At 63.5% G+C, this 57,671-nt stretch carries 41 protein-coding genes (2 of these 41 only partly in view); 14 read left to right on the forward strand and 27 right to left on the reverse strand.

From position 1 onward, the window contains the following. The 6 genes from C9990_RS08890 to C9990_RS08915 form a co-directional block, all read right to left on the reverse strand. Nucleotides 1–1,601, reverse strand: the 5' portion of a protein-coding gene (locus C9990_RS08890; RefSeq protein WP_106803045.1) for an acetyl/propionyl/methylcrotonyl-CoA carboxylase subunit alpha. Its footprint begins 322 nt before the window's first position; only the first 1,601 of its 1,923 coding nucleotides appear in the window; it begins with the start codon at nucleotides 1,599–1,601; the stop codon falls past the left edge of the window. A 124-nt stretch (nucleotides 1,602–1,725) separates the two neighbouring features. Beyond that, nucleotides 1,726–2,487, reverse strand: a complete 762-nt coding sequence (locus C9990_RS08895) for an enoyl-CoA hydratase/isomerase family protein (RefSeq protein ID WP_065903520.1) — start codon at nucleotides 2,485–2,487, stop codon at nucleotides 1,726–1,728. Beyond that, nucleotides 2,484–3,641: a citronellyl-CoA dehydrogenase gene (gene atuD / locus C9990_RS08900; protein ID WP_065903517.1), complete on the reverse strand. Its 1,158-nt coding sequence runs from the start codon at nucleotides 3,639–3,641 to the stop codon at nucleotides 2,484–2,486. The genes C9990_RS08895 and atuD overlap by 4 nt, the downstream gene beginning before the upstream one ends. A gap of 20 nt (nucleotides 3,642–3,661) precedes the next feature. Next, entirely contained in the window at nucleotides 3,662–5,278 is a 1,617-nt protein-coding gene (locus C9990_RS08905) for an acyl-CoA carboxylase subunit beta (RefSeq protein WP_106803046.1), read from the reverse strand. 3 nt (nucleotides 5,279–5,281) lie between these two features. Next, a complete protein-coding gene (locus C9990_RS08910; RefSeq protein WP_065903510.1) occupies nucleotides 5,282–6,154 on the reverse strand; it encodes an SDR family oxidoreductase in 873 nt (290 codons plus the stop codon). 12 nt (nucleotides 6,155–6,166) lie between these two features. Next, on the reverse strand, nucleotides 6,167–7,945 hold the full coding sequence (locus tag C9990_RS08915; RefSeq protein ID WP_106803047.1) for an acyclic terpene utilization AtuA family protein: 1,779 nt from the start codon (nucleotides 7,943–7,945) through the stop codon (nucleotides 6,167–6,169). Nucleotides 7,946–8,098: 153 nt separating this feature from the next. Between C9990_RS08915 and C9990_RS08920 the strand changes: the two genes are divergently transcribed. The 3 genes from C9990_RS08920 (at nucleotide 8,099) to C9990_RS32260 (ending at nucleotide 9,913) form a co-directional block, all read left to right on the forward strand. Then, entirely contained in the window at nucleotides 8,099–8,722 is a 624-nt protein-coding gene (locus C9990_RS08920; RefSeq protein ID WP_106803048.1) for a TetR/AcrR family transcriptional regulator, read from the forward strand. A gap of 94 nt (nucleotides 8,723–8,816) precedes the next feature. Then, the gene (locus C9990_RS08925) at nucleotides 8,817–9,605 is read left to right on the forward strand and encodes an ABC transporter substrate-binding protein (RefSeq protein ID WP_083221366.1); all 789 of its coding nucleotides are present in this window, start codon (nucleotides 8,817–8,819) and stop codon (nucleotides 9,603–9,605) included. 68 nt (nucleotides 9,606–9,673) lie between these two features. Further along, entirely contained in the window at nucleotides 9,674–9,913 is a 240-nt protein-coding gene (locus C9990_RS32260; RefSeq protein WP_157955058.1) for a hypothetical protein, read from the forward strand. On the opposite strand, the gene C9990_RS08930 is transcribed toward C9990_RS32260, so the two are convergent. Further along, nucleotides 9,910–10,461 (reverse strand): RNA polymerase factor sigma-70, encoded by a 552-nt coding sequence (locus C9990_RS08930; protein WP_106803049.1) that lies wholly within the window; start codon nucleotides 10,459–10,461, stop codon nucleotides 9,910–9,912. The genes C9990_RS32260 and C9990_RS08930 overlap by 4 nt on opposite strands. A 302-nt stretch (nucleotides 10,462–10,763) precedes the next feature. Between C9990_RS08930 and C9990_RS08935 the strand changes: the two genes are divergently transcribed. Both C9990_RS08935 and C9990_RS08940 read left to right on the forward strand, forming a co-directional pair. Next, a complete protein-coding gene (locus tag C9990_RS08935; protein WP_106803050.1) occupies nucleotides 10,764–11,516 on the forward strand; it encodes a thioesterase II family protein in 753 nt (250 codons plus the stop codon). A gap of 51 nt (nucleotides 11,517–11,567) precedes the next feature. Then, complete coding sequence (locus tag C9990_RS08940) at nucleotides 11,568–24,464, forward strand: non-ribosomal peptide synthetase (protein WP_106803051.1); 12,897 nt, start codon at nucleotides 11,568–11,570, stop codon at nucleotides 24,462–24,464. Between the two features lie 87 nt (nucleotides 24,465–24,551). Here C9990_RS08940 and dsbG read toward each other — a convergent pair whose 3' ends face one another. The 3 genes from dsbG to dsbD are packed head-to-tail and all read right to left on the reverse strand — an operon-like array spanning nucleotide 24,552 to nucleotide 27,882. Beyond that, complete coding sequence (gene dsbG, locus C9990_RS08945) at nucleotides 24,552–25,328, reverse strand: thiol:disulfide interchange protein DsbG (RefSeq protein WP_065903488.1); 777 nt, start codon at nucleotides 25,326–25,328, stop codon at nucleotides 24,552–24,554. Further along, nucleotides 25,304–26,155 carry a prolipoprotein diacylglyceryl transferase family protein gene (locus C9990_RS08950; protein ID WP_065903485.1) on the reverse strand — a complete coding sequence of 284 codons (852 nt, stop codon included), beginning with the start codon at nucleotides 26,153–26,155 and terminating at the stop codon, nucleotides 25,304–25,306. Before C9990_RS08950 ends, dsbG begins: the two co-directional genes overlap by 25 nt. Further along, on the reverse strand, nucleotides 26,155–27,882 hold the full coding sequence (gene dsbD, locus C9990_RS08955) for a protein-disulfide reductase DsbD (RefSeq protein ID WP_106803052.1): 1,728 nt from the start codon (nucleotides 27,880–27,882) through the stop codon (nucleotides 26,155–26,157). The genes C9990_RS08950 and dsbD overlap by 1 nt, the downstream gene beginning before the upstream one ends. A gap of 176 nt (nucleotides 27,883–28,058) precedes the next feature. Here dsbD and C9990_RS08960 point away from each other — a divergent pair, with 176 nt between their 5' ends. From C9990_RS08960 to C9990_RS08980, 5 genes are all read left to right on the forward strand, one after another. Further along, on the forward strand, nucleotides 28,059–28,739 hold the full coding sequence (locus C9990_RS08960) for a response regulator (RefSeq protein WP_065903475.1): 681 nt from the start codon (nucleotides 28,059–28,061) through the stop codon (nucleotides 28,737–28,739). Further along, nucleotides 28,736–30,058: an ATP-binding protein gene (locus tag C9990_RS08965; protein WP_065903466.1), complete on the forward strand. Its 1,323-nt coding sequence runs from the start codon at nucleotides 28,736–28,738 to the stop codon at nucleotides 30,056–30,058. The genes C9990_RS08960 and C9990_RS08965 overlap by 4 nt, the downstream gene beginning before the upstream one ends. A 122-nt stretch (nucleotides 30,059–30,180) precedes the next feature. Next, on the forward strand, nucleotides 30,181–30,948 hold the full coding sequence (locus tag C9990_RS08970) for an N-acetylmuramoyl-L-alanine amidase (protein WP_106803053.1): 768 nt from the start codon (nucleotides 30,181–30,183) through the stop codon (nucleotides 30,946–30,948). A 162-nt stretch (nucleotides 30,949–31,110) separates the two neighbouring features. After that, nucleotides 31,111–32,523 (forward strand): aspartate aminotransferase family protein, encoded by a 1,413-nt coding sequence (locus C9990_RS08975; RefSeq protein ID WP_106803054.1) that lies wholly within the window; start codon nucleotides 31,111–31,113, stop codon nucleotides 32,521–32,523. Between the two features lie 82 nt (nucleotides 32,524–32,605). Further along, nucleotides 32,606–32,827, forward strand: a complete 222-nt coding sequence (locus tag C9990_RS08980; protein WP_065903458.1) for an MbtH family protein — start codon at nucleotides 32,606–32,608, stop codon at nucleotides 32,825–32,827. 320 nt (nucleotides 32,828–33,147) lie between these two features. Here C9990_RS08980 and C9990_RS08985 read toward each other — a convergent pair whose 3' ends face one another. The 7 genes from C9990_RS08985 to minC form a co-directional block, all read right to left on the reverse strand. Continuing rightward, nucleotides 33,148–35,316 (reverse strand): mechanosensitive ion channel family protein, encoded by a 2,169-nt coding sequence (locus C9990_RS08985; RefSeq protein WP_065903455.1) that lies wholly within the window; start codon nucleotides 35,314–35,316, stop codon nucleotides 33,148–33,150. Nucleotides 35,317–35,388: 72 nt separating this feature from the next. After that, nucleotides 35,389–35,556 (reverse strand): hypothetical protein, encoded by a 168-nt coding sequence (locus tag C9990_RS32435; RefSeq protein ID WP_177410322.1) that lies wholly within the window; start codon nucleotides 35,554–35,556, stop codon nucleotides 35,389–35,391. A 219-nt stretch (nucleotides 35,557–35,775) separates the two neighbouring features. Continuing rightward, nucleotides 35,776–37,065, reverse strand: a complete 1,290-nt coding sequence (locus C9990_RS08990; protein WP_106803055.1) for a M18 family aminopeptidase — start codon at nucleotides 37,063–37,065, stop codon at nucleotides 35,776–35,778. Between the two features lie 469 nt (nucleotides 37,066–37,534). Next, nucleotides 37,535–38,170: an RluA family pseudouridine synthase gene (locus C9990_RS08995; protein ID WP_065903447.1), complete on the reverse strand. Its 636-nt coding sequence runs from the start codon at nucleotides 38,168–38,170 to the stop codon at nucleotides 37,535–37,537. Nucleotides 38,171–38,265: 95 nt separating this feature from the next. Beyond that, nucleotides 38,266–38,520 carry a cell division topological specificity factor MinE gene (minE, locus tag C9990_RS09000; protein ID WP_003175252.1) on the reverse strand — a complete coding sequence of 85 codons (255 nt, stop codon included), beginning with the start codon at nucleotides 38,518–38,520 and terminating at the stop codon, nucleotides 38,266–38,268. 3 nt (nucleotides 38,521–38,523) lie between these two features. Further along, the gene (gene minD, locus C9990_RS09005) at nucleotides 38,524–39,336 is read right to left on the reverse strand and encodes a septum site-determining protein MinD (protein WP_003175251.1); all 813 of its coding nucleotides are present in this window, start codon (nucleotides 39,334–39,336) and stop codon (nucleotides 38,524–38,526) included. A 201-nt stretch (nucleotides 39,337–39,537) separates the two neighbouring features. Beyond that, nucleotides 39,538–40,275, reverse strand: a complete 738-nt coding sequence (gene minC, locus C9990_RS09010) for a septum site-determining protein MinC (protein ID WP_065903444.1) — start codon at nucleotides 40,273–40,275, stop codon at nucleotides 39,538–39,540. A gap of 118 nt (nucleotides 40,276–40,393) precedes the next feature. On the opposite strand from minC, the gene C9990_RS09015 reads away from it, so the two are divergent. Both C9990_RS09015 and C9990_RS09020 read left to right on the forward strand, forming a co-directional pair. Then, nucleotides 40,394–41,326 (forward strand): lipid A biosynthesis lauroyl acyltransferase, encoded by a 933-nt coding sequence (locus C9990_RS09015; protein ID WP_065903442.1) that lies wholly within the window; start codon nucleotides 40,394–40,396, stop codon nucleotides 41,324–41,326. A gap of 84 nt (nucleotides 41,327–41,410) precedes the next feature. Next, nucleotides 41,411–42,559 (forward strand): patatin-like phospholipase family protein, encoded by a 1,149-nt coding sequence (locus tag C9990_RS09020; protein ID WP_106803056.1) that lies wholly within the window; start codon nucleotides 41,411–41,413, stop codon nucleotides 42,557–42,559. A gap of 110 nt (nucleotides 42,560–42,669) precedes the next feature. Here the strand turns inward: C9990_RS09020 and C9990_RS09025 are convergent, their stop codons facing one another. The 8 genes from C9990_RS09025 to puuE form a co-directional block, all read right to left on the reverse strand. Continuing rightward, the gene (locus tag C9990_RS09025) at nucleotides 42,670–43,455 is read right to left on the reverse strand and encodes an outer membrane protein OmpK (protein ID WP_065903436.1); all 786 of its coding nucleotides are present in this window, start codon (nucleotides 43,453–43,455) and stop codon (nucleotides 42,670–42,672) included. A 23-nt stretch (nucleotides 43,456–43,478) separates the two neighbouring features. Continuing rightward, complete coding sequence (locus C9990_RS32265; protein WP_141697272.1) at nucleotides 43,479–43,847, reverse strand: hypothetical protein; 369 nt, start codon at nucleotides 43,845–43,847, stop codon at nucleotides 43,479–43,481. 44 nt (nucleotides 43,848–43,891) lie between these two features. Then, nucleotides 43,892–45,235 carry a nucleobase:cation symporter-2 family protein gene (locus C9990_RS09030; RefSeq protein ID WP_106803057.1) on the reverse strand — a complete coding sequence of 448 codons (1,344 nt, stop codon included), beginning with the start codon at nucleotides 45,233–45,235 and terminating at the stop codon, nucleotides 43,892–43,894. Nucleotides 45,236–45,412: 177 nt separating this feature from the next. Beyond that, the gene (locus C9990_RS09035; protein ID WP_106803058.1) at nucleotides 45,413–46,711 is read right to left on the reverse strand and encodes a urate hydroxylase PuuD; all 1,299 of its coding nucleotides are present in this window, start codon (nucleotides 46,709–46,711) and stop codon (nucleotides 45,413–45,415) included. 51 nt (nucleotides 46,712–46,762) lie between these two features. Continuing rightward, nucleotides 46,763–47,266 (reverse strand): ureidoglycolate lyase, encoded by a 504-nt coding sequence (locus C9990_RS09040; protein ID WP_027603915.1) that lies wholly within the window; start codon nucleotides 47,264–47,266, stop codon nucleotides 46,763–46,765. Nucleotides 47,267–47,403: 137 nt separating this feature from the next. After that, entirely contained in the window at nucleotides 47,404–48,399 is a 996-nt protein-coding gene (gene alc, locus C9990_RS09045; RefSeq protein WP_065903426.1) for an allantoicase, read from the reverse strand. 81 nt (nucleotides 48,400–48,480) lie between these two features. Further along, nucleotides 48,481–48,996: a 2-oxo-4-hydroxy-4-carboxy-5-ureidoimidazoline decarboxylase gene (uraD, locus tag C9990_RS09050; protein WP_065903423.1), complete on the reverse strand. Its 516-nt coding sequence runs from the start codon at nucleotides 48,994–48,996 to the stop codon at nucleotides 48,481–48,483. Next, entirely contained in the window at nucleotides 48,993–49,919 is a 927-nt protein-coding gene (puuE, locus tag C9990_RS09055; RefSeq protein ID WP_065903420.1) for an allantoinase PuuE, read from the reverse strand. The genes uraD and puuE overlap by 4 nt, the downstream gene beginning before the upstream one ends. Nucleotides 49,920–50,299: 380 nt before the next feature. On the opposite strand from puuE, the gene uraH reads away from it, so the two are divergent. Both uraH and C9990_RS09070 read left to right on the forward strand, forming a co-directional pair. Further along, nucleotides 50,300–50,653, forward strand: a complete 354-nt coding sequence (uraH, locus tag C9990_RS09065) for a hydroxyisourate hydrolase (protein WP_065903417.1) — start codon at nucleotides 50,300–50,302, stop codon at nucleotides 50,651–50,653. Between the two features lie 155 nt (nucleotides 50,654–50,808). Then, nucleotides 50,809–56,001 carry a dermonecrotic toxin domain-containing protein gene (locus C9990_RS09070; protein ID WP_106803059.1) on the forward strand — a complete coding sequence of 1,731 codons (5,193 nt, stop codon included), beginning with the start codon at nucleotides 50,809–50,811 and terminating at the stop codon, nucleotides 55,999–56,001. On the opposite strand, the gene C9990_RS09075 is transcribed toward C9990_RS09070, so the two are convergent. Together C9990_RS09075 and C9990_RS09080 are read right to left on the reverse strand one after the other, a co-directional pair. Beyond that, a complete protein-coding gene (locus C9990_RS09075; protein WP_065903413.1) occupies nucleotides 55,982–56,623 on the reverse strand; it encodes a LysE family translocator in 642 nt (213 codons plus the stop codon). The genes C9990_RS09070 and C9990_RS09075 overlap by 20 nt on opposite strands. Nucleotides 56,624–56,638: 15 nt before the next feature. After that, nucleotides 56,639–57,671, reverse strand: the 3' portion of a protein-coding gene (locus C9990_RS09080) for an NCS2 family permease (RefSeq protein ID WP_106803060.1). The gene runs 314 nt beyond the window's last position; the window shows 1,033 of its 1,347 coding nt (coding positions 315–1,347); its start codon lies beyond the right edge, outside the window — the gene reads right to left on this strand; it ends in the stop codon at nucleotides 56,639–56,641.

Raw genomic sequence — 57,671 nt, forward strand, 5'->3', positions numbered from 1 at the left:
CCATTGATGATCAGGCTGGCCCAGCGCCCGTCGGTGGCAAGGGGGTGGATGTCGAGGCCGTTGGCGTGCAGGCGCTCGTTCTCCAGCACGCTGACCGCGACTTCGCGGACCTCGTCGTGGACGGCCAGGCGGTAGGTCCACGCCAGCGTGGCGTTGTTGCGCCAGCCCGCCAACCCCTGGCGATGCTGGCCGGCGCTGTGTTGATAAAACAGCGCGGCGGCCACGGCGAGTTGTTCCTCGGTCGCCGCCAAGGCTGGCACCTCGCTGAAGTGTTCGCCAATAAACCCGGTACTGAAGTCAGCGCTGACAAACCCCGGGTGCTTGAGCAGGTCGGCCAGCAGGTGTTGATTGCTCGCCACCCCCAGCAGCACCGTGTCTTCCACTGCGCGCAGCAGCTTGCGCCGGGCCTCTTCGCGGGTGGCGCCGTGGGCGATGATTTTGCCCAGCATCGGGTCGTAGAACGGGCTGATGCGCTGGCCCTGCAGCACGCCATGGTCAACCCGCACGCCCGCCGCCGGTTGCCAATGCAGGACCTTGCCGGTTTGCGGCAGAAAGTCCTGCGCCGGGTCTTCGGCGTACAGGCGCACTTCCATGGCGTGGCCGCTGAGGGTCACGCCTGCCTGGTCCAGCGGCAAGGGGTGGCCGGCGGCGATCTGCAGTTGCCAGTCCACCAGGTCGAGGCCGGTGATCAATTCGGTGACCGGATGCTCCACCTGCAGGCGGGTGTTCATTTCCAGAAAGTAGAACTGGCCGTTGCGATCAAGCAGGAACTCGACGGTGCCGGCGCCGACATAATTCACCGCGCGTCCCGCCCTGAGTGCGGCTTCGCCCATGGCCTGGCGCAGCGCGGGCGTCATCACCGGGCAGGGTGCTTCTTCGATGATTTTCTGATGGCGCCGCTGGATCGAGCAGTCACGCTCACCCAGGTAGATGAGGTGGCCGTGGCTGTCGCCAAACACCTGGATTTCGACGTGGCGCGGCTCGATCAGTGCCTGTTCGAGGATCAGTTCGTCACTGCCGAAGGCGTTTTTCGCCTCGGAGCGGGCGGTGTGCAGGTTGTCCAACAGCGCCTCGGGCTGATACACCAGGCGCATGCCTCGACCGCCGCCGCCGGCGCTGGCCTTGATCATCAAGGGATAGCCGATGCGCTCGGCTTCTCGCTGCAGTGTGCTGTCGTCCTGGGCCGCGCCCTGGTAGCCAGCGATACACGGCACCCCGGCCTCGAGCATGGCGAGTTTGGACAGGCGCTTGCTGCCCATCAGCTCGATGGCCTCGGCGCTGGGGCCGATGAACGTCAGGCCGGCGTGTTGGCAGGCGCGGGCGAACGCGGGGTTTTCCGACAGAAAGCCGTAGCCGGGATGCACCGCATCGGCGCCGGTGAGCCTGGCCGCTTGGATAATCGCCGGGATATTCAGGTAGGACTGCTGCACCGGCGCGGGCCCGATATTCACCGCCTCGTCGGCCATCTGCACATGCAGCGCCTGCGCGTCGGCGTCGCTGTAGACCGCAACCGTGCGGTAGCCCAGGGCCTGGGCGGTGCGCTGGATGCGGCAGGCGATTTCGCCGCGGTTGGCGATCAGGATCTTGGTGAAGTCGGGCATGGGCTTATCCCTTGACTGATGGGGTGATGGTTCGGGCCTCATTGCGGGCAGGTCGGGTTGTCGCAGCGCCGCTCTCACCGTTGGAATGCATTTCCCTGTGGGCGCTGGCTTGCCTGCGAAGACGTCATTTGCACCAGCGCGGTTTGCGTTTCTGCACAAACGCCTGCGTCCCCTCAATCCCTTCTTCACTTCTCACCGCCTCGGCAAACCACTGCGCGCCGCGATCCAGCACCGCCTCAAGCGGCTCATCCACACTCGCCAGCAACAGGGATTTGGTCCGTCCATTCGCTCCCGGCGCGCAGCGCAGTACCTGCCCCAGCACCTCGTCCAGGCGCTCCGCCAATGCCTGCGGGTCGCGCTCGGTGAAGTGCACGACGCCCAGCCGCTCGGCTTCAAGGCCGTCAAAGCGCGCCGCCGTGAGTGCCAGTCGGCGGGCCTGGGTCAGGCCGATACGCTTGACCACGAACGGCGCAATCTGCGCCGGCAGCAAGCCCAGGCTCGTCTCCGGCAAACCGAACTGCGCCTGGTGATCGGCAATCGCGATATCACTCACGCACGCCAGGCCAAAGCCGCCGCCCAGCACCGCGCCTTGCAGCACCACGATCACGACTTGGGGAACCGCCTCGACTTCTTGCAACAAGGTGCCAAACGCCCGGTTCAGCGCCTGGAGTTGAGTGCCCGCCGTGACCAGGTCCTTCACATCGGCCCCGGCGCAGAAATGCCCGCCGGCGCCGCTGATCACCAAGGCGCGTACCTGGCCGTCGAGTTGCGCCAGCACCGCGCGCAGTTCATTGACCATTTCCAGGCTCATCGCATTACGGTTTTCAGGGCGATTGAGGGTGATGTGCAGCACGCCGTTATGCGGCTCCAGCAAGAGCGTGTTCATGCTTTTTTCCCCGGCAAGGTGCCCATCAGTTTGCAGATGATGCCCAGCATGATTTCGTCGGCGCCGCCGCCAATCGAGACCAGGCGCACATCGCGATAGGCCCGCGCCACCGGGTTGTCCCACATGAAGCCCATGCCGCCCCAGTATTGCAGGCAACTGTCGCTGACTTCACGGCCCAGGCGCCCGGCCTTGAGCTTGGCCATGGAGGCCAGGCGCGTCACGTCCTGGCCTTTGATGTATTGCTCGGTGGCCTGGTAGACCAGTGCGCGCAGGCATTCGATTTCGGTGGCCAGCTCGGCCAGGCGAAAGTGGATGACCTGGTTGTCGATCAGCGCCTTGCCGAAGGTCTGGCGCTCCTGGCAGTAGGCGATGGTGCTGTCGATGCAGTACTCCAGGCCCTTGATCATATTGGCCGCGCCAAACAGCCGTTCTTCCTGGAACTGCAGCATCTGCATCATGAAGCCTGCGCCTTCGTGGCCGATGCGGTTGCGCTGTGGCACGCGCACGTCATCGAAAAACACCTGGGCCGTTTCCGAACTGTGCATGCCGAGCTTTTCCAGGGGCGGGCTGACGCTGATCCCCGGGGTGTTCATCGGCACCATGATCAGCGACTTGTTGATGTGCGGCTTGTCATCGGAAGTGTTGGCCAGCAGGCAGATAAAATCGGCGCTGGGCGAGTTGGTGATCCACATTTTGCTGCCGTTGATCACGTAGTCGTCGCCGTCCTTGCGCGCGTGGGTTTTCAGCCCGGCCACGTCGGAACCGGCGCCGGTTTCCGACACGCCGATACAGCCCACCTGTTCGCCGCTGATGGCCGGGCGCAGGAATTCATCGCGCAGTTCATCGGAACCGAAGCGGGCGAGGGCGGGGGTGCACATGTCGGTCTGCACGCCGATGGACATGGGGATGCCACCGCAGCGGATGGTGCCGAACTCTTCGGCGGCGACGATCGAATAGCTGTAGTCCAGGCCCATGCCGCCGAACTGTTCCGGCTTGGAGATGCCCAGCAGGCCGAGGTCGCCGGCCTTGCGAAAGATCTCGTGGATGGGGAAGCGCCCGGCTTTTTCCCATTCATCCACATGGGGGTTGATCTCGCGGTCGACGAAGGCGCGGACGGTGCGGCGCAGTGCCTGGTGTTCCTGGGTGAAGATCATTGTTGTTGTTCTCCTGAGCGTTAGAAACGCGCCACGCCAAAGCTGTTGGGCTGCAACTGCCGCACATCAGCCTCATGACAAATATCCAGCAGCAACCCCAGCAGCGTGCGGGTATCGCGGGGATCAATCAGCCCGTCATCCCACAGATTCGCACTGCCATACAGCGCAGTGGATTGGCTGTCGAGCTTCTGCGCCGTGACCTGCTCCAGCATGTCCAGCACCTTGGGATCCGGCACCAGGCCGTCCTTCAACTGCTTGGCCTCGGTGACAATCCGCAGCACCTTGCCCGCCTGCGCACCGCCCATGACCGCCGTGCGGCTGTTGGGCCAGGCGAAGATAAACCGTGGGTCCAGGCCACGCCCGCACATCGCATAGTTGCCGGCGCCGTACGAACCGCCGACCACCACCGTGAGTTTAGGCACCCGCGCGTTGGCCACCGCCTGGATCATCTTCGCACCGTGCTTGATCACCCCTTGTTGCTCCGACTCGGTGCCCACCATGAACCCGGTGGTGTTGTGCAGGAACAGCAGCGGCGTGTGGCTCTGGTCGCACAGTTGGATGAACTGGGCGGCCTTGCTCGCGCCCTTGGGCGTGATCGGGCCGTTGTTGCCGATCACGCCGACGGCGCGGCCCTGGATCTGCAGGTGGCCGCAGACCGTGTGGGCATCGAACTCGCCCTTGAACTCGAGGAACTGCGAGCCGTCCGCCAGCCGCGCGAGGATCTCGCGCACGTCATAGGGTTTCTTCGGGTCATCGGGGATCAACCCCAACAGCTCGTCGATGGGATACAGCGGCTCGGCATACGCCCGTCTCGACGCCGGCGGCAGGCGCTCATCCCACGGCAACAGGCTGACAATCTCGCGCACGATGCGCACGCCGTCGGCATCGTTTTCCGCCAGGTATTCGGCGGTGCCGGCGGTTTGCGCATGCATCTCGGCGCCGCCCAGTTCTTCATCAGTGGCGACTTCACCGGTGGCGGCCTTGAGCAGCGGCGGCCCGGCGAGGAACAGCTTGGCCTTGCCGCGCACCACCACCACGTAGTCCGACAACCCCGGCTGATACGCCCCACCTGCAGTGGCCGAGCCGTGCACCACGGTGATCTGCGGCAAGCCCATGGCCGACATACGCGCCTGGTTGGCGAAGCTGCGCGCGCCTTCGACGAAAATCTCGGCGGCGTAGTTGAGGTTGGCCCCGCCGCTTTCGGCCAGGGTCACCACCGGCAGTTTGTTCTCCATGGCGATCTGTTGCAGGCGCAGGGATTTCTTCAGGCCCGTGGGGGAAATGGTGCCGCCCTTGATTGCGCTGTTATTGGCCACCACCAGCATGCGCACGCCGCTGACGTAGCCGATGCCGGCGATCAAGCCGCCACCGGCGGCGCTGCCGTCCTTGTCATCATGCAGTTTGTAGCCGGCCAGGCTCGCCAGTTCGAGGAACGGTGCGCCGGGGTCCAGCAGCAAGTTGAGGCGTTCGCGTGGCAGCAGTTGGCCGCGCTGGTCGAACTTGGGTTTGGCCGCCTGCGCCTTGGCGAGCAGCGCGTGTTCCAGCTGGCGCAGGTGTTGGATGCCTTCCAGCATGGCTTCGCGGTTCTGCGCAAACTGCGGGCTGTGGGCGTCGATCAAGCTTTCAATCACCGGCATGGTTCAGCGCTCCGCCTTGAGGACATCGGGCAGGTACGCGCGGTGAAAACCGTTGAACGGTTCACTTGGCGACGCGGCCTTGTGCAACGGCCAGGCGCGGCTGCCCAGGCTGGCGGCGCCGTCGATGCGCAAGGTGCTGCCGCTGACAAAGGCCGCGGCGGGGCTGAGCAGAAACACGATGGCCGCGCTGACTTCCGACTCGGTGCCGATCCGCTTGAGCGGCACGTGTTCACGCAGGGTCGGGATCACCGCCTTGAACGCGCCCTCGTAAGTGTCCATGCCACTGGAGGCGATCCAGCCCGGCGCCACGGCATTGACCCGTACCCCGGCATACCCCCATTCGAAGGCGGCGGTCTTGGTGAAGTTGTCCATGCCCGAGCGTGCCGCGCCGGAGTGGCCCATGCCGGGCATGCCGCCCCACATGTCGGCAAGCATGTTGACGATGGCACCGCCATGCTTGCTCATCGACTGGTTGAACACTTCCCGCGCCATCAGGAAACCGCCCACCAGGTTGGTGCGCAGGACTGTTTCAAAGCCCTTCTGGTTGATCGACGCGAGTGGCGACGGGTACTGGCCACCGGCGTTATTCACCAGGCCATGCACTGGGCCATGTGCTTGAATGATCTGCGTGACCAGCGCTTTCACCGCCTCTTCATCACGAATATCGCAGGCCTGCCAATGAGCAGTGCCGCCATCCTCGGCAATTTCCGCCGCGACCTTCTGCAGCTTTTCCGGCTTGCGTCCGACCAGGATCACGCGGGCGCCAAGGGCCGCCAGCTCGTGGGCGGTGCAGCGGCCAATCCCGCTGCCACCGCCGGTGACGATCACGGTGTGTCCCTGGAACAGGTCGGCTTTGAAGATCGAATCGAAGGCCACGGCAACGCTCCTTTAAGTGAGTTGATCAGCGATGTGTTGCGGCACGGCGATGGGAATTTCCAGCAGTTGCTGGGCGAAGGCCTTGCCTTGCGGGTCGATGCGCAGGCTGGCGATGCCGCCACCGCCCAGGGCGTTTTCCAGCAGGAAGTTGAGGCTGTGGCTGCCGGGCAGGTACCAGCGCTCGACGCGGCCGTGCACGGGGTCGAGCACGTGGCCCATCCAGTCGACGATGACTTCCGGGGTCAGCGCCTCGGCGATCCACGGCAGGTACTCCGGCGCGCGCGCGATCACGCCGATATTGCTGTGGTTGCCCTTGTCGCCGGAGCGCGCCACGGCCAGCTTCACCAACGGCACACTGGCGTCGGCGCGGCCTTGGGGTTTGGGCGGATCCACGGCAGGGGCCGGCAGGAGAGGGGCGTCGGCGGTCGGCAGCGCGCAGGCGTATTTGTCGCCCTGGAAGTCGATCACCACCTCACAGGCGGACTTGTCGATCAGGAATGAAAACAGGCGAATCAGCGGGTACACGGTCGGGCGTCCCCCGACAATGCCGGTCAGCCCCGGCGCCATGCCGGTAGCCGCCTGGGCGATCTCGCGGGCGAACAGCACCAAGGCCTGTTTGCTCGGGTGCCGCACCGCCATCTTCACCACCACCTCGCGGCAATCCTGGCGCTGGGCGTGGGCGCCGTAGGTGGCCTCGCTGCCGAGCAGCTCGATGTTCACGTCGGTGTAGGGCGCCCAGCCGCGCTGGCTGAAGAGTTCGGCGGTCTTGTTGATGATCGCCTGGCTGACGCGCTCGGCCTTGGCCACCGCGTCGATGCCGGCAATCAGACAACTCGCGGTGCAGCGAAAGCCGTCCGGGTAAGTTGCACTGACCTTGTACTGGTCGGTCGGCGGCAAGCCCCTGGCACCGTGCAGGCGCACGCTGTGTTTGCCTTGCTGGTGCAATTTGACCTGGCTGAAATCGCAGATCACATCGGGCAAGAAGTAGGCGCGTGGGTCGCCGATCTCATACAGCAGTTGCTCGGCCACGCTGAGTTCGCTGATCAGGCCGCCCGTGCCATCGACCTTGTTCACGGTGAACTGGCCGTCGGCACTCACTTCGACGATGGGGAAGCCGATGTGCTCGTAGTCCGGCACCTCGCGCCAATCGGTAAAGTTGCCGCCGGTGCATTGCGCGCCGCACTCGATGATGTGCCCGGCCAGTGCCGCCTGGGCCAGGCGGTCATAGTCCTGCCAGGACCAGTCGAAGGCATGCACCAGCGCTGCGCTGACCACCGCGCTGTCGACCACGCGACCGGTGATCACGATATCCGCACCCAACTGCAGTGCCTGGACAATCCCGGGTGCGCCGAGGTAGGCATTGGCCGACACGCACAGGGGCGGCAGCGGCGCGCCGTTAAACATGTCGGTGATGCCGTGCAGGTGCTTGAGTTGAGGGTGCAGGTCGTCGCCCAGCAACACGGCGATTTTCAGCGGTACCTGAGCCTTGTCGCAGGCCGCTTGCAGGGCGGCGGCGCAGGCCTGCGGGTGGATGCCGCCGGCGTTGCTGATCACGCGGATGCCCTGGCGCTGGATCTCGCCGAGCAGCGGCGTCAACACTTCGACAAAATCCGTGGCGTAGCCGGCCTGGGGATCTTTGATCCGCGCGCCGGCGAGGATCGACAGGGTGACTTCCGCCAGGTAGTCGAACACCAGGTAATCCAGTGCGCCGCCGTGCACCAATTGGGCGGCGGCCGTGCACGTGTCGCCCCAGAAGGCGCTGGCGCAGCCGATACGAACCGTCTTGCTCATGAGAAATCCTTCCTCGAATGGCTGGCAACGAGACTACCAAGCAAGCGCTTGGTTTGTAAACTCCAGACACAAGTTTTGCCCAAGCGCTTGCTTGGGTGGCGGCCACGGCCTAAATTGCCGGCCAAGACGTCCGTAGAAGTAGAGGAGAGCAGCATGGATGAGCAAAAAGCCCTGCGGGTGATGCGCACCATGGTCGACGGTGGCCAATTGACTGACCCCGACAGTGCCCGGGGCAAGTTGCTGCAGACCGCGGCTCACCTGTTTCGCAACAAGGGATTTGAACGCACCACGGTGCGCGACCTGGCCGGCGCCGTGGGCATCCAGTCCGGCAGCATCTTTCATCACTTCAAGAGCAAGGACGAGATCCTGCGGGCGGTGATGGAGGAAACCATTCATTACAACACGGCGATGATGCGCGCCTCGCTCGAAGAAGCGACCACCGTGCGCGAACGCGTGCTGGCGCTGATCCGTTGCGAGTTGCAGTCGATCATGGGCGGCAGTGGCGAAGCCATGGCGGTGTTGGTCTATGAATGGCGTTCGCTGTCGGCCGAGGGTCAGGCCCAGGTACTGGCCCTGCGCGATGTATATGAGCAGATCTGGCTGCAGGTGCTGGGTGAGGCCAAGGCGGCGGGCTACATCAAGGGTGATGTGTTTATCACCCGGCGTTTCCTCACCGGTGCGCTGTCCTGGACCACCACCTGGTTTCGCGCCGAGGGCAGCCTGACGCTGGAAGAGTTGGCTGAAGAAGCCCTGCTGATGGTGTTGAAGCCCGACTGAGGCGCAAGCTATTCATTTGACGGTGAAAAAGTTGTCTCGCCAGACAAAAACGCCTAGCTTATCGCCATTAACGTAGTGAACGGTGTGTGCCTTGATGTTTTCGCCATGGCGGCTGGCTGCAGGACTTACTTTTTGGGCACTGGGCACCGCGTGGTGGATGCCGGCTTCGGCTGCGCAATTGGTACGGATCGGCGCCGCGCACTTTCCACCCTACACCGTGCGCCCCGAGCAGGGCGCCGACACCGGGCTGCTGCCGCAGTTGGTCGAAGCGCTCAATGCTTCACAGGCCGACTACCAGTTTGTGCTGGTGCCCACCTCCATCCCGCGACGTTTTCGTGATTTCGAGCAGGGCCGTATCGACATGGCCATTTTCGAAAACCCCGACTGGGGCTGGCAGAAAATTCCTCACACCAGCGTGGACATGGGCCTGGAAGACGCGGAAATCTTCGTCGCCCAGCGGCAGCTCGATCGCGGCCAGGACTATTTCACCGACCTCACCGGCAAACGCCTGGCGGTGTTCAGCGGCTATCACTACGCCTTCGCGCATTTCAATCCCGACCCCAAGTACCTGGCCGAGCAGTTCAACGCCACGTTGACGTATTCCCATGACAGCAATCTGCTGATGGTGGTGCGCGGGCGTGCGGATATTGCGCTGGTCACGCGTTCCTACCTGAGTGATTTCCTGGTGCGCAATGCGGACATGGCCGGGCAGTTCCTGGTTTCGGAGCGTATCGACCAGGTCTACCACCACTACGCCTTGCTGCGCCCCAAGGCGCCGATCACCGGCGCGGCCTTTTCCGCCTTGCTCAAGCGCCTGCGTGACAGCGGCGAGCTGCTGAAGATTTTCGAACCCTATCGCATTGACGTCATGCCGACGCCCTGACGGCTAAATTTCCTAGCGCTGCTCACGTCATCTCAACCAACGGTTGACGATGTTTGCGAGTGCCCTTCATGTCACATCCCACTGATCTTTGCGACCTTTCCCACGGTGAAGTCCTGCGGCGTTTCGATGCGCGGTTGGCGGCGATGGTGCATTACTTCTACCTGGATGCGCAGTGTGCAGAAGGGGCGGCAGGCCCCGCGCAGAATCGTTGCCCCCATTGCCAGCGAGAATTCGACTTCGCCCATAAACGCGCGGCGCTGCTGATTCTTGGCGCGCAACGGCTCGGCCCTTTGCGCATCAACGTTTAGACCCGGCGTGCAAACGTATCGCTGTGGCTGCCCGAGACCTTGCGGCAATGCACCAGCGCGTCGCGGATCATGAAGTTCACCAGGGTCGGCGAGACGCCGAGTTCCTTGGCGATGTCCTTTTGCGGCACGCCGTGCAGGCGGTACATCTCGAACGCGTAGCGGGTGCGCTGCGGCAGCTCCGTCAGGGCGTCGGCGATGTTTTCCAGGGTATTGAAGTTGATATGCGAGGTTTCCGGTGAAGCGCCGTGAATAACCACATTCAAGCCTTCCTCTTCCGTCCCGGAGTATTTGAGCTCCAGGGCCTGCTTGCGGTAGTGATCGATCGCCAGGTTGCGCACGATCTGGAACAGATAGCTCAACTGGGCCTTGAACGACGAGGTGATCGTCGGCGCGGATTGCAGCCGGAAGTAGGCGTCCTGCACTACGTCTTCGGCCCGCGAGCGGCAGCCGGTAATGCGTGCTGCGATCTTCACCAATATCAGTCGATTGTCGACGAAAGCCTGGAGAAGTGGTGAGTCGCACCTGCCTGTGGTTACTGGTTCCGTCATGGAAATCACCTTGTCGCAAAAGAGGTTAGGGGAGGGCGTCCTTGCTGAGGCCTCCTACACATCGGGCAACAAATTATGCTTAATGATAATGATTGTCAAATGAGAAGACGAACTAATCTTATGCTTTCTTGTTAGATGTGAACCACGTCGCGCTCGCCCCTGGCGACTAATTATTTGCCGGTGCCGTCCGTTCTTCTGGGTGACAGGTCCGTTAGTAAAACGGCCAAGGATCAGCCCCCGCAGGAGGACGAAATGGGTTTCTATCGTGCATACAGCGTGTTTCAGTTTGGAGTCGTCGGCCGATGACTGCGCCGACGCGACTGCGCCTGTTTTGCCTGCCCTATTCGGGTGCCAGCGCCATGGTCTACGCGCGTTGGCGCCGAGCCCTGCCGGAATGGCTGCACGTGTGCCCGCTGGAATTGCCCGGGCGTGGCATGCGCATGGACGAGCCCCTGCAGCGGGATATCAAGGCCCTGGCGGCGCAGCTCGCGGAAGAGATCAGCCACGACTTGAGCGGCCCCTACGCCTTGTTCGGCCACAGCCTCGGCGGCCTGCTGGCGTTCGAACTGGCGCATGCCTTGAAGGCCCGCGGTGTGCCCGCGCCGCTTGCGTTGTTTGCCTCCGGCACCGCCGGGCCGGCGCGCCGGGATGTCAGCGAATACGCCATCGAGAAAACCGATGAGCAGCTGATTGCCCGCCTGCGCGAGCTGCAAGGCACCGCCGAAGAAGCCCTGGCCAACCCCGAGTTGATGCAGTTGATGCTGCCGATCCTGCGCGCCGATTTCCTGCTGTGCGGCAGCTTCATCTATGGCCAGCGCACGCCGCTGGACATGCCGATCCATGTGTTCGGCGGCAAGCAGGACAGCGTGCGCGCCGACCAGTTGCTCGACTGGCAACTCGATGCCGCCAGCGGCTTTTCCCTCGACATGTTCGACGGTCACCACTTCTTCCTTGTGCAGCACGAAAGCGCCGTATTGCGCTGCGTGCGCCGTTACGCCGATGAACACCTGGCCCGCTGGCGCAATGGCGCGGCGCGGCAACTGGCCGCCGGCTGACAGCTCCCCACTTCCCGAATTTCACGTAAGCCGATTTCAGGCAGGAACCCCATGATGGACGCCTTCGAACTTCCCCGTAACCTGGTCGAGTCCCTTCAACGTCGTGCCGCGCAGACCCCGGACCAGGTGGCCCTGCGCTTCCTCGCCGAGTCGGCCGAGCACAGCGTGGTGCTCAGTTACCGTGACCTGGACCAGCGCGCCCGGACCATCGCCGCCGCCTTGCAGGCCAAGGCGACGCTGGGCGATCGCGCAGTGTTGCTGTTCCCCAGCGGCCCGGACTACGTCGCAGCGTTCTTTGGGTGCCTGTACGCCGGGGTGATCGCGGTGCCGGCCTATCCGCCGGAGTCCACGCGCCGTCACCATCAGGAGCGCCTGCTGTCGATCATCGCCGATGCCGAACCGCGCCTGCTGCTGACCATCGCCAGCCTCGGCGATGGCCTGGCCCAGATCGACAACGCGCCGCCGGTGCTGAGTGTCGACACCCTCGATGCCGGCATCGCCGAGCGTTGGCTGGCCCCTGAGCTGCAGCCCGACGACATTGCCTTCCTGCAATACACTTCCGGCTCCACGGCGTTGCCCAAGGGCGTGCAAGTCAGTCACGGCAACCTGGTGGCCAATGAAGTGCTGATCCGCCGTGGCTTTGGTATCGACCTGAACCCCGACGACGTGATCGTCAGCTGGCTGCCGCTGTACCACGACATGGGCCTGATCGGTGGCCTGTTGCAACCGATCTTCAGTGGCGTGCCGTGCGTGTTGATGGCGCCGGCGTATTTCCTCGGCCGGCCGTTGCGCTGGCTGGAAGCGATCAGCGAATACGGCGGCACCATCAGCGGCGGACCGGATTTCGCCTACCGCCTGTGCAGCGAGCGGGTCAGTGAATCCGCGCTGGAACGCCTGGATTTGAGCCGCTGGCGCGTGGCCTATTCCGGCTCCGAGCCGATTCGCCTCGACACCCTGGAACGCTTCGCCGAGAAGTTCGCGAGCTGCGGTTTCACCCCGAACAATTTCTTTGCCTCCTACGGGCTGGCCGAGGCCACCCTGTTTGTCGCCGGTGGTCGCCGTGGCCAGGGCATCCCGGCGCTGCGTGTCGACGAGCAGGCCCTGGCTGCCAATCGCGCCGAGCCTGGGCAGGGCAGTGCAATCATGAGTTGCGGCACCAGCCAGCCGGACCACGCGGTGCTGATCGCCGACCCACAGACCTTGAGTGAACTGGCCGACAACTGCGTCGGCGAACTCTGGGCCACCGGGCCGAGCATCGCCCATGGCTACTGGCGCAACCCTGAGGCCACCGCGAGGGCTTTCGTCCAACACGCCGGCCGTACGTGGCTGCGCACCGGTGACCTGGGCTTTATCCGAGACGGCGAGGTGTACATCACCGGGCGTCTCAAAGACCTGCTGATCGTGCGTGGCCACAACCTGTATCCCCAGGATATCGAGCAGACCATCGAGCGCGAAGTCGAGGTGGTGCGCAAGGGCCGCGTTGCGGCGTTCGCGGTGAATGACCAGGGCCTGGAAGGAATCGGCATCGCCGTGGAAATCAGCCGCAGCGTGCAGAAAATCCTGCCGCCCGACGCGCTGATCAAGGCGATCCGCCAAGCGGTGGCCGAGGCCTGTCAGCAAGCGCCGAGCGTGGTGGTGTTGCTCAATCCCGGCGCCTTGCCCAAGACCTCCAGCGGCAAAGTGCAGCGTGCCGCGTGTGCGTTGCGTCACGCCGATGGCAGCCTCGACAGCTATGCGCAGTTTCCCGACCTGCACGTGCAGGCAAGCGATGCGGCGTTGGAATCCGAGCTGCAAAGCCGGATCGCAGCGATCTGGTGCGAGCAATTGCAGGTGCCGAGCGTGGCCGCCGATGACCATTTCTTCCTGCTCGGCGGCAACTCCATCACCGCCACCCAGGTGGTCGCGCGGCTGCGCGAAACCCTTGGCCTGGAACTGAACCTGCGCCTGCTGTTCGAGGCGCCGACGCTGTCGGCGTTCGCCGCGAGCGTGGCGCAACTGCAACAGGACGGTGGCCTGGCCCAAGGCGCGATTGCTGCCTTGTCGCGCCAGGACGAACTGCCGCAATCGCTGGCACAGAACCGCCTGTGGATCACCTGGCAACTGGACCCGCAGAGCAGCGCCTACACCATCCCCGGTGGCCTGCGCCTGCGGGGCGAGTTGGACGCAGACGCGGTGCGCGTGAGCTTCCAGCAACTGATCCAACGCCATGAGGCCTTGCGCACGCGTTTCTACGAACGCGATGGCCAGGCTTTCCAGCGCGTGGCTGCTCACGCCGATTTCGAGCTGCAAGTCATCGACCTCAGTGACCTGCCTGCCGCCGAACGTGAAGCCCGCGCGCAACAGATCCGCGAGGACGAAGCCCGCACCCAGTTCGACCTGGAAAAAGGCCCGTTGCTGTGGGTAACCCTGGTGCGCCTGGACGATGAAGATCACCAATTGCTGGTCACCCTTCACCACATCATCGCCGACGGTTGGTCGCTGAATATTCTGCTCGACGAGTTCTCGCGCCTGTACGCCGCCGCCAGCCAGGGCCAGGCCCTGACTTTGCCGCCACTGACCCTGCAGTACGCCGACTACGGCAGCTGGCAGCGCCAATGGCTGGCCCAGGGCGAAGGCCGGCGGCAACTGGCGTACTGGAAAGCGCAGCTGGGCGAGGAGCATCCGCCCCTGAGCCTGGCCACCGATCGCCCACGTTCGGCGCAGCAACGCTACAGCGCCTCGCGCCACAGTGTGCGTTTGAGCGCCGGCCTCAGCGCAGCGATTCGCCAGACCGCCCAGGCCAATCAATCCACGCCGTTCATGGTGTTGCTCGCGGCGTTCCAGAGCCTGCTCTACCGCTACAGCGGCCAGCGCGATATCCGCATTGGCGTGCCGAATGCCAACCGTCCGCGCCAGGAAACCCAAGGCCTGATCGGCTTCTTCATCAACACCCTGGTGCTGCGCGCCGAGTTGGACGGGCGCCTGCCCTTCAGCCAACTGCTGGCCTCGACTCGCGAGACGGTATTAGGCGCGCAAGCGCATCAGGACTTGCCTTTCGAACAACTGCTGGAAGCCTTTCCGCAGGCGCGCGAACAAGGTCTGTTCCAGGTCATGTTCAACCACCAGCAACGCGACTTGAGCGCCTTGCGCCGCCTGCCCGGCATGCTCGCCGAGGAGCTGCCGTGGCACAGCCGCGAAGCCAAGTTCGACCTGCAACTGCACAGTGAAGAAGACCGTAACGGGCGCTTGAGCCTGTCCTTCGATTACGCCGATGAACTGTTCGAACACGCGACCCTCCAGCGCCTGGCCGAGCACTTTATCCAGCTGCTGCAAGCGGTCTGCGAGCAGCCGCAGCAAACCCTCGGCGACCTGCCGTTGAGGCTGCAGGACGAACAGCCCGCGTGGAGCACGGCACCGTGTGCGCCGGCCCGGCAGTGGCTGCCCGAGTTGCTCAACCAGCAGGCCTCGGACCGCACCGCGCTGGTTTGGCAGGACGCTAGCCTGACCTTCGCCCAGTTGCACACCCAGGCCAACCGCCTGGCCCACTACCTGCGCGACAAAGGCGTCGGCCCCGATGTGTGCGTGGCCATCGCCGCCGAGCGTTCGCCGCAGCTGTTGATCGGCCTGCTGGCGATCATCAAGGCTGGCGGTGCCTATGTGCCGCTGGACCCGGACTACCCTGCCGACCGCCTGGCCTACATGCTCAAGGACAGCGGCGTACACCTGCTGCTGACCCAGACCGCATTGCTGGACCGCGTGCCGGCTGCGCCCGGCGTGTGCGTGATTGCCATGGACAGCCTGCACCTGGACAGCTGGCCGACCCAGCCACCGGGCCTGCACCTGGAGGGCGATAACCTCGCCTACGTGATCTACACCTCCGGCTCCACCGGCCAGCCCAAGGGCGTGGGCAATACCCATGCGGCCCTGGCCGAGCGCTTGCAGTGGATGCAGGCGACTTATCAACTCAATGACACCGATGTGCTGATGCAGAAGGCGCCGATCAGTTTCGACGTGTCGGTGTGGGAGTGCTTCTGGCCGCTGATCACCGGGTGTCGACTGGTACTGGCCGGCCCCGGTGAGCATCGCGACCCGCATCGCATTGCGCAATTGGTGCAGGAGCACGGCGTAACCACGTTGCACTTTGTGCCGCCGCTGTTGCAGCTGTTTATCGATGAACCGCTGGCGGCCGAATGCACCAGCCTGCGTCGCCTGTTTTCCGGCGGCGAAGCCTTGCCCGCCGAGTTGCGCAACCGTGTGTTGGCACAGTTGCCGGCAGTGCAGTTGCACAACCGCTATGGCCCGACCGAGACCGCGATCAACGTCACCCACTGGCAGTGCACGGCCGCAGACGGCGAGCGCTCGCCGATTGGCCGGCCGCTGGGCAATGTGATCTGCCGCGTGCTGGACGAGCAGCTCAATCCGTTGCCGGCCGGTGTGCCGGGTGAGCTGTGCATCGGCGGCATCGGCCTGGCACGCGGGTATCTCGGACGCGCCGGGTTGACCGCTGAACGGTTTGTCGCCGATCCGCTGGGCGAGGGCGGCGTACGCTTGTATCGCACCGGTGACCGCGCGCGCTGGAGCGCCGACGGCGTGCTCGAATACCTGGGCCGCCTCGATCAGCAGGTCAAGCTGCGCGGCTTCCGTGTGGAGCCGGAAGAAATCGAAGCGCGCCTGCTGGCCCTGGACGGTATCGCCCAGGCCGTGGTGCTGGTGCGCGACGCGCAGTTGATCGGTTACTACACCGCCAGCACCGCGCTGGATGAACAGGACGTCAAGGCCGCGCTGGCCGCCGAACTGCCGGAGTACATGGTGCCCGCGCTGTTGATGCGCCTGGACGCCATGCCCCTGAGCCCCAGCGGCAAGCTCGACCGCCGTGCCTTGCCGGCACCGGTGTGGCAAACCCGCGACCATATCGAGCCCGAAACCGCGTTGCAGCAACAGATCGCGGCGATCTGGCGCGAAGTGCTCGGCGTGCCGCGCCTGGGTCTGCGCGATGACTTTTTCGCCCTTGGCGGCCATTCGTTGCTGGCCACGCAAATCATCTCCCGCACCCGCCAGGCCTGCGACGTCGAGTTGCCGTTGCGCACGTTGTTCGAAGCCAGCGAGTTGGGCGCTTTTGCCGAGCAAGTGGCGCTGATCCAGGCCTCCGGCCAACGCAACCAGCAGACCGCAATTGCCCAGGTCGACCGCAGCCAGAGGGTGCCGCTGTCCTATTCCCAGCAGCGCATGTGGTTCCTGTGGCAGATGGAACCGGACAGCCCGGCCTATAACGTCGGCGGCATGGCACGCCTGCGTGGCGTGCTGGATGTGGGGCGATTCGAGGCGGCGTTGCAGGCCTTGGTCATGCGCCACGAAACCCTGCGCACGACCTTCCCGAGTGTCGATGGCGTGGCCTATCAGAAAGTCTCGGCGCAGACCGGCCTACGCATGGACTGGCAGGATCTCTCGGCGCTGGACGCAACCGAGCGCCAGCAGCGCCTGCAGCAACGTGCCGATCAGGAGGCCCACACCCCGTTCAACCTGGAGACCGGGCCGTTGCTGCGCGCGTGCCTGGTCAAGGCGGGCGATCAGGAGCACTACCTGGTGCTGACCCTGCACCACATCGTCACCGAAGGCTGGGCCATGGACATCTTTGCCCGTGAACTCAGCGCCCTGTACGAAGCGTTTATCGATGAACGCCTGTCGCCGCTGCCGCCGTTGCCGGTGCAGTACCTGGACTACAGCGTGTGGCAACGCCAGTGGCTGGAAAGCGGCGAACGCCAGCGCCAACTGGACTACTGGACGGCGCAGTTGGGCAGCGAACACCCGCTGCTGGAACTGCCCGGTGATCGTCCGCGGCCACCGGTGCAAAGTCATCAGGGCGAGCTCTATCGCTTCGACCTGAGCGACGACTTGGCCGCCCGCGTGCGCGCGTTCAACGCCGAGCGCGGCCTGACGCTGTTCATGACCATGACCGCGACCCTGGCCGTGTTGCTCTACCGCTACAGCGGCCAGACCGACCTGCGCATCGGCGCCCCGGTGGCCAACCGGATTCGCCCGGAAAGCGAAGGCCTGATCGGTGCGTTCCTCAACACCCAGGTGCTGCGCTGCCAGCTCAATGGGCAGATGAATGTCGCTGAGCTGTTCGAGCAGGTGCGCCACACCGTGATCGAAGGCCAGTCCCACCAGGACCTGCCGTTCGATCATCTGGTCGAAGCCCTGCAACCGCCCCGCAGCGCAGCCTACAACCCGCTGTTCCAGGTGATGTGCAACGTGCAGCGCTGGGAGTTCCAGCAGAGCCGCCAACTCGCCGGCATGACTGTCGAGTACCTGGCCAACGATGCCCGCGCGACCAAGTTCGACCTCAACCTGGAAGTCACCGACCTCGACCATCGCCTGGGTTGCTGCCTGACCTACAGCACCGACCTGTTCGATGAACCGCGCATTGCGCGCATGGCCGAACATTGGCGCAACCTGCTTGAAGCCCTGATCGCAAATCCCGCGCAGCGCCTCAGCGAGCTGCCGTTGCTGACCGCGGTTGAGCAACGAGCCTTGCAGGACAGCCTGGGCGTCGAGGCCGGTGAACATCGCCTCGACCAGTGCATTCATCAACTGTTCAGCCTACAGGCGGCCAAGCGTGCGGATGCCCCGGCGCTGACCTTTGCCGGCGTGACTCTCACCTACGCCGAACTCGATGCCCGCGCCAATCGCCTGGCCTGGATGCTGCGCGAGCGCGGCGTCGGCCCGCAGGTGCGGGTCGGCCTGGCGTTGCCGCGTTCGCTGGAAATGGTCATCGGCCTGCTGGCAATCCTCAAGGCGGGCGGCGCCTATGTGCCGCTCGACCCGGAATACCCGCTCGACCGCCTGCACTACATGATCGAAGACAGTGGCATCGGCCTGCTGCTCAGCGATGCGGCGATGTTCGCAGCCCTCGGCGAATTGCCGGCCACCGTGGCCTGCTGGTGCCTGGAAGATGACTTGCCGGTGCTGGCGAATTACCCGGCCGACGAGCTGCCGTTCATTAGCCTGGCGCAGCACCAGGCGTACCTGATCTACACCTCCGGCTCCACCGGCAAGCCGAAAGGCGTGGTGGTCGCCCACGGTGAAATCGCCATGCACTGCCAGGCGGTGATCGAGCGCTTCGGCATGCGCCCGGATGACTGCGAGCTGCACTTCTATTCGATCAACTTCGACGCCGCCACCGAGCGCCTGCTGGTGCCGCTGCTCAGCGGCGCGCAGGTGGTGTTGCGTGCCCAGGGCCAGTGGGATGCGGAGGAAATCTGCGCGCTGATCCGCACCCATCGCATCAACATCCTCGGTTTCACCCCGAGTTATGGCAGCCAGTTGGCGCAATGGCTGGCGACCCAACACCAGACGCTGCCGGTGCGCATGTGCATCACCGGTGGCGAGGCCCTCACCGGCGAGCACCTGCAGCGCATCCGCGCAGCGTTCCAGCCCGACGTGTTTTTCAACGCCTATGGCCCGACCGAAACCGTGGTGATGCCGCTCGCCAGCCTGGCGCCGCAGCACGTGGAGGAGGGCGCGGCCAGCGTGCCGATCGGCAGCATTATCGGTGACCGCGTGGCCTACATTCTCGACGCCGACCTGGCGTTGGTGCCACAGGGTGCGACCGGCGAGTTGTACGTCGGCGGTGCCGGCCTGGCCCAGGGGTATCACGAGCGTCCAGGCATGACCGCCGAGCGGTTTGTCGCGGATCTGTTTGCGGCCAACGGTGGGCGTCTGTATCGCACCGGCGACCTGGTTCGGCAACGGGCCGATGGCCTGGTGGAGTACCTCGGGCGCATCGACCATCAAGTGAAGATTCGTGGTTTCCGCATCGAGCTGGGCGAGATCGAAACCCGCCTGCTGGAGCATGAAGCCGTGCGCGAAGCGGTGGTGCTGGCGCTGGATTCGCCGAGCGGCAAGCAACTGGTGGCGTACCTGGTCAGCGACGCCGACCACGGCACCTTGCGTGACGCGCTGAAGGCGCACCTCAAGGCGCAGTTGCCGGACTACATGGTGCCCGCGCACCTGATCGTGCTGGACAGCATGCCGCTGACCGCCAATGGCAAACTCGACCGCCGCGCCTTGCCGCAACCCGACCCCGAGGCCAACCGCCAACAGTACGTGGCGCCGCGCAACGAGCTGGAACAGACCCTGGCCGCCATCTGGTGCGCGGTGTTGAACGTGCAACAGGTGGGCCTGGACGATAATTTCTTTGAACTGGGCGGCGACTCGATCCTGTCGATCCAGGTGGTCAGCCGCGCGCGGCAGGCCGGGATTCACTTCAGCCCGCGTGACCTGTTCCAGCACCAGACCGTGCAAACCCTGGCCGCCGTCGCCACGCGTTCCGAGCAGGTTATCGCCGAGCAGGGCGTGCTCACGGGGCCCTCGGGCCTGACACCGATCCAGCACTGGTTCTTCGATACGGACATTCCCAACCGGCAGCACTGGAACCAGGCCTTGCTGCTCAAACCGTTGCAACTGCTGGAACCCCATCGCCTCGAGCAGGCGCTGCTGGCAGTGCTCGAACACCACGACGCCCTGCGCCTGAGTTTCACCCCGCGCGATGCGCAGTGGCACGCCCAACACCTGGCCGTGCCCGAGGGCGGCGTGCTGATGCAAGCGAAAGTGCGTGATATGGCGCAGTGCACCGCGCTGTTCACCGACACCCAACGCAGCCTCGACCTCGAACACGGGCCGCTGCTGCGGGCCTTGTTGGTGGATGGCCCGCAAGGCCAGCAACGCCTTTTGCTCGCGATCCACCACTTGGTGGTGGACGGCGTGTCGTGGCGTGTGTTGCTGGAGGATTTGCAGACGGTTTACCGGCAACTGAGCGACGGCCAATCCGTCAATCTGCCGGCCAAGACCAGTGCCTTGCGTGACTGGGCCGCGCGCCTGCAGGCGTATGCCGGCAACGAGTCGCTGCGCGAAGAGTTGCGCGTGTGGCAGGACCAGTTAGCGGGCCCAGCGGTGGCGTTGCCGGTCGCTCGCCCGCAAGGGTCGCTGCGCCACCGCGATGCCGACACCGTCAGCGTGCGCCTGGATGCCGAACGCACCCGACAACTGCTGCAACAAGCGCCGAGCGCCTACCGCACCCAGGTCAACGACCTGCTGCTGACGGCCCTGGCCCGCGTGGTGTGCCGCTGGAGTGGCCACGCTTCGGCACTGATCCAACTCGAAGGGCATGGTCGCGAAGCGCTGTTCGACGACATCGACCTGACCCGCAGCGTCGGCTGGTTCACCAGTGCCTATCCATTGCGCCTGACCCCACAAGCCGGGCAGGGCGACTCGATCAAGGCGATCAAGGAGCAACTGCGCGGCGTGCCGCACAAGGGCCTCGGCTATGGCGTGCTGCGCTACCTGGCGGATGATCTGTGCAAGCGCAGCATGGCCGCGTTGCCGAGTGCCGCGATCACCTTCAACTACCTCGGCCAGTTCGACCAGAGCTTCGGCGCCGATGCGCTGTTCCATCCGCTGGACGAGTCCGCCGGCCTGGCCCATGACCCGGACGCGCCGCTGCCCAATGAGCTGAGCGTGGACAGCCAGGTCTACGGCGGTGAACTGGTGCTGCGCTGGACCTTCAGCCGTGAACGCCACGACCCGCAGACCCTCCAGGCGCTGGCCGATGCCTACCTGGCCGAACTGCAAAGCCTGGTTGCGCATTGCCTTGAGGACAGCGTGGGCGGGCTGACCCCGTCCGATTTCCCGCTGGCCCACCTGACCCAGTCGCAACTGGACGCGTTGCCCGTGCCGGCCAGTGCCATCGAAGACGTCTACCCGCTGACCCCGATGCAGGAGGGCCTGCTGCTGCACACGCTGCTGGAACCGGGCACCGGCCTCTACTACATGCAGGACCGCTACCGCATCAACAGCGCGCTCGACCCCGAGCGTTTCGCCCAGGCCTGGCAGGCGGTGATTGCCCGTCACGAAGCGTTGCGCGCGTCATTCTGCTGGAATGTCGGCGAAGACATGCTGCAAGTGATCCACAAGCCCGGCAGTACGCCGATCGAGTATCTGGACTGGAGCGCCGACCCGGAGAGCGAGCAGGAGCCGCGTCTGCAGGCGCTGCTCAAGCAGGAGCGCGAAGCCGGTTTCGATCTGCTCAACCAGGCGCCGTTCCACCTGCGCCTGATCCGTGTCGGCGAAGCGCGCTACTGGTTCATGATGAGCAACCACCACATCCTCATCGATGCCTGGTGTCGTTCGCTGCTGATGAATGACTTCTTTGAGCTCTACACGGCCCTCGGCGAAGGCCGCGAGGCGCAACTGGCCACGCCGCCGCGTTATCGCGACTACATCGCCTGGCTGCAACGCCAGAACCTGAACGCAGCGCGCCAGTGGTGGCAGCAGAACCTGCAGGGGTTCGAGCGCACCACGCCGATCCCGAGCGACCGGCCGTTCCTGCGTGAACATGCCGGTCACAGTGGCGGCATGGTGGTGGGCGACTGCTACACCCGCCTCGATGCCCGCGACGGCGCGCAGTTGCGCGAATTGGCCCAGGCCCATCAGCTCACCGTCAACACCTTTGCCCAGGCAGCCTGGGCGTTGGTGCTGCGGCGCCTGAGCGGCGACCGCGACGTGCTGTTCGGCGTCACCGTGGCCGGGCGCCCGGTAGAAATGCCCGAGATGCAACGCACCGTCGGCCTGTTTATCAACAGCATCGCGCTGCGTGTGAAGCTGCCCGAGGACCACCAGCGTTGCAGCGTGCGCGAGTGGTTGAGCGGCCTGCTCGACAGCAATATGCAGCTGCGCGAGTACGAATACCTGCCGCTGGTGACTATTCAGGAACACAGCGAACTGCCCAAGGGCCAACCGCTGTTCGACAGCCTGTTCGTGTTCGAAAACGCTCCGGTGGAAGTCTCGGTGCTGGACCGTGCGCAAAGCTTGAATGCCACCTCGGACTCCGGCCGCACCCACACCAACTTCCCGCTGACGGCGGTGTGTTATCCGGGGGATGACCTCGGTTTGCACCTGTCCTACGACCAGCGTTATTTCGATGAAACCACCGTGCAAGGCATGCTCGGCGAATTCAAGCGGCTGCTGCTGGCGCTGGTGCAGGGCTTCCATGGCGACATGGCCGACCTGCCGCTGATCGGCGAGCAGGAGCGCGAGTTCCTGGTAGACGGCTGCAACCAGAGCGAACACACCTATCCACTGGAGAGCAGCTACATCGAGTTGTTCGAGGCGCAGGTGGCCGCGCATCCGCAGCGGATTGCCGCCAGTTGCCTCGACCAGCAGTGGACCTATGACGAGTTGAACCGGCGCAGTAACGGCCTCGGCCACGCGTTGATCGCGGCGGGTGTGGGCCTGGATCAACCGGTGGCGTTGCTGGCTGAGCGCAACCTGGACCTGCTGGGCATGATCATCGGCAGCTTCAAGGCCGGCGCCGGTTACCTGCCGCTGGACCCGGGGCTGCCCAGCCAGCGCCTGAGCCGCATCATCGACCTGAGCCGCACGCCGTTGCTGGTGTGCACCGAGGCGTGCCGCGAACAGGCCATCGAACTGCTGCAGGGTTTTGATTGCCAACTGCTGGTGTGGGAAGAAGTGCCTGGCCGTGGTGCCAATCCCGGCATCTACAGCGCAGCGGACAACCTCGCCTACGTGATCTACACCTCGGGCTCCACCGGCCTGCCCAAAGGCGTGATGGTCGAACAGCGCGGCATGCTCAACAACCAGTTGAGCAAGGTGCCGTACCTGGACCTCGGGCCGGCGGATGTGATCGCCCAGACCGCCTCGCAAAGCTTCGATATTTCCGTGTGGCAGTTCCTTGCCGCGCCGCTGTTCGGCGCGCGGGTGGACATCGTGCCGAACACCATTGCCCACGATCCGCAAGGCTTGCTGGCGCATGTACAGGCCCAGGGCATCACCGTGCTGGAAAGCGTGCCGTCGCTGATCCAGGGCATGCTGGCCCAGGAGCGCATGAGCCTGGACGGCCTGCGCTGGATGCTGCCGACCGGCGAAGCGATGCCGCCGGAACTCGCGCACCAGTGGCTGCAGCGATACCCGCAGATTGGCCTGGTGAACGCCTACGGGCCGGCGGAGTGCTCGGACGATGTGGCGTTCTTCCGCGTCGATGTGGCGTCGACCCGTGGCACTTACCTGCCGATCGGTACACCGACCGACAACAACCGCCTGTACCTGCTCGATGGCGCGCTGGAGTTGGTGCCGCAAGGTGCAGTCGGCGAGCTGTGCGTGGCCGGTACCGGTGTGGGCCGCGGTTATGTCAGCGATCCGCTGCGCACCGCCCAGGTGTTTGTGCCGAACCCGTTCGGCGCGCCGGGCGAGCGCCTGTACCGCACCGGCGACCTCGCGCGTCGGCGCAGTGATGGCGTGCTGGAATACGTCGGTCGTATCGACCATCAGGTGAAGATTCGCGGTTACCGCATCGAACTGGGTGAAATCGAAGCGCGCCTGCATGAGCAGCCGTACGTGCGTGATGCCGCCGTGGGCGTGCAGGAAGGCGTCAACGGCAAGCATCTGGTCGGCTACCTGGTGGCGGCCGATGAAGCGCTGAGTTCAAGCGAACGCCTGGACCGCATCAAGCAACGCCTGCGCGCCGAACTGCCGGAATACATGGTGCCGTTGCACTGGTTATGGCTCGAGCGCCTGCCGCTCAACGCCAACGGCAAGCTCGACCGCAAGGCCCTGCCGGCACTCGAAATCGGCCAGTTGCACAGCCAGGACTACCTGGCGCCGCGCAACGCACTGGAGACCACCCTGGCCGCCATCTGGGCCGAGGTACTGAAAGTCGAGCGGGTGGGCGTGCAGGACAACTTTTTCGAGCTGGGCGGCCACTCGTTGCTGGCCACGCAGATTGCCTCGCGCGTGCAGAAGTCCCTGCAACGCGATGTACCGCTGCGAGCCATGTTCGAGTGCAGCACGGTAGCGGAGCTGGCCGAGTACATTGATGGGCTGGCGGCGAACGAGATCAGCGCGGAGAAAGTGGATCGGTTGAGTGATTTGATGGCGGAGCTGGAGGGGCTTTGATATTTGTGGTCTGCCAGGGCCTCAGCGCCGGCAAGCTGGCTCCCACGGGAGTTGGCTTGCCGGCGATGAGGTCAGGCCAGGCGTTGCTTATTTCGGCCCCAGAATCTTCACCAACTTCTCCGGCGACGGCGCCCCTTGCTGTTGCTGCAATTGGCCCTTGTCATCCAGGTAGAAAATCGCCGGCGTTGCCGACAGTTCCAGCTCATCCATCAACTTCATGTTGGCATCGAGCTTGGCTTCGATAGTCGCCGGGATCTTGGCCAGCGCCTGCAACTTGCTGGCTTTGCCGGCGGCTTCGTGTTCTTCCAGGGCTTTTTGCGGGTCCTTGGCGGCGAACAGTGCGGCGGATTTGCCTGGGCTGTCTTCGCGGATGATGCCGACCATGATGTGGCGCAACTGCACCTTGCCGGCTTTCACCCATGGCCGCGCCTGTTCCCAGAACATGTTGCAGTAAGGACAGTTAGGGTCGCTGAACAGGTAGACGGTGCGCGGCGCGTTTTTGTCGCCGTCCTGGATCCAGCTGCTGTTTTCCATCTTGGCCCAGACTGCCTTGGCCATCGGCGCGTACACCAGTTTTTCCAGGGGCGCGCTGCTCAGGTCATTGCCTTGGGCGTCGTACAGGTTGCCGGCGATTACGCTCTTGCCGTCGGCGGTCAGGTACAGCGCCATGCCGCGATTCTGGTATTGCGCGGCGTACCCGGTGAGGCCGCTGGGCGCATCGAACTTGCCGAGGATCTTGGCGCCCTTGGCCTCGATCTGCTTGATCGGTGCCGGCCAGTCTTCGGCCTGGGCCAGGGTGGCTGTCGCGCTGAGTGACAGGAAGGTCAGCGGCAGCAGGGTCAGCAGGTGGCGGAGGCGGGGCATGTCGGTTTCCTTATGGCGGCAGGTTCGGTGTCGAAGGGTTCCATGGCACGGGCCAGGCTGGCCTGGGACAACTCGCCCAGGTGGCTGTTGATCAGGCGTCCGTCGGCCCGGTAGAACAACGTGGTCGGCAGTGCCATGGAGCCCACGGCCTGGCCGAGGCGGCCGCTGGCATCGAAGAGTACGTTGTCGAGGGTCAGGCCCTGGGTAGCGAGGAAGGTGCTGACGCTCTGCATGCTTTCAGCCTGGTTGACGAACAGGAAGGTCACGTCCGGGCGTTGGTGTTGCGCGCGTTCCAGCACCGGCATTTCCCGCCGGCACGGTGGGCACCAGGTGGCCCACAGGTTGATCACCAGCGGGCCGCCCTTGTAGTCGGCCAGTTGCACCACCTCGCCGTTGGCATTGCGCAGGGTGATGTCCGGCAGTTGCGTGCCTTTGTCGTACAGGCTCAGGGACAGGGTGGCCATGCCCCAGAACAGCAGGCCGGTGATCACCCCGGCGCTCAGCGGCTTGCGCAGGGCCGGGCGACGCCAGCCGTAGGCCAGTGCGCCGAGCACCAGTGCGACCACGCCAGGCCAGGCGAGGAAACCGCCGTCGCGCAGGTCGACCATCTGCAGCCAGTCGTTGCTGTAGTCACTCCAGTACATCAGCACAAAGCTGATGCGGGCCACCAGCATGCCCAGCAGGAACAGGCTGAACAGCACCGATTCCGGGTTTTCACCGCCACGCTTGGCCACGCGCCAACCCACCAGGGTGGCGAGAATCAGCGCGCCGATCAACAGGATGTGATTCAGGGCGATGGCGAAGGTGCCGATGGTCAGGGTCAGCATCAGAGGGCGTCCCGGGTCTGGGTCCAGCGTTGCAGGAAAGCGGCGGCGTCCACTTCGCCAGTGATGCGTTGGGCACGGCGCTCCTCACCGTCGGGGCCGATCCAGACAAAGCTCGGCGGCCCCGGCACCTTGTAGCGGCCGAGCAGCGCACGGCTGGCGGCGTTGTCGGCGGTGACGTCCAGGCGCAGCAGGCGGACATCCTTCAGGGCGGCCATGACCTCGGGTTTGCCGAACACCTGTTTTTCCATGACTTTGCACGACACGCACCAGTCGGCGTAGTAGTCCACCAGCACCCATTGGCCCTGGGCCTTGGCGCTGTCGAGCTGGCTTTGCAGCACGGCTGGATCCTTGATGGTCATGAAGGCGTCGTGGGCGTCCGCTGCGGTGGCGACTCGCGAACCGCTGTAGACCTTCAATGGCTGGAACAGGTCATCGCTGCCACCGGCTGCGCCCACCACCAGCACCGCGCCCCACAGGCCGAGCACCAGCGAACCGGCACCGAACATTTTGGCAGCCAGGCCGTACTCGCGGGCCAGGGTCCAGCCGCAGTAAGCCATCACCAAGGCCAGTGCGCCCCACAGGCCGATCCACAGGCTGTCGTCGACCACCGGGCGAATCATCAGCACCGCGGTGCCCAGGAACAGGAAGCCGAAGACGCCCTTGAGCACGTTCATCCAGGTGCCCGGCTTGGGCAGGAAGCGGTTGCCCACGGTCACCAGCAGCAACAGCGGAATGCCGATGCCGATGCCCATGGCGAACAGGATCAAGCCCCCGTGCACGGCATTGCCGCTCTGGGCGATGTACAGCAGAGCGCCGGCCAGGGGCGCGGTCATGCACGGCCCCACCAACAGGCCCGACAGCGCGCCGAGAACCCCGGCGCCCAACAGGCTGCCACCGCTTTGCTGGCGGCTGACGTTGTCGAGGCGGTCACGCAGGAAGGCCGGCAGTTGCAGCTCGAAGAAGCCGAACATCGGCAGCGCGAGGATCACGAACAGCGCGGCGAAACTGCCGAGGATCCACGGTGTTTGCAGCAGTGCGGCAAGGTTGGCGCCGAGCAGGGCGGCCAACACGCCGAGCGCGGCATACACCAGGGCCATGCACACCACATAGCTGCTGGCCAGCGCAAAGCCGCGACGCGGGCTGGCGCCACTGCCCACCACCAGGCCGGCGAGGATCGGCAGCATCGGTAACGAACAGGGGGCAAACGCGAGCAGCAGCCCGAGGCCAAAGAACACCAGCAGGCTCCAACCCAGGCTGCGTTGTTGCAGGCCGCTGGCCAGGCTCTGGTCCTGCGCCTCGGCGGTAGCGGCAACAGCGGGGTTGCCGCCCAGGTCTACAGTGATCGATTGCGGCGGGTAGCACAGGCCGGCATCGGCGCAGCCTTGCCAGCCGAGCTTGACCTGGCCGGTGGCGCCGGCGGGGATCTTCACTTCAAGGCCCTGGCGATACACCTCCTGCTCGCCGAAGAACTCATCGCTATGGGCCTCGCCCTGCGGCAGCACTGGCTGTTCGGCCAGGCCATCGAATTTCATGCGCTGCTTGTACAGGTAGTACCCGTCGGCAATCTGCCAGTAAAGCTGGGTCTCACCGGATTCCAGGCGCTCGGAGGTAAAGGTGAACGCTTTGCCCACCGGCAGGAAGTCGGGTTTGGTCTCGAACGGGTTGCCCGGCGCGGCCTGGGCGAATCCCGCGAACAACACCAGCAGAAAGGTAAACAGATGCCGCATGGTCAAGCCTTAGTTCGATGCAAGTAGGCACACAATGTGTGGCGTTGATTAACCGATGATTAACCGGGCGCTATTCTAAAGTGAAGGGGATGACTGAGCGCGCCTCTTTTCACGGCATAATCGGCGCTTAATCCGCGACACCTTTAATCCTCCCCATCTTTCATGAAGGGTTCACCATGCACGTACTGGTCTGTGAAGACGACAAGCTGATCGCCAGCGGCATCGTCGCCGGCCTTGGCGCCCAGGGCTTTACCGTCGAGCACGTGGCCACGGCGGCGGCGGCGCGGGCGATGCTCAAGGCGGCCACGTTCGACATCATGGTGCTCGACCTCGGCCTGCCCGACGAAGATGGCCTCAAGCTGTTGCAGCAGCAGCGCAGCCAGGGGCTCGAAATCCCGGTGCTGATCCTCACCGCGCGAGATTCGGTGACCAATCGTGTCGACGGCCTGCAAGCCGGGGCCGACGACTATTTGCTCAAGCCATTCGACCTGCGTGAACTCGCCGCCCGCCTGCAGACCCTGCTGCGGCGCGTGGCGGGGCGCAGCGTCAACCTGATCGAGCACGGCCGCCTGGCCTACGACCCCAGCAGCCGCGAGACCTTCCTCGGCGGCCAGCCGGTCGACCTGTCGCGCCGCGAGCAGGCGCTGCTGCAGGCCCTGCTGCATAACAAGGGTCGGGTGCTGTCCAGCGAACAGCTCAAGGACAGCGTCTACGGCTTCAACGACGAACTGGAAAGCAACGCCCTCAACGTGCATATCCACCACCTGCGGCGCAAATTGGGCAATGGCATCGTCGAAACCGTGCGTGGCCTGGGCTACCGCCTCGGGCCGGCGGACGGGGGAGAGGACGTGTCGTGAAAAGCCTGCGCCTGCGCCTGACCTTCAAGCTAGGCGCCGCTTTTGTGCTGATCTGGGCCCTGGCAGCGGCCTGGATGCTCAACGACCTGCGCAACCAGATGATGTTTTCCCTAGACCAGCGCCTGGTGGCGTCCGCGCGCATGGTAGCGGGGCTGACCGAGCAAATGCCGGGGCTCGCGAGTGTCAGCGGCGGCGCGCATTTCAGCGCCGAACAACTGCACGTGCCGGGCGGCATGGCCTGCCAGGTCAGCTCCCTGCGCGGCGAAATCCTCGCGCGCAGCCATACCACCCCGGAAGAGGGCCTGGAGTCGCGCAAGAGCGGCTTCCGCGACCAGGTGGTAGACGGTGTGGGCTGGCGCAGTTTTACCCTGTCGCGTGGCGACCTGCTGATCACCACGGCCGACCGCCAGGTGGAGCGCGAGGCGCTGAACCTGTCGATCCTGCTGGCTGCTTCGGTGCCGGTCGGCGTGGCGATGCTGGGTTGCCTGTGCCTGCTGTGGCTGGGCATCGGCCAGAGCCTGTTGCCGCTCAATCGCATGCGTGACGCGCTGATGCGCCGCAGCGCCGATTCCCTCGAGCCGCTGCAGATTCACCCGTTGCCCAGCGAGCTCAAGCCGCTGCTCGATACGCAGAACCAACTGCTGCAGCGCATCGCCAAGACCATTGAGCGCGAACGCCGCCTGACCGGCGATGCGGCCCACGAGTTGCGTAGCCCGCTGACCGCGATCAAGACCCACCTGCAAGTCGCGCGCATGACCGAGGGCGCGGCGCGCGACCAGTCGCTGGCCCACGCCGAGGAAGGCGCCGACCGCCTGCACCGGACCCTGGAGCAATTGCTGCTACTGGCGCGGGTAGAGGGCAGCCTGTCATTCGACGACGGCTTGCAGTCCAGCGCCGAGGAAGTCGCGCGGCTGGCGATCGAGGATGCGAACGCCGGCGACAACCAGCGCATCGACCTGGTCCTGGCTGACACCCTCACCAGCGCTCCGGTGGAAATGCCGGTGGGCCTGGCCGTCGCGGCCCTGCGCAACCTGCTGGACAACGCCTTGCGCCACACCCCGGCCGACACCCGGGTGGAGCTGAATGTGTTCAACGCTGGCGATCAGGTGGTGTTCCGCGTGCGTGACCACGGCACGCAGATTTCCGCCGAGGACCTGCAGTACCTTACCCAACGCTTCTGGCGCAATGGCAACAGCGAAGGCTGCGGCCTGGGCCTGGCGATCGTGCAGGCCATCGTGCAGCGGTGTTCCTGCTCATTGACATTCGACAGCCAGGCCGATGGCCTGCGCGTCGACCTGGGCATGCCGTTGCGACGCTGATCCGTTTTCTCATGTGCCAAATAGTTACCGCCCTGCTGAAGATCAACCCTTCAGGATGGCGGTAATTTTTTTGCGCTTGAACGGGCCGAAAGACTCGGCCTGTAATGAAAAGGACAGTTCTTATGTTGGTCATCGATACCAGTTTCCCTGCCCGGGACTTCAACGAACGCAGCGGCGAGCCCGTGCGCCAGGTGGTCCTGCACTACACCGCGGCGCCTTTCGCCTCGTCCTTGCGGACCCTGACGCAGAACGGGGTCAGCGCTCACTATCTGCTGCCCGACCCCGATGAGCCCGGCTACCGCGCCGCCGGGTATGAAGAGTTGCGCGTCTTTCGTCTGGTGGGCGAGGACCTGCGTGCGTGGCATGCCGGGGCCAGCCATTGGGGCGGGCGTGACAACCTCAACAGCCGGGCGATCGGCATCGAGATCGTCAACCTGGCGCGCGACGATGGCGGGGTGTTTACCTTTCCCGCGTACGGCCAGGCGCAGGTGGAGGTGCTCATCGCCCTGATGCGCGACATCCTGGGGCGCCATCCGCAGATCGGCCCGGCCGACGTGCTGGGGCACTCGGACGTGGCCTACTGGCGCAAGAGTGACCCGGGGCCGCGCCTGCCGTGGCGCACTTTGTTCGAGGCGGGAGTGGGCGCGTGGTTTGACGAGTCGACGCGGGCCATGTACCAGCGCCGGTTTCGCCTGGGGTTGCCGCCTGAAGTGGAGGTGGAGCGGGCGTTCCAGCGCTATGGCTATAAACCGGCGCAGAATCGCCAGATGTTCGAGCGGCGCACGCGCGCCTTCCAGATGCACTTTCGCCCGCGGGATTACGGCGGGTGCCTGGACGCGGAGACCTGCGCGATTTTGTATGCGCTGAACGAAAAATACCTCGGGTTGTGACGCCGGGCGCGAGGCTCATCCATCCGTTAACCGTCACTGTCCCCTAAATCCTCTTCTCGCTGGTGCGTTTCCAGAACAGGAAATCCGTGCGCATGCCCTTGGGCCAGACGCCAACGGATCGGCAGTTTGGTCACCATCATCAGCGTATTGAGGGATCGAGAGATGTCAGTCGCTATCAGCCGTATCGAAGATGCCCCGGTGCATGCCAGCCCGGCGCCCGCGGAAACGCTCTACCAGTTCGACGAAACCCCGCTGCTGGCTCGACAGCGCCAGCAGGAATCCAACGCGCGCAGTTACCCGCGGCGCATTCCCCTGGCGCTCAAGCGCGCCAAGGGTATCTACGTGGAAGACGTGGAAGGCCGCAGCTTCATCGACTGCCTGGCCGGCGCCGGCACCCTGGCGCTGGGGCACAACCACCCGGTGGTGATCGACGCCATCCAGCAGGTGCTCAGTGACGAACTGCCCCTGCACACCCTGGACCTGACCACGCCGGTCAAGGACCAGTTCGTGCAGGACCTGTTCGGCCTGTTGCCGACTGCGCTGGCGCGCGAAGCCAAGATCCAGTTCTGCGGCCCGACCGGCACCGACGCGGTAGAAGCCGCGTTGAAGCTGGTGCGCACCGCCACCGGGCGCAGTACGGTGTTGTCGTTCCAGGGCGGCTACCACGGCATGAGCCAGGGCGCGTTGAGCCTGATGGGCAGCCTGGGGCCGAAGAAACCGTTGGGCGCCTTGCTCGGCAATGGCGTGCAATTCCTGCCGTATCCCTACGACTACCGTTGCCCGTTCGGGCTCGGCGGCGCCGAGGGGGTGCGGGTCAACCTGCATTACCTGGAGAACCTGCTCAATGACCCGGAAGCCGGGGTGTTGCTGCCGGCGGCGGTGATCGTCGAGGTGGTGCAGGGCGAGGGCGGCGTGATCCCGGCCGATCTCGACTGGCTGCGCGGTTTGCGGCGGATCACCGAGCAGGCCGGTGTGGCGTTGATCGTGGATGAAATCCAGAGCGGTTTTGGCCGTACCGGCAAGATGTTTGCCTTCGAACACGCCGGCATCATTCCGGACGTGGTGGTGATGTCCAAGGCCATCGGCGGCAGCCTGCCGTTGGCGGTGGTGGTGTATCGCGACTGGCTCGACACCTGGTTGCCGGGCGCGCATGCCGGGACCTTCCGTGGCAATCAGATGGCCATGGCGGCGGGCTCGGCGGTGATGCGCTACCTCAAGGAACACGACCTGGCTGGCCACGCGGCCGCCATGGGCGAACGCCTCGGTGAACACCTGAGAATCCTGCAGCGTGAATTCCCGCACCTTGGCGACATTCGCGGGCGTGGGTTGATGCTCGGCGTGGAATTGGTCGACCCCGAGGGCACCCTGGATATCCAGGGCCATCCACCGGTGCATCGCCAATTGGCGCCGCTGGTGCAGCGTGAATGCCTCAAGCGCGGCCTGATCCTGGAACTCGGCGGCCGGCATGGCAGCGTGGTGCGCTTCCTGCCGCCGCTGGTGATCACCGCCGCCGAAGTCGACCGAGTGGCCGAGATCTTCGGGCGCGCCCTGGCCGCAGCGGTGGCCAGCCTCTAATTTTTTTACGCTTTGGTACGTTTCTACAGATATCAGCGCTGCGCGTGGTGCGCAGCCAGCCTTTGAGCGATGGAGAACAGCAATGACCTCAGTATTTGACCGCGACGACATCCTGTTTCAGGTAGTGGTCAACCATGAAGAACAGTATTCCATCTGGCCCGACTACAAGGCGGTACCAGAAGGCTGGCGTACCGTGGGCAAGAGCGGCCTGAAGAAAGAATGCCTGGCCTACATCGAAGAAACCTGGACCGACATGCGTCCGTTGAGCCTGCGCCAGAAGATGGACGGCGCCGCGCTGTCCTGAGCCAGCGCTGAAGCAGGCTCGATTGGTGTGGTATGCGGGTCTGTTGTGGCCTCAAAGCTTGTTGGGGTGAGCAGGGCTATTGTGGAGAGCGGGGCTGTTGTGGTGAGCGGGCTTGCCCCGCGTTGGGCTGCGAAGCAGCCCCAAAACCAGCCGCTGAGGTTTACCTGATGCACTGAGTGTTTCTTGAGAGGGGCCGCTACGCAGCCCAACGCGGGGCAAGCCCGCTCACCACAACAGCCCCGCTCACCACAAAAGCCCCGCTCACCCCAACAAGACCTCAGACCACTACATGGCCCCGGGCCACCACAGGCCCTTCCCACTCACGCGTTCTTCTCTTTCTCCAACCCGCCCGACGCCCCCGTCACCACCTGCACGCTCAAGCGCGGGGTGGCCAGGTCCAGTCCGGCTTCGTCCAGGTGACGTTTGAGCGACAAGTTGAACGCCCGCGACACTTCCCATTGCTTGATCGGTGCCGTCTTGAACCGCGCGCGCAGGATCGCGCTGCCGGATTCGAAGCTTTCCACCCCCTGGATCTCCAGCGGCGACCAGATATTGCGGCGTTGCAGCGGGTCGTTGCGCATCTTCTGGCCGACATCGCGCATCAGCTTGATCGCGTCGTCGATTTCCATGTTGTAGGGGATCGCCACGCGAAAGATCGCGTAGCCGAACTCCCGCGAGTAGTTCTTGATGCTCTTGATCTCGCTGAACGGGATGGTGTGCACGATGCCGTCGATATCGCGCAGGCGCACGGTACGGATGGTCAAGCCTTCGACCGTGCCGAGGTGGCCGCCGACATCCACGTAGTCATCGATGGCCAGGGAGTCTTCGATGATGATGAACAGGCCGGTGATCAAGTCCGCGACCAGCGACTGTGCACCGAAACCGATGGCCAGGCCGATCACACCGGCACCGGCCAGCAGGGGCGTGACGTTCATGCCCATGTTCGCCAGCGCGACGATGGCCGCGATGATGAAGATGGTCACGAACAGCACGTTGCGGATCAGCGGCATCATCGTCTGCGCGCGGGCATTCGCCAGGCCTTTGCGCGAGCGGGTGAGGGCGTGGTGGATCGCGGTGTCGCTGAGGATCCAGATCAGCCAGGCAAACAGCAGCGTGCCGCCCAGGCCGAACAGCTTGACGCTGATTTCATGGCCGTCGCCTTCGGTAAAGCGGATCAGCGACAGGCCCCAGACCCGCAGGCCCAGTTCGATAAACACCAGCCACACCACCAGGTGTGCCAGGGTGTAGACGAAGCTTTTAAGGCGCTCGGAGTACAGCGCATGGCGCTTGTGCCCGCGTTGCGGCTTTAGGGCGTGGCGGCGGACCAGGCCGTTGATCACCATGCACAACACCAGCAGCACCGTGCACAACAGTGACTGGCGCAGGGCGGTGCTGGTGTCGCCGGCGGACACGAAGGTGGCGAACAGCGAGATACCCACCAGCAGCAAGGCCGGGATGTACCAGAACGAACCGATGATTTCGATGGTGTCGCTGAGGGCGCGGCGCGTGAGGCGGCGTGACAGCGGCTGGTTGCGGATCAGGTGGGCGATCGGACGACGAAAGCGCAGGATGAACACGCCGGTAGACAGCGCGGCCATCACATTCGCCACGGTCGCGGCGGTGTGCGCCAGGTGCTGTCCCAGGGCCTGCATCATCCGTGGGTCGCTCAGCGCCTCGCCGAAGGCCGCAAAGCTGCCGATCAGCCACAACGGACGAAACGCCTGGTGGCGCAGGATATACAGCGCGCGGTGACGGTGGGGGCCGTCCAGCACCGAAAACGCGATGACGCAGATCGCCGAGAAACACGTGCCGACCACCAGGGCGTAGGCCAGCACCATCGCCAGGGATTTACCCAGGGACGAGGGCAGCGCGTAGCTCAGGTACACGGTGATCACCAGCGCGATCAGCCACGGCCCCAGTTTGCGCAGGGCAAAGCGCAGCATGTCCCAGGTGCGCGGGTGTTGCGGCAGTTCCTCGGGCAGGCCGAAGCGCTCACGCACGCGGTGGCTCAGCCAGATCAGCGCGGCTGCGAGCAGGCTCCACACCGCCAGGATCAAGGCAAAGCCGAAAATGATCGGCAGCCATTCGCTGGCCGGCAGCATCAACGCGCCGAGTTCATCCTTGGCCAGGTCGACTTCATTGGACCAGCGTCCCAGCGGGCTGTCGGCACCGGAGAACTGTTGCTCGAGGCCCGACAGCGTACTGCCGATCAACCCGAGCACGCCTTGTTCGGCGGCCGGCTGGGCCTTTTGCGTGGCTTCGCGCAGTTTCTTCAGGTCGCTCAGCAACTGGGTGCGTTGCTGGTCGTTTTCCAGGGTCTTGATCACCTCGTCCAGGGACTGGCCGAGCGGCACTTCGGCCTGGGGTTGGGTCTTGTTGGTGCTGCCCAGCAGGCCGGGCAGGCTCACGGCCTGGGCAGGCGCGAGCGGCAGCAGCGTGAGCAGAGCGATCAGGAGGTAACAGGGCAGGGCGAACAGACGGGAAAGCACGAGGCGGTCAACCTTGGAAACGACGAATTGACCGAGTGTACGAGGCCGCTATGCCCAATGCGAGTGCATTTGTCATTCGGCCAGTTTGGCGAGGATCTTGTACACCACGGTGCCCAGGATCAGCAGCATGCCCACCCACATGCCGAACACCCCGGCAGGTTTGTCACGAAAGTTGAAGCCGACCGCGAGCATGATCATGCCGATCACAATAGGGATAAGCATGGTGTGGAAGGAGGACATGGAGATCATCGGGCGACGGCCTTGTCAGAGTGGGAATTCTGACAAGTCTAGGCCGGATTGCAGAAAATGCAGGTGATACAGATCAGGTGTGCGTAGAAATGAATGTGGGAGCGGGCTTGCTCGCGAAGGCTATACATCAGTCAGCCGATTCAGTGGCTGACACACCGCCTTCGCGAGCAAGCCCGCTCCCACAGTTCTGACCGCAGTCAGTTGCCGAGATCAGGGCAGGTCGCGGCTCGCGTAGAACGCGCCGAGTACCTTCACCAGATGCGCCAGGTCATGGCTGCCGCACAGTTCACGGATGGAGTGCATGGCAAACGTCGGCAGGCCGATGTCCACGGTGCGCACGCCCAGGTGGCTGGCAGTGATCGGGCCGATGGTGGAGCCGCAGCCCATGTCGCTGCGCACCACAAAGCTTTGCACCGGTACTTCCTGGGCCATGCACAGGTGGCGGAAGAACCCGGCGGTTTCGCTGTTGGTGGCGTAGCGCTGGTTGCTGTTGACCTTGATCACCGGGCCGGCGTTGAGCTTGGGGCCGTGGTTGGCGTCGTGCTTTTCGGCGTAGTTGGGGTGCACGCCGTGAGCATTGTCCGCAGACACCAACAGCGATTTCTGAATGGTGCGTACGAATTCATCACCTTCCGGCAACAAGCGCCGCAGGGTCTGTTCGAGCATCGGGCCATCGGCGCCGCAGGCCGAGCAGGAACCGACTTCTTCGTGGTCGTTGCACACCAGCACGCAGGTTTCATCGGTCTCGCTGGTGATCAAGGCTTGCAGGCCGGCGTAGCACGACAACAGGTTGTCCAGGCGTGCGCCGGCGATGAAGTCGCCATTCAGGCCGATCACGGCGGCGCTCTGGGTGTCGTAGAAGCTCAGCTCGTAGTCGAGCACCACGTCGGCGTTCAACCCATGTTCGCGGGCCAGTTGCTCGGTGAGCACGGCGCGGAAGTCCACGCGCTCATCGCCGGCAAATTGGGCGAGGATCGGTGGCAGCTCGGTCTGCGCATTGATCGCCCAGCCCTGGTTGGCTTCACGGTTCAAGTGAATGGCCAAGTTGGGAATGATGGCGATGGGCAACTTGAAGTCGATCAGCTGGCTTTCGACCTTACCGTCACGGCGGAAGGTGACACGGCCCGCCAGGGACAGGTCGCGGTCGAACCACGGCGCCAGCAGCGCGCCGCCGTAGACTTCGACGCCCAACTGCCAGAAACCCTGGCGCTGCAGTTCCGGCTGTGGCTTGACGCGCAGGCACGGGCTGTCGGTGTGGGCGCCGACCAGGCGGATGCCGCCCAGCAGCGGCGAGTGGCGGCCGAGCTTGAAGGCGATGATCGAGGAGTCGTTGCGGGTCACGTAGTAGCGACCATTGGCTTCGGTGGTCCAGGTTTCGCGCTCGTCGAGACGCTGGTAGCCGGCGGCTTCGAGGCGCTGGGCCAGGGCGGCGGTGGCATGAAAAGGAGTAGGGGAGGCCTTGAGGAAGTCGATCAGGCCTTGATTCAACGCTTCGCGCATAAATAGCTCCAGACAGCAATGCGCGGAGTTTACCGTATTGGCTACACATTTGAAGTGAAGCTGCCTTCTTGAACACCACACAGAACCACTGTGGGAGCCGTCGAGCCCCAGCGAGGCCGCGAAGGCGGTGTGTCAGGCACAGAGGGGCTATCAGTGAAACCGCCTTCGCAGCCTCGCTAAAGCTCGACATCTCCCACAGTTGGGCGCTGTGGTGGCTGGAATCTCAGCCACATAGCGAAACCTAGCGGTCGCTGGGATCCAGCTCACCCAGCGACACTCTGCAGAAACTGCAATCAGCGAAACCCGGTGCCTGCTCAATCCCAGCCACACAGCCGCCCCCCTTGTGGGAGCCGTCGAGCCCCAGCGAGGCCGCGAAGGCGGTGTGTCAGGCGCAGAAGGACTGTCAGTGCCACCGCCTTCGCAGCCTCGCTAAAGCTCGACAGCTCTCACATTTGAGCGTGTGTGCAGCTTAGAACGGTGCAGGGCACTCGAAGCGCACGCGTTCGCCGCTTTGCGGATGGGTGAAGCTCAACATGCTGGCGTGCAGGCACAGGCGTGGCCAGGCGGCCAGGGCTTGTTCGTGGGCGTAGAGCCCATCACCGAGCAATGGATGCCCGATCGACAGCATGTGCACGCGCAACTGATGCGAACGCCCGGTGATCGGCGTCAGTTCGACGCGGCACCAGTCGCCGCAGCGCTCCAGCACCTTCCAGAAGGTCAGCGCGTGTTTGCCGAATTCGTGGTCGACCACGTGGCGTGGCTTGGTCGGCGGGTCGTAGCGCAGGGGCAGGTCGATGCTGCCGCTGTCCAGTTCCGGCTGGCCCCAGGCCAGGGCGGTGTAGGCCTTTTCGGTTTCGCGGTCGTGAAACTGACGGGACAGTTCGCGGTGCGTATCGGCGTCCCGGGCGAGCAGGATGATGCCCGAGGTTTCCCAGTCCAGGCGGTGGACAATGCGGGCTTCGGGGTAGCCGTTTTCCTGCAGGCGCGTGATCAGGCAGTCCTTGTTGTCATCGGCGCGGCCAGGCACCGAGAGCAGCAGGGTCGGCTTGTTCACCACCAGGACAGCGTCGTCCTGGTGCAGGATATGAATAGTGGACAGCGGCATTAAACAGCCTCGTAACAAACGCCAACGGCGGCTCGCCCACCCGGCCCGTAAAACAGGTCAGGGTGAACGAGCCGCCGTGGCGGCCGCCTGTTCGATCAACGATCAGGCAGGGTGATATTGAGTTCCAGAATCGAGCAGCTGCCGTCATTTTCCAGGGCGACATGCACGTCATCGTTACCGATATTGACGTACTTGCGGATCACCTCGACCAGTTCCTTCTGCAAGGCCGGCAGGTAATCCGGAGTGCTGCGTTGGCCGCGTTCGTGCGCCACGATGATCTGTAGACGCTCTTTCGCTACCGACGCGGTACTTGGCTTTTTGTTGGCGCGAAAGAAGTCGAGAAATTTCATTGTTTAGTTGCCTCCAAAGATACGCTCGAAGAATCCCTTCTTCTTGACATCGAGGAAGCGATGTTCCACGGTCTTGCCCAGCAAGCGATCAACGGCATCGCTGTACGCCTGGCCGGCGTCGCTCTGGTCGTCGAGAATCACCGGCACGCCCTGGTTGGATGCCTTGAGCACCGCCTGGGATTCCGGGATCACGCCCAGCAAGGTCACGGCGAGGATTTCCTTGACGTCTTCAACGCCAAGCATTTCGCCATTGCTGACGCGCTCAGGGTTGTAGCGGGTCAGCAGCAGGTGTTCCTTGATCGGGTCCTGGCCTTCCTCGGCGCGCTTGGATTTGCTGGCCAGAAGGCCGAGCATGCGGTCCGAGTCACGTACCGAGGACACTTCCGGGTTGGTCACCACGATGGCTTCATCGGCAAAGTACATCGCCAGGTGAGCACCGGTTTCGATACCCGCCGGCGAATCACACACCACGTATTCGAAGGTTTCTTTCAGCTCGGCGAGGACTTTGCCCACGCCTTCTTTGGTCAGTGCATCCTTGTCACGGGTCTGGCTGGCGGCCAGCACGTACAGGTTCTCAAGGCGCTTGTCCTTGATCAGGGCCTGTTGCAGGTTGGCTTCGCCGTTCACCACGTTGACGAAGTCGTACACCACGCGGCGTTCGCAGCCCATGATCAGGTCGAGGTTACGCAAACCGACGTCGAAGTCGACGATGACTGTCTTGTGGCCGCGCAGAGCGAGGCCGGTACCGATAGCGGCGCTGGTGGTGGTCTTACCCACACCACCCTTGCCGGATGTAACCACGAGAATCTTGGCCAAGGTGTTTCACCCCTAAGGAAAAAGGACTTTTCAGTCCCTGAAAAACATCTCTTGGAACTCGCTGCAGGCGGGCAGCCCTAGTAGGAAAAAGATGTGGTTTCCGTAGGGGAAACGCCAACTTTCAATTATTCCTACGCAAGTCTTGCCGGTTTCGCTGTGCTATCAGAGTCTAGAGATGCTTGGAAAATGCGGCAGTATCCGTTAAAGACGGATGATGTTCAACACATCGCCCGACAGGCTGACCTGCACCCCGGCCCCCCACAGCGGATCACGGCGCAAATCTTCTGAAACCTTGTACTGGCCTGCGATGGACACTAGTTCAGCAGTCAACTGCTGGCAAAAAATACGCGCTTTGGTATCACCCTTGATGCCGGCGAGGGCACGTCCGCGCATCGGGCCGTATACATGGATATTGCCATCGGCGAGAAGTTCCGCCCCCGGACTGACCGAGGAGATCACCACCAGGTCGCCACCCTGGGCGTAAATTTGCTGCCCGCCGCGTACGGGCGAGGTGATGATCTTTGTAGGCTTGATCGTAGGCTCCGGAGGTTTTTCCGGTTTTTTCTTCACTTCGCCGACCAAAGGTTCAAGCGGACGCTCGCGCGCGCCGGATGGCGGCAGTACTGGCAGTTCAATGGCGATGGCGGCGGCGATGTCTTCGATACGGCTGGCGCGAATCGCCAGGGTACGCAGGCCATGGGAGCGGCACACACGCATCAGGCCGGGCAGGTCAATCGAGCCTTGGCCAGCCGGCAATTTGTCCAGGGCCAGCACCAGCGGGGCATTGTTGAAGAAGTTCGGCGCCAGGGCGACCTTGGCGGCGAGCTGGCGATCCAGGGCGTCGAGGTCGTTGCGGGCGAGTTCCAGCACGGTGATGGCGAGCATGCTGCCTTTCAGCTGGAACACGGGATCTTGGTCTAGCGGTTCGGTTTGGCTCATGGTCGGCAAAAGCGGCTTGTCACGAAAAGTGTCGAGACTTATAACGAGAACACTCACTGGCCGCAAGCCGAGTCGAACCGTTGTAGAATGCGCGGCCCTGTCTTTACCGGAATCTGTAATGGATCGCCCGCGTTTTCGAGCTGTATTTTTTCACCCGCGTTTTTGGCTGTTATGGCTGGGACTCGGCCTGCTGTGGCTGGTCACCCAATTGCCGTACCGCGCGCTGCTGACCATTGGTCGCCTGCTGGGAGCGGGCATGTACCGGGTGGCCGGTGAACGTCGGCGTATCGCCGCGCGAAACCTGGAACTGTGCTTCCCGGAAAAATCCGCCAAGGAGCGTAAGCGCCTGCTCAAGGAAAACTTCGCCTCCACCGGCATCGCCTTCTTTGAAATGGCCATGAGCTGGTGGTGGTCGCGTCAGCGCCTGGCGCGCCTGGCCCACGTCGAAGGCCTTGAACACCTCAAGCAGGCCCAACTGGATGGCAAGGGCGTGATCCTCATGGCCCTGCATTTCACTACGCTGGAAATCGGCGCGGCCCTGCTGGGGCAGAAACACACCATTGATGGCATGTACCGCGAGCACGGCAACCCGTTGTTCGACTACATCCAGCGCCGTGGTCGCGAGCGTCACAACCTCGATTCGCTGGCGGTCGAGCGTGAAGACGTGCGCGGCATGCTCAAGCTGCTGCGCGCCGGCCGCGCCATCTGGTACGCACCGGACCAGGACTACGGCGCCAAGCAAAGCGTGTTCGTGCCGTTGTTCGGCATCCAGGCCGCCACGGTGACCGCCACCAGCAAGTTTGCCCGCCTGGGCAAGGCGCTGGTGGTGCCGTTCACCCAGGAGCGCCTGGCGGACGGCAGCGGTTACCGCCTGGTGATCCACCCGCCGTTGACCGACTTCCCCGGCGAAAGCGATGAAGTCGATTGCCTGCGGATCAATCAGTGGGTCGAAGCCTCGGTACGAGAATGCCCCGAGCAATACCTGTGGACCCATCGCCGCTTCAAGAGCCGGCCACCCGGTGAGCCTAAACTGTACGAAAAACGTCGTTGATAAGAGCGTGTGGCGGCTGTGCAGTCCTCCGGGAGCAAGCGCCCTCGCCACAAAGAACGAGCTTTCCCCACACGGAGTGATGCGATGCGCCCAGCTGAACCGGTTACAGGCTTGATTCTTTCCGGCGGCGGGGCGCGAGCGGCGTATCAGGTGGGGGTATTGGCGGCGATTGCCGAGCTGTTGCCGCCGGGAGCGCCGAACCCTTTTCCGGTGATCGTCGGCACCTCTGCCGGCGCGATCAATGCGGTGAGCCTCGCCAGTGGCGCCATGGACTTCACCGCCGCGGTCCAACGTCTTACCGTGTTCTGGCAGGGCTTTCGCAGCCATCGGGTGTTACGCAGCGACTGGCCGGGGGTGATTCGCCAGGCGAGCCGGTTCTTTATCCACAGCCTGCTGGGCATCGGCGCCCAGGTGCCGGTGGCGTTGCTCAATAGCGCGCCGCTGCGCGATTTGCTGCAGGAGCGGTTGAACCTGGACGGTATCGACGAAGCCATCCGCCACCAGCATTTGCATGCGGTCGCGGTGACGGCGTTCGGCTACGAATCCGGGCAGGCCGTGACCTTCTACCAGGGCGGCGGCACCATCGACGCGTGGTTGCGCCATCGGCGTATCGGCGTGCCGACGCAACTGACGGTTGAACACCTGCTGGCCAGTTCGGCGATCCCCTTGTTGTTTGCGCCGGTGAAACTCGACCAGGAGTATTTCGGTGACGGCGCCGTACGGCAATCGGCGCCGATCAGCCCGGCCTTGCACCTGGGCGCGAGCCGAGTGCTGGTGGTCGGCGTCAGCGGTAACCCGCGGCGTAACGAGCCGTCGACGCAGCGCACCTACACCGGCCAGGAGCCGACGTTGGCGCAGATTGGCGGGCATATGCTCAACAGCACGTTCATTGACAGCCTGGAAAGTGATATCGAACTGCTGGAGCGCTTGAACCAGTTCAGCCACGTGTTGCCGGCGGATGCGGCGATACAGGGCCTGGCCCCGGTTGAAGTGCTGGTGATTGCACCCAGCCAGCCGATCGATGAAATCGCAGCGCGTCATCGGCAGGAATTGCCGGCGGCGCTGCGCCTGTTCCTGCGCGGGCCGGGGGCGACCAAGACGAGCGGGGCGGGGGTGTTGAGCTACCTGCTGTTCGAGGCGGGGTACTGCAGCGAGTTGATTGAGTTGGGCAGGAAGGATGCGTTGGCCAAGCGCGAGGAACTGTCGAGGTTCTTAGGCCTGTCACCGGTCTAAAAATGTGGGAGCTGGCTTGCCTGCGATAGCGGTGTGTCAGCCACCGAATCGCTGACTGATCCACCGCCTTCGCGAGCAAGCCCGCTCCCACATTTGTTTTGCAGTGTTATTTAGAAGTGATACTTGACCAGGAAGCTCGCCGTGTCCTGGTTGGTCTTGAACGCGCCGGAATCCTCGATCCCGTACTTGTTCTTCCAGTAGTCGTATTCGAAACCCACGTACAACTGTTTGTCGCCCCAGTGCAGCGCCTTGCCCAGGTCATATTTGACCTGTGGGTTGAAGTGCAGGTTGGCGTGATAAGTGCCGCGCGCGTTCTTGTCGTTGTCCGTCACCCAATCCATGAAGCCGTCGATGAGGATGTCGGAGTTGCCGACCGGGACGGTGTACGACCATACCGGGGTGATTTGCCAGACGCCGTCACCCGGGCGATTGCCTTCGGTCTGGCGCTGGTAGAAGTTCAACTGGAAGTAGTCGAAACCGGGGATATTCAAATCAAAGCCTGGGCCGAGCAAGTACGACTCGTTGTCGCCTTCGCCGAACTCATAAGTGAAGGCCAGCAGGACATCCTTGATCGGGCCGAATGACAAGTCCTTGTCGAAAATCTTGCCAAACGACAGGCGCGGGCTGAACTCACCGTAATAAGTATTGGGGCCGACATTGCCGTCTTCCTTGCCGTTGTAAAAGATGCGGTCGAGGAAGAAGAAGTTGTCGCCGTACTTCCAGGCGTCGGCATGTTCGAATGTCACGGTTTGTTGGATCTGCGGGTTGACGGTAAAGCTCTTGCCCCACAAGTAAGTCAGGCTGTTGTTCTGCCACTGCAACAGATCACCGGCCACGGCCTGGCCACCGGCCAGCAGGGATCCCGCCAGCATCAGGCCTTTGAACATAGGTTTCATTCGGTTGCTCCCGAGTTAAAGTTTTATGGTTTTTCTTCTACGCAGGCGCTCTGGTGTGGCGCCTTTTGGTTCGCTGCAAAAATCGTCTGTTCGGTCAGCTTTAATGCTTTTAGCAAGAGCTGCGCCAAGGTGTTTAAAAAGCCAAAAAATCCCCGTCGGCTGCATCGGATGCAGTCGAATATCGAGAACTTTTGCGCACTTTGGCAGCAGACATTGGGCCGGGGTAAGTTGGCCTTGCAGTCAGCTTTTACATTGGCTGTTTTTTTTTGAGTCGATTCGAGCGGGCGCGGAGAATACTGGCTCCAAAGCCTTGGCTCAAGTGCGCCGTTACAGAGCGCATGGGGCAGGAATGGGGCACGGCGGGTGGCCGGCCCCGGGTGAATGGCGTGCATGGGGCAGTTTCCTGTTCGTTGTTATTGTTGTTTTAACGAAGGAATCAATGCGTGTGGGCGACGACAGGGCGTTCAGCCCCGCCGAGAATGTTGAACAATATGTTCAGCGACAACGCGCTGAGGGTGGCCATGGCGATCCCGCTGTGGGTAATCGGGCTCATCCACAGTGGCAGTTGCGCGAAGAACTCCGGGCGCACCACCGGGATCAGGCCCATGCCGATGCTCACCGCCACCAGCAACTGGTTGCGGCGGTCGGCAATGTCGGCTTCCTGGAGGATCTTGATACCGGTGGCCGCGACCATGCCGAACATGGCAATCGCCGCGCCGCCGAGGACCGCCGGTGGAATCGACGCCACCAGGAACGCGGCCTTGGGCAACAGGCTGAGCACGATCAGGAAAGCGCCGGCCATCATGGTCACCGAGCGGCAACGCACGCCGGTCATCTGCACCAGGCCGATGTTCTGCGCGAACGAGGAGTGGGTAAAGGTATTGAAGAAACCGGCGAAGAATGACGCGCCGGCATCACACAACAGGCCGCGGCGCAGCATCTTCGGCGTGACGTCCTGGCCGGTGATCTTCCCCAGCGCGAGGAACATCCCGGTGGATTCGACGAAAATGATCACCACCACCAGGCACATCGACAGGATCGGCGCCAGCTCGAACTTGGGCATGCCGAAATGCAGCGGCGTCACCACTTGCACCCACGGCGCCTGGGTCAGGCCGGCAAGGTCGACCATGCCGATGGCGCCGCACAAGGCGTACCCCAGGCCCATGCCGATCAACACTGAGATATTGACCCAGAAACCGCGCATGAAGCGGTTGATCAACAAAATGGTGGCCAGCACCAGGGCGGCAATTGCCAGGTAGATCGGCGAGCCGAAGGTGGCCGCTGCACTGCCGCCACCGGCCCAGTTCACGGCCACCGGAAACAGCGACAGGCCGATCGCGGTGATCACTGTGCCGGTCACCAGCGGCGGGAAGAAACGCACGACCTTGGACATGAACGGCGCGATCAACAGGCCAAAGAAACCGGCGGCGATGGTCGCGCCGAAGATTCCCTGCAGACCGATGCCGGGCATGCCGGCCATCGCGACCATGCTGCCCACGGCGGCGAAACTGGCGCCCATCATCACCGGCATGCGAATGCCCACCGGGCCGATGCCGAATGACTGCACCAGGGTGGCGATACCGGCTACCAGCAGGTCGGCGTTGATCAGAAAGGCGATTTCTTCACGGCTCAGGCCGGCGGCCTGGCCAATGATCAGGGGGACGGCGACGGCGCCACCGTACATCAGCAAGACGTGTTGCAGGCCTACCAGAATCAGTTGCAAGAGGGGCAGCCGCTCCATCGCGGGCGCGGCAGGGATCTGCGGTTCTAACTGGGACATGCAACACCTCGGATCTTTTTTATTTTTGTGTTGTTTGGAACGCAATCTTCGAAACTCAGAAAATCCCCTGTGGGAGCGGGCTTGCTCGCGAATGCGGTGGTTCAGCCACTGATGTGTTGGATGACACACCGCATTCGCGAGCAAGCCCGCTCCCACATTTGGACCTGCGTCAGTCTGTCAGTTGGTACGCGCCCCCTGATTGATCCACGTGCCAATCAAGTCACGCTCCTGCTGGGTCATCTGGGTGATGTTGCCCAGCGGCATGATCTGGCTCGCCACGGCTTGCGCTTGAATGCGCGCCGCCTGCTGCTGGATCTGCGCCGGGGTATCGAACATCACCCCGGCCGGCGCGGTGCTGAACAGTGGGCTGGTGGGCTTGGCCGAATGGCACACGGCGCAGCGCTCCTGGATCACCCCGTGCACCTTGTCGAAATCAATCGTTGCCTGGGCCGGCGCAGGTGCAGGTTCTGCGGCTGGCGCGGCAGGGGCAGCGGGCTTCAAGCCACCGCCCAAGGCGGTTTCCGGCAGCGGCTGGTACTCGATCGCCGCCGGTGCCTTGGCCACGTCCGGAGCGGTCGCAACGGGCTTGGGCCCGGTCACATACGCCAGGCAAATCATCGCCAACGCGCCCACCGGCAAGGTCCACGCGTACTTCTGGCTGTTGTGGCGGGTGTTGAAGTAATGCCGCACCAGCACTGCCGCCACCGCGATCCCGGCCAGGATCAGCCAGTTGTACTGGCTGCCGTAGGTGCTCGGGAAGTGGTTGCTGATCATGATGAACAGCACGGGCAGGGTGAAGTAGTTGTTGTGGCGTGAACGCAGCAAGCCCTTGGCCGGCAGGGCCGGATCCGGCGTGCGGTTCTCGGCGATTGCCGCCACCAGCGCGCGTTGCGCCGGCATGATGATGCGGAACACGTTACCGACCATGATGGTGCCGATCACGGCGCCCACGTGCAGGTACGCGCCACGGCCACTGAACACTTTGCTGAAGCCGTACGCGGCGGCAATCAACAGCACGAACAGAATGAAGCCGAGCAGGGCAGGGCGCTTGCCCAGGGCCGAGTCGCAGAGGAAGGAGTAGATGAACCAGCCGACGAACAGTGAGCCGATGCCCAGCAGCACGCCTTCCGGACCACTGAGGCTGCTGCCCGGGGCCAGCAGGTACAAGGTCGGGTTGGAGTAGAACACCACGCACAGCAGCGCGATGCCTGACATCCAGGTGAAATAGGCTTCCCATTTGAACCAGTGCAGGTTGTCCGGCATGGTCGGCGGGGCCAGTTTGTATTTTTCCAGGTGGTAGATACCGCCACCGTGGATCGCCCACAAGTCACCGGCCAGGCCGTCCTTGGGGTTGACGCGGTTGAGGTTGTTTTCCAGCCAGACGAAGTAGAACGAAGCGCCGATCCAGGCGACGCCAGTGATCATGTGAACCCAGCGCACGCTAAGGTTCAGCCATTCCAACAGATGTGCTTCCACAGTCTTTACCTCTCGCCTGTCACCCTTGTTGTCGGGTGATCCGGCCTTCTCTTATTGGTGGGGGGCGAGGATCAATCGCTCATCCTCTTTGAAGAAATGCTCATCGCAGTTATTGCCTGTGCCACTGCGATCAACCACCAGGAAGTCATCCCGCTTTTCGATCGTCAGCACCGGGTGGTGCCAGACGCCGCGATGGTAATTGATGCCCTGCCTGCCGTTGGTGACGAAGGCGCGGACCAAGCCTGATACAGGTGCATCGCCAAGTGGCGCGACCACGATCAGAAAGGGGTTGCCGAGCAGCGGGATGAAAGCCTGGCTGCCCAGCGGGTGTCTCTCCAGCATGCACACGGTCAGCGGCATATCCAGCGCGTCGGCGCGGAAGATGCTGATGATCGCGTTGTCTTCAGGCTGCGCGGTTTCTACCGTTGCCAGCTTGTGAAAGCGCATGGTCGACCCGTTGTTGATCATGAAGTGATCGCTGCCATCGGTTTCGATAACGTCTCCGAAAGGGGCGAAGGCTTCTTTGGTCAGGGGTTCGATCATCAGTGTGCGCATGGCTGTCTTCTTAATCTTGTCTATGGATCGTTCCCACGCTCTGCGTGGGAACACCGCCCCGGACGCTCTGCGTCCGCTCTTGTGACGCAGAGCGTCACGGAATGCGTTCCCACGCGGAGCGTGGGAACGATCGGGTGTTACTTCGCGACCTTGCCGAGAACGCGCAGGCGGCTCACACCGCCATCCGGGAACACGTTCAGGCGGATGTGGGTAATCGGGCCCAGTGCCTTGATCTGTTCGGCGAAGGTGTGTTCGGCGTGCATTTCCAGTTTCTGTGCCGGCAGCAGTTCGCGCCAGAACAGCGATTGGGTTTCGATCTGGCTGTCGGTGCCGCCCTTCACGAAGGCGCCCTGGATCGAGCAGGTGTCCGGGTAGTTGCCCTTGAAGTGCAGGGTGTCGACGATGATCTTCTCGATCTCGCCCGGGTGACCCAGCGCGACGATCACCCAGTCATTGCCTGGCGTGCGACGACGTGCGGTTTCCCAGCCGTCGCCCATATTGATGCCACGGCCCGGGTTGAGGATGTTGCTCATGCGGCCGAAGTGTTCATCGGAGCACGCCAGGGCGCGACCGCCATTCAACGCGGCAGCCAGGTCGACCTGTTCGTTGTCGCCGATTGCGGACCAGTCGCGGAACGGCACGCCGTACACACGCAGGCGGGCCACGCCGCCATCCGGGTAGATGTTGAAGCGCAGGTGACTGAACGCCTGGTCGTTGCTGATTTCGTGGTAGTGGTGGCTGTTGCCCTGCAGCTCGACGGCCGACAGCACTTCCACCCACTGGGTATTGTCATCCGGCTCGCCCGAGGCCAGGAAGCAGGCTTCCAGCGAGGCCGATGGCGGGAAGTTGCCGGTGAAGAATGAAGTGTCGATGTCCACGCCCTTGATCGAGCCCGGTACGCCCAGGCGGATCACCGCGCTGTCGTAGCCTTCGAAGCGCTTGCGGCGCGACTCCCAGCCGTCCATCCACTTGCCGTTGTCATCGAAAACGCCCTCCTTCCACACGGCCGGGGTCGGCTGGAACAGGCGGTTGGCGTCGGCGAACCAGTCATCGGTGACGGAGATGATCTTGGTGCCCAGGCGGGCGTCGGCCAGGTTGACGAACTTCTCGAAAGGTACGGCGTAAGCTTTCATTCTTCTTGTCTGCCTTAAATAGAGTGGCTTGGGATGCTCGCCAGGCCCTGGGCGTTCATGAACCGCTCGGGCCAGGTCTGCTTAAAGAGTCAGTAATCGGAACAACGCGATCTTGTTGATCTCGTCCAGCGCGCACTTGAACTCGGTGTCCACCGAGTTGTGGATGCGCGTTTCGAACGCGGCGAGGATCTGATGCCGGTTGCTGCCTTTTACCGCCATGATGAAGGGAAACTTGAACTTGGCCTTGTAGGCGTCGTTCAGCTCGGTGAAGCGCGAGAACTCTTCGGCCGTGCATTGGTGAATACCGGCGCCAGCCTGTTCATTGGTGCTGGCTTCGGTCAGTTGGCCCTGGACGGCGGCTTTGCCGGCCAGGTCCGGGTGAGCGTTGATCAGCGCCAGTTGGCTGGCATGATCGGCGCTCAACAGGATGTCGCTCATGCGCTGGTGCAGGGTTTCGATCTGGTCGATCGAGGTGTCCTGGCCCAGGTCGTAGGCTTTTTCGGCCACCCATGGCGAATGTTCGTAGATGTCGGCAAAGGCTGCGACGAAAGCGTCGCGGCTCAAGGTCGAGGGTTTCAATGTCTTAAACGCAGTCATTTCGCAGCTCCCGTGTACGGGTGGGTTGCTTGCCAGTGACGGGCGATATCGACGCGGCGGGTGAACCACACCTGTTCGTGGCTTTTGGCGTATTCGATAAAGCGCTTCAACGAAGCCAGGCGCGCCGGGCGGCCGATCAGGCGGCAGTGCAGGCCGATCGAAAGCATCTTCGGCGCCTCGGCGCCTTCGGCGTACAGCACGTCGAAGGCATCCTTGAGGTACTCGAAAAAGTCATCGCCCTTGTTGAAACCCTGCACCTGGGTAAAGCGCATGTCGTTGGTGTCCAGGGTATAGGGGATCACCAGGTGCGGCTTGCCGGTCGGGTTGTTGGGTTCCCAGTAGGGCAGGTCGTCGTCGTAGGTGTCGCAGTCATACAGGAAGCCGCCTTCCTCCATCACCAGCCGCCGGGTGTTGGGGCCGGTGCGCCCGGTGTACCAGCCCAGTGGGCGTTCGCCGGTCAGTTCGGTGAGGATGCGGATGGCTTCGAGCATGTGCTCGCGCTCCTGGGCCTCGTCCATGTACTGGTAGTCGATCCAGCGATAGCCGTGGCTGCAGATCTCGTGGCCGGCCTCGACCATCGCGCGGATCACATCCGGGTGGCGCTGGGCGGCCATGGCCACGGCGAAGATGGTCAGCGGGATATCGAATTGCTTGAACAGCTTGAGGATGCGCCACACGCCGGCACGGCTGCCGTACTCGTACAAAGACTCCATGCTCATGTTGCGTTCGCCCTGCAGCGGCTGGGCCGAGACCATTTCCGAAAGGAAGGCTTCGGACTCTTTGTCGCCGTGCAAAATGTTGCGCTCGCCACCTTCTTCGTAGTTGAGTACGAACGACAAAGCGATGCGCGCCTTGCCCGGCCAGTGGGGGTGAGGAGGGTTACTGCCGTAACCGATCAGGTCGCGTGGGTAGTCAGCGCTCACTGCAGTCTTCCTTCTTGTTCGTGGTAGCAAGTGTGTGGCGGCCAGCGGAAAGACTGGGTGGCGTCACAGCGATGGGCTGATTGTATACAACTTGATGGTCACTTTGTAAGCCTGTATTTCCGCATTTTTTCTCGGCGGTTGCCGCAGCTTAACACTGCAAGAAACTTGCCCGGTTGGTCAGTAAATGGATAAAAGGTCGTTTAAAAGCAAGGGGTGTTGAGTTTTTGAGCTTGGGGCGTGTGCCAGTAGGGGTGTCAGAAACTTTGTGATTTTTATTGTGTACAATTTTTATTAAAAGTGTCTTAATCAGCTCAATCGCGACTTTTTCATGCCCCATAAGGGGGCGGCTTATTTCACTCAACGCAAGGGAGCCCCAACCCATGGGACGACTGACCACACACGTACTGGACGCAGCCCACGGCTGCCCAGGCAGCGCCATCCAGGTTGAGTTGTACCGCGTCGAAGGCGCGCAACTGGAGCTGGTCGCCACGGCCGTGACCAACAGCGACGGTCGCTGCGACGCGCCGCTGCTGCAAGGGGAGGATTACCGCAGTGGCGTCTACCAATTGCAATTCAGCGCCGGCGACTATTACCGCGCCCGCGGCGTGCAATTGCCACAGCCTGCGTTCCTCGATGTGGTGGTGCTGCGTTTTGGCATCAGTGCCGAACAGGACCACTACCACGTGCCCCTGCTGATTTCGCCTTACAGCTACTCCACCTATCGCGGTAGCTGAGTCGTCACCTCGCTTCACACCCCCAAGGCTCTTCGTTGGTTTTTCGCCCGCCCACACTGCGGGCTTTTTTTTGCCCGGGGCGCGTTCAATTATCTAGCGCCTTATCAGGGCGGGTGCTGCATAGGCTAGGTGTTTTCCTCGACGCAGATACCGCCGTGACCTTACCTGACGATTCCGATGTGCCTGACGACGATGCATGGCAGGCGATGCGTACTCAATTGACGCGGCGGATCAACGCCAGCCCCCATCCCAGCCTGCTGATCAACTGGCTCGCAGCCGCTGATCTGCGCAGTGCCGAATCAGCCAGATTACGCTCGCGCCTGATCCTCGGAGCGCCCAGGGTCTTGCGGGTCATTCGCGCCGAGTTGCGCAAGGCCTTTGACCTGGACCCGGACAAGCTGCTGCTCACCGAGCCCAAGCCGCCTGCCGCCGCGCAAAAAGTCGAGAGCCTGACCGACCGCACGCTGCGCCTGTTGGTGCTGCCTTCGGTGCCGATCAATCTCAACCAATACACCACCCTGAGCCTCAAGGACGATCCCGCCCGCGTTCTGCCGTTTACCCCGCTGGAGGCGTTGCAGCGGGTGATTGCCCTGAACCTGTTTGGGCGGCTTGCCCAGGCATACAGCGACTATTGGCAGGCGCTGGTGCCGGGATCGTGGCTGACGCGCCAGGAGCGCTGGACCCAGTTGCACCAGCAGGCGTTCGCCGACCAGGCTTTTGTGGCCTGGCAACTGGACGAGTTATCGACTGCAGGGCGGGCCATGGTCCAGGCGCTGGTGGATGCGCCGACGGCGCAGGCGCGGCAACGCGCGGGTGAGCCGTGGGCCAGCCTCAAGGTCAGCCAGTTGATGTGGCCGGGTGTAGGCCCGCGGCTGATGCCCATTCCCGGTGCGCTGCATATTCATCGCGCGGATGACCCTGCGCAGTCGCCGCACGTGATGTACCTGCCAGGGTTGACGCGCAACTATTACGAGTACCGCTCATTCAGCCAATTGCAGTGCGGCCTGGTGGCGCTGATCCAGGGGACGTCACTGGATGAGCTGTGGCAGTGCCTGCCCTTGCGGCGTCGGCACCCGGTGTGCCCGGCGCAAATGACCGCTGCAGCGGTGTGGCAAGGTTCAGCGGTGAAGAGCGATGTGTTTGTGCTCAGCGCCCAGGCGATGCTGGAGAGCCAATGGGAAAATGAGTTGGCGTGCGCGGTGTCGATCAACCTGGCGCAGGTCTTTGCCGGTGCGCGACAGCCTCCAGTGACCGACGCCGGCCGTTATCTCGCCGACGTCGAGCGCGGCCGAACACATTGGGTGGGCACGCCACGGTTGGGGAGTATGCGCCAGCCATTGCAGGCCTGGGACCGACATCGACGGCGCCACGAGATCATTTTCGCCAGCACGGCGCCGTGGCTGGCGATGGACACTGCGCTGCACCAAGTCAAGCGCTACGAAAAAGGCCTGATGAAACTGCTGAACCCGCAGGATCCTGTGGAAGACACCCAAGCCTTGCGGGATTTCGTGACGCTTGAAGCGCAACTCAAGACTGCCGCGGACACCTTGTCCGCGCTGTTGCAGGGGGCGCAACTGCAGCTGTTCGACGTGGCGTTCTGGAAGGCAAAACCTGACGGTGAACGCCATCGCCTGGCCTCTGTCCTCCAACTCTGGACCGATTGGCTGCGTGGCGAAATCGAGTTGCAGCACCGACTCAAGTTGGTCCGCACGGTCCACCGCGACCTGCTGCTCGACGTGCTGGATACGCCGCTGGCCAGCAAGCGAGCGGACAGCGAGGCCTGCGTGCTGTCGGTTCTGGTGGGGGCTGGACCCGATACCGATTCTCCGTTGCACAGCCTGTTTGCGGTGACCCGCAAGGCGGCGCTCAGTGATCCCGAGCGGCGCGAACCGGCGGTGCTGTGTGCGTTCGGGCGAGACGGCGGCGTGACGGTATTTGACAGCCTTGGCGCATTATCCGTGGGGATCAGGGCCAGCCTTGGCAGCCGAGATGAATCGGTGCTGGGGCGCTACGTCGAGCGACCTAAACGCGAAAGTGTGCGTGAGCAGGCTGCCGACCAAATCCTCGCGGTGCGTTATCAAATCATCGAGGGTAACCCCGTGCTGCTGGCGCTCAAGCGGCTGCTCAAGGGGTACCTGTCCCAGCAGCGCGGCCTCGATGGCGGCGCCCGTGTATTCAGTGAAACCGCGGATATTGCCTTGAGCCGCCTGCTGCTGGCGGTCGAACTGGAGCAGCATCTGCATGCGCCGGTCAGCGATGCGCTGATCCAGGCGCAGGTGCATGTGGCGCTGGTGCGCAAAGCTGCGAGCGCGAAGAAAAAACTGCCGTCCTGGCTGGGCGAGTCGAGCGTGGCGCAGCGCAAGCGCTTCAAGCACCTGCTGCGCCACTCCCTGGGCAGCGTGCTGGCGTTTGAAGAGCACCTTAAACAGCGGCTGCCGGATCTGCACACCTATGCCCGTGAACGGTTGATTGCGCGCTTACGCGAGGACGGCCTGTTCCCGCAAGTGGACATCGACACACCGTTTATCGACATGCCCGACCACGTCGACGGCAAGGTCTGTGGTTGGGAAAGCAGCTGTACGGTGGGCGATCGCAAGGAAGTCCTGACGCCCAGCCTCGAGCGTTCGCGGTTCAGCCTGCTGCAGTTGGCGCTGCATAACCTCGACCCGCAGATGATGCCCACGTGGTGGCGTTTCAAGTACGCCGAGTACCTCAAACCCGCGTGGAAGCAGCAACTGAGCGCGGACTACTTGATCAATATGGTGTTCTCGCTGGATATCGGCGGGCGCTATGTGGCATTGATCGACAGTGTGTTTTATTCGCCCGGTACCGACATGCGTGTGCCACAACTCTTGAGGCGCGTCTTGCGGGCAGGTGCCGAGGCAGATCTGTATTCGGCGGTTCGACGCGGGTTGACGCTGGAGGCGCAGCGCTTTTTCAACACCGCCATGAACGCACGCATTCCTCAGGATTTGCTGGAACACGGCGATCAATTGCAGCTGTACATCGTGCATCTGGTGGCCCATACCCTGCAGCATGATCGTTATTGCGCGGGCATCCTGGTGATTCATGACCGGCTTTCCCAACGTTGCGTGGTTTACTGGCCCGCCGCGCCGGATGGCATGAGCCTCAGTGAGTACGCCAACCTGCAAGCGGCCCAGGAACACCTGAACCGTCACTGGGCATCGCCTGATCACGTCAGCGCACTGGCACGGCACATTGCACCCGGCTGGGCGTTCGAAGCCATCAACGCGCATCCCGGGCAAACACACGCGACGTCCTTCGACCCCGCCGACTTGCGCCCTGACTACGCCCTGGTGAATGGGTTCTGGCGCGGCGTCGAGTTTGTTCGCTCGTTCTCCGTCAAACACCTGGTGCCCACTGCACGGGTCGAGGACATTGAAAAACAGATCCTCGAGCAGATCGCCAGTGACCCGCAGCACTGGCTGGCCTTGGTGCCCACCTCACACAGTGATGCCAGGGCGCTCCTGTATCAGGCGAGGGCAATTGATCTGCACCGTCAGGCACAGGCCGGCAGTCAGTCGCGCAAAAGTCTGGAGACCTACCGCGAGCAGCGCCTGGAGGCCGAGGCGGATAGCCGGGGGCGGGCCTTGCTGTCGATTGTCCTGCCGTTTTTTGGCTTGGGTAACCAACTGTATGAGCTGCTGCTGACCGCGCGACACTATCACCGCACGGGTGATCCTCGGGTTGCGGTGGACGTGGCGTTTGGCACGGTATTTTTGGCGATAGACCTGTTGCTGAGCTTTGTGCCCGGCCCAAAGGTGAAGGCGGGCGCGGTGGTTCGCCCGATGACGCGGTCGATAGGTGCAAGCCTGGGACGGATCCATCGTTCAACCCTCGCGCAGTTTGGTCGGCCCCTCAACCTGCCGCGATCGTCCCCGGCAGTCGCGCGGCTCAAGCCCCTGGAACGGTTTCGCGCCCCGGGCAGGCCGCAAAACGCGGTGGTGTTGCAGGGGCCTGGGGAAAAGGGTCTCTACGTGCGGCGCGGCGAGCACTTCTTGGTGGAAGACACGCACCATTACCCGGTTTACCGCCGTGAGGGCGAAGCGTTTTTCCGCCTGAAAAACAGCGACGCGCCGGGAACGGATGAGCTGATCCTGACGATTTATTCGCCCAAGGAATGGCTGCTGGGGGCGGATGCGCCCATGGCCGGTCCGAGTTCCGCGCTACTCAGTCCGTGGCAAGCGGTGCAGCCGCCGAGTTGGCGCCCGCCCAGTGTGCGCATCGCCACGCACAACCGGATCCGCCAGTCATCCGCACCGGTCGATCACTGGTTCAGTTGGCGTGCACCCGCCCCCGACGCGCAGTCGCTGGCTTCCGTAGCTTCAGGGGTGTTCCATGTGCCGCTGGAACCGCCAGGATTTCCCTATGACCTTATTTACGTGGGCCGCCGCTATGACACGCCCACACAATCGGCGGCGGGTTATTACCGGTTGCTCCACCAAGGCGATCACGCGCCGCTGAGCGAGTTCGTGTTTATCGGCAAACACGAGCCACTGGTTTCCAGGGTCAGCGTGGACATTGAACGATGGACCACCACCGCGCTGGGTGAGCAACCGCTGCCGGCAACGCGTACCGCAACCGGTGAGTGGCAGCTCCATGCCCCTCTGTTCACTGGGCCGCCGGAGGCAGAGGTCGGCAGGGCGTTCCCAGGGCTGACGCGTCACAGCCGCAAGTTTGCAGTGGCCCGGGTGCTTGAGCTTTCGGACTCCTCTCGCTCGGCAACGGCCAGCCATTTGCTCAACCTGCGGGCGACGTTGGACGATTGGATGACCCCCAATCCGGTGAGGCCCGGTCAGACGGATGATTTGCTGAGGATGCTGCGGCCTGTGCAAAGGAAGCCGACGTCAGTGTTCATTGGTTACGAAGGCAAGACCCCAGGCTTTACGCGTGTCGATTTCAGGCCCCCTGTGGCGTTGGATGCGCGGCTGCGGTCCGGTGACATGTCGTTGGCGATTGAGAGAAGAACCACGCAACGCGCGGCTGTCAGGTCAGTGCTCGAGCAGCAGGGTTTCAGCCTTCACGAATGGCAGGTAAGGCGAGGGCATGTTCCGATGCATGAACTGGTGGCGACGCATCCACGTTCAAGCCAGCTGTATTACATGACCTATCAGTGGCTTGAGCGAGGGAGCGTTCAGTTGAATATGCGCCTGACTGATGGCTGGGTGAATACGGCCATCAACGCGCATCAGGATTCAGTCGTGGCTGCCACGGTCCGAAGCGCCATGAGGGAGCAGCGCCTCGTTCCTATCGTCACCGGCATTCAATGGCCCAGCCAGGGCAATCTGCCGCCAACGGTTTATTTCGTCAAAGTGAAACCATTCTAGCCTTGATCAGCGAAGCCACGCCGGCACTGCCGAACAGGGCGGCGCTGACGCGGTTGAACCAGCTTTGACCGCTGCCACTGCGCAGGTACCGCGCAGCACCATGGGCGCCGAGGCCGTAGGCCAGCTTGCACAGCAGGTCGAGCAAGGTCCAGGTGGCGATCATGATCAGCAATTGCGGCAGGAAAGGTTGCTGGCTGCTCAGGAACTGCGGCAAAAAGGCGGCGAAAAACAGGATGTCCTTGGGGTTGCTGGCCCCCAGCACAAAAGCGCGCCCGAACAGCGCGCGAAAGCGTGGCACCGGCGCAGCCTGCGGCACTGTCGCGCCCTGGGATGGCTGGCGTGATTGCTGCCAGCTCTGCCAGGCGAGATAGAACAGGTACAGCGCGCCGACGATCTTCAGTGCGCTGAACAGGTTTTCCGACGCGAGCAGCAATGCGCCCAGGCCCAGGGCCGACGCGCTCAACAGGCAGATCGAGGCGATCACCCCGCCGAGAAACGCCGGGTATGAGCGACGCAGGCCGTAGTTCAGGCTGTTGCTGATCATCAGCAACGACAGCGGCCCCGGGATCAGGATCACTACCAGTGCAGCGCCACTGAACAGCAGCCAGGTTTCCAGACTCATTGCATGCTCCTTTTTTTATAGAAAGACGAACTTGGCGATAAAGATCGCGCACAGCACCCACAGGCTCACGGAGATCTCGCGGTACTTGCCGGTGCCGGCCTTGAGCGCCACATAGGTGATAAAGCCCAGGGCGATCCCGTCGGCGACCGAGAAGGTCAGCGGCATCATGATCGCGGTCACGATGGCCGGGATGCTGTCGGTGGCTTCATCCCAATTGATATGGGCCATGCTCGCCATCATCAGCATCGCCACGTAAATCAGCGCACCCGCCGTGGCGTAGGCCGGGATCATGCCCGCCAGCGGGGCGAAAAACATCGCCGCCACGAACAGCACGCCGACCGTGACCGCCGTCAACCCGGTACGGCCACCGGCGGCAACACCGGCAGCGCTTTCCACGTAGCTGGTCACCGGCGGTACACCGACCATGGCGCCGAACACACTGGAGGCACTGTCGGCCTTGAGGGCGCGGGACAGGTTATCGATCCTGCCGTCGGCATTGACCAGCCCGGCGCGTTGCGCAACGCCCATCAGTGTACCGGCGGTATCGAACATGTGCACAAAAAGAAAGGCAAATACCACACTTATCATGCTCACATTGAATACACCCTTCACGTCCATGGCCATCCAGGTCGGTGCCAGGCTCGGTGGGGTGGAGAGGATCCCGTTGTAATGCACCAGGCCCAGGCCCCAGCCGGCCAGGGTCACGGCGATGATGCTGATGAGGATCGCGCCGAATACGCGGTGATAGCTGAGGATCGCGATCAGCAGGAAACACACCGCCGCCAGCAGCGGCGCCGGCTCATGCAGCGAGCCGAGCTTGATCAGCGTGGCCGGGCTGTCGACGATGATCCCGGCGGTTTTCAGGCCGATCACCCCGAGGAACAGACCGACACCCGCGCCCATGGCGTGGCGCAGGCTGACCGGAATGCTGTTGAGCAGCCACTCGCGGATCCGGGAGAGCGTGAGGCCCATGAACAACACGCCGGAAATGAACACCGCACCCAGCGCGGTTTCCCAGTGATAGCCCATGGTGCCGACCACGGTGTAG

It is taken from the genome of Pseudomonas sp. S5D5, from assembly GCF_003013355.1.
Taxonomy (GTDB): domain Bacteria; phylum Pseudomonadota; class Gammaproteobacteria; order Pseudomonadales; family Pseudomonadaceae; genus Aquipseudomonas; species Aquipseudomonas aylmerensis.

Bases quoted from the DNA above. Each gene is read 5' to 3' on its own strand.
- C9990_RS08925 (WP_083221366.1), top strand. From the start codon at position 8,817: ATGTTTTCGCCATGGCGGCTGGCTGCAGGACTTACTTTTTGGGCACTG.
- uraH (WP_065903417.1), top strand. From the start codon at position 50,300: ATGGGACGACTGACCACACACGTACTGGACGCAGCCCACGGCTGCCCA.
- C9990_RS09030 (WP_106803057.1), bottom strand. From the start codon at position 45,235: ATGTCCCAGTTAGAACCGCAGATCCCTGCCGCGCCCGCGATGGAGCGG.
- C9990_RS09025 (WP_065903436.1), bottom strand. From the start codon at position 43,455: ATGAAACCTATGTTCAAAGGCCTGATGCTGGCGGGATCCCTGCTGGCC.
- dsbD (WP_106803052.1), bottom strand. From the start codon at position 27,882: ATGCGGCATCTGTTTACCTTTCTGCTGGTGTTGTTCGCGGGATTCGCC.
- C9990_RS08960 (WP_065903475.1), top strand. From the start codon at position 28,059: ATGCACGTACTGGTCTGTGAAGACGACAAGCTGATCGCCAGCGGCATC.
- C9990_RS08970 (WP_106803053.1), top strand. From the start codon at position 30,181: ATGTTGGTCATCGATACCAGTTTCCCTGCCCGGGACTTCAACGAACGC.
- dsbG (WP_065903488.1), bottom strand. From the start codon at position 25,328: ATGCCCCGCCTCCGCCACCTGCTGACCCTGCTGCCGCTGACCTTCCTG.
- C9990_RS08895 (WP_065903520.1), bottom strand. From the start codon at position 2,487: ATGAACACGCTCTTGCTGGAGCCGCATAACGGCGTGCTGCACATCACC.
- C9990_RS08940 (WP_106803051.1), top strand. From the start codon at position 11,568: ATGATGGACGCCTTCGAACTTCCCCGTAACCTGGTCGAGTCCCTTCAA.
- C9990_RS08905 (WP_106803046.1), bottom strand. From the start codon at position 5,278: ATGCCGGTGATTGAAAGCTTGATCGACGCCCACAGCCCGCAGTTTGCG.
- C9990_RS08930 (WP_106803049.1), bottom strand. From the start codon at position 10,461: ATGACGGAACCAGTAACCACAGGCAGGTGCGACTCACCACTTCTCCAG.
- C9990_RS32260 (WP_157955058.1), top strand. From the start codon at position 9,674: ATGTCACATCCCACTGATCTTTGCGACCTTTCCCACGGTGAAGTCCTG.
- alc (WP_065903426.1), bottom strand. From the start codon at position 48,399: ATGAAAGCTTACGCCGTACCTTTCGAGAAGTTCGTCAACCTGGCCGAC.
- C9990_RS08915 (WP_106803047.1), bottom strand. From the start codon at position 7,945: ATGAGCAAGACGGTTCGTATCGGCTGCGCCAGCGCCTTCTGGGGCGAC.
- C9990_RS08975 (WP_106803054.1), top strand. From the start codon at position 31,111: ATGTCAGTCGCTATCAGCCGTATCGAAGATGCCCCGGTGCATGCCAGC.
- minE (WP_003175252.1), bottom strand. From the start codon at position 38,520: ATGAAATTTCTCGACTTCTTTCGCGCCAACAAAAAGCCAAGTACCGCG.
- C9990_RS32435 (WP_177410322.1), bottom strand. From the start codon at position 35,556: ATGTCCTCCTTCCACACCATGCTTATCCCTATTGTGATCGGCATGATC.
- C9990_RS09040 (WP_027603915.1), bottom strand. From the start codon at position 47,266: ATGCGCACACTGATGATCGAACCCCTGACCAAAGAAGCCTTCGCCCCT.
- C9990_RS08990 (WP_106803055.1), bottom strand. From the start codon at position 37,065: ATGCGCGAAGCGTTGAATCAAGGCCTGATCGACTTCCTCAAGGCCTCC.
- C9990_RS08950 (WP_065903485.1), bottom strand. From the start codon at position 26,155: ATGCTGACCCTGACCATCGGCACCTTCGCCATCGCCCTGAATCACATC.
- C9990_RS09075 (WP_065903413.1), bottom strand. From the start codon at position 56,623: ATGAGTCTGGAAACCTGGCTGCTGTTCAGTGGCGCTGCACTGGTAGTG.
- minC (WP_065903444.1), bottom strand. From the start codon at position 40,275: ATGAGCCAAACCGAACCGCTAGACCAAGATCCCGTGTTCCAGCTGAAA.
- uraD (WP_065903423.1), bottom strand. From the start codon at position 48,996: ATGACTGCGTTTAAGACATTGAAACCCTCGACCTTGAGCCGCGACGCT.
- C9990_RS08935 (WP_106803050.1), top strand. From the start codon at position 10,764: ATGACTGCGCCGACGCGACTGCGCCTGTTTTGCCTGCCCTATTCGGGT.
- C9990_RS09015 (WP_065903442.1), top strand. From the start codon at position 40,394: ATGGATCGCCCGCGTTTTCGAGCTGTATTTTTTCACCCGCGTTTTTGG.
- atuD (WP_065903517.1), bottom strand. From the start codon at position 3,641: ATGATCTTCACCCAGGAACACCAGGCACTGCGCCGCACCGTCCGCGCC.
- C9990_RS08980 (WP_065903458.1), top strand. From the start codon at position 32,606: ATGACCTCAGTATTTGACCGCGACGACATCCTGTTTCAGGTAGTGGTC.
- C9990_RS09020 (WP_106803056.1), top strand. From the start codon at position 41,411: ATGCGCCCAGCTGAACCGGTTACAGGCTTGATTCTTTCCGGCGGCGGG.
- C9990_RS08995 (WP_065903447.1), bottom strand. From the start codon at position 38,170: ATGCCGCTGTCCACTATTCATATCCTGCACCAGGACGACGCTGTCCTG.
- C9990_RS32265 (WP_141697272.1), bottom strand. From the start codon at position 43,847: ATGCACGCCATTCACCCGGGGCCGGCCACCCGCCGTGCCCCATTCCTG.
- C9990_RS08920 (WP_106803048.1), top strand. From the start codon at position 8,099: ATGGATGAGCAAAAAGCCCTGCGGGTGATGCGCACCATGGTCGACGGT.